The organism is Thermaerobacter litoralis (assembly GCF_054654595.1).
In genome coordinates, this window is the sequence record NZ_BAAIES010000008.1 from 402,606 (window position 1) to 459,678 (window position 57,073).

50 protein-coding genes and 2 riboswitches (2 of these 52 only partly in view) are annotated in these 57,073 nt (G+C 74.3%); of the genes, 18 read left to right on the plus strand and 32 right to left on the minus strand.

Annotated features, from left to right (window positions below; genetic code table 11):
• The 3 genes from menD to menA form a co-directional block, all read right to left on the minus strand.
• A protein-coding gene (menD, locus tag ACYQ02_RS06900; RefSeq protein WP_460039702.1) for a 2-succinyl-5-enolpyruvyl-6-hydroxy-3-cyclohexene-1-carboxylic-acid synthase crosses the window boundary here: on the minus strand, nt 1-120 show its 5' portion. Its footprint begins 3,441 nt before the window's first position; the window shows 120 of its 3,561 coding nt (coding positions 1-120); its start codon is at nt 118-120; its stop codon lies off the left edge, out of view.
• On the minus strand, nt 113-1,942 hold the full coding sequence (locus ACYQ02_RS06905; protein WP_460039703.1) for an isochorismate synthase: 1,830 nt from the start codon (nt 1,940-1,942) through the stop codon (nt 113-115). The genes menD and ACYQ02_RS06905 overlap by 8 nt, the downstream gene beginning before the upstream one ends.
• Nucleotides 1,943-2,240: 298 nt before the next feature.
• Entirely contained in the window at nt 2,241-3,287 is a 1,047-nt protein-coding gene (gene menA, locus ACYQ02_RS06910) for a 1,4-dihydroxy-2-naphthoate octaprenyltransferase (protein WP_460039704.1), read from the minus strand.
• Nucleotides 3,288-3,486: 199 nt separating this feature from the next.
• A riboswitch (SAM riboswitch) is annotated at nt 3,487-3,594 on the plus strand.
• Nucleotides 3,595-3,734: 140 nt separating this feature from the next.
• Here menA and ACYQ02_RS06915 point away from each other — a divergent pair.
• Entirely contained in the window at nt 3,735-6,032 is a 2,298-nt protein-coding gene (locus ACYQ02_RS06915) for a methylenetetrahydrofolate reductase (RefSeq protein WP_460039705.1), read from the plus strand.
• Nucleotides 6,022-7,275, plus strand: coding sequence for a trans-sulfuration enzyme family protein (locus tag ACYQ02_RS06920; protein WP_460039706.1), 1,254 nt, complete (start codon nt 6,022-6,024; stop codon nt 7,273-7,275). The genes ACYQ02_RS06915 and ACYQ02_RS06920 overlap by 11 nt, the downstream gene beginning before the upstream one ends.
• Here ACYQ02_RS06920 and ACYQ02_RS06925 read toward each other — a convergent pair.
• The 3 genes from ACYQ02_RS06925 to metE all read right to left on the minus strand — a co-directional run bounded on the left by ACYQ02_RS06925 (nt 7,272) and on the right by metE (nt 12,491).
• Complete coding sequence (locus tag ACYQ02_RS06925; protein ID WP_460039707.1) at nt 7,272-8,318, minus strand: class E sortase; 1,047 nt, start codon at nt 8,316-8,318, stop codon at nt 7,272-7,274. The genes ACYQ02_RS06920 and ACYQ02_RS06925 overlap by 4 nt on opposite strands.
• Nucleotides 8,319-8,360: 42 nt before the next feature.
• Nucleotides 8,361-9,827, minus strand: coding sequence for a carboxypeptidase-like regulatory domain-containing protein (locus tag ACYQ02_RS06930; RefSeq protein ID WP_460039708.1), 1,467 nt, complete (start codon nt 9,825-9,827; stop codon nt 8,361-8,363).
• A 330-nt stretch (nt 9,828-10,157) separates the two neighbouring features.
• Nucleotides 10,158-12,491: a 5-methyltetrahydropteroyltriglutamate--homocysteine S-methyltransferase gene (metE, locus tag ACYQ02_RS06935; protein ID WP_460039709.1), complete on the minus strand. Its 2,334-nt coding sequence runs from the start codon at nt 12,489-12,491 to the stop codon at nt 10,158-10,160.
• A gap of 96 nt (nt 12,492-12,587) precedes the next feature.
• Nucleotides 12,588-12,699: riboswitch (SAM riboswitch) on the minus strand.
• Between the two features lie 273 nt (nt 12,700-12,972).
• Between metE and cysG the strand changes: the two genes are divergently transcribed.
• From cysG to ACYQ02_RS06975, 8 genes are all read left to right on the plus strand, one after another.
• Nucleotides 12,973-14,568 (plus strand): siroheme synthase CysG, encoded by a 1,596-nt coding sequence (gene cysG, locus ACYQ02_RS06940; RefSeq protein ID WP_460039710.1) that lies wholly within the window; start codon nt 12,973-12,975, stop codon nt 14,566-14,568.
• Between the two features lie 5 nt (nt 14,569-14,573).
• On the plus strand, nt 14,574-16,355 hold the full coding sequence (locus ACYQ02_RS06945) for a nitrite/sulfite reductase (protein WP_460039711.1): 1,782 nt from the start codon (nt 14,574-14,576) through the stop codon (nt 16,353-16,355).
• Between the two features lie 201 nt (nt 16,356-16,556).
• On the plus strand, nt 16,557-17,399 hold the full coding sequence (locus ACYQ02_RS06950) for a phosphoadenylyl-sulfate reductase (RefSeq protein ID WP_460039712.1): 843 nt from the start codon (nt 16,557-16,559) through the stop codon (nt 17,397-17,399).
• Between the two features lie 62 nt (nt 17,400-17,461).
• The gene (locus ACYQ02_RS06955; RefSeq protein WP_460039713.1) at nt 17,462-17,920 is read left to right on the plus strand and encodes a hypothetical protein; all 459 of its coding nucleotides are present in this window, start codon (nt 17,462-17,464) and stop codon (nt 17,918-17,920) included.
• Nucleotides 17,921-17,957: 37 nt separating this feature from the next.
• Entirely contained in the window at nt 17,958-20,084 is a 2,127-nt protein-coding gene (gene cysC, locus ACYQ02_RS06960) for an adenylyl-sulfate kinase (RefSeq protein WP_460039714.1), read from the plus strand.
• 87 nt (nt 20,085-20,171) lie between these two features.
• Nucleotides 20,172-20,831: a bifunctional nicotinamidase/pyrazinamidase gene (pncA, locus tag ACYQ02_RS06965; RefSeq protein WP_460039715.1), complete on the plus strand. Its 660-nt coding sequence runs from the start codon at nt 20,172-20,174 to the stop codon at nt 20,829-20,831.
• Nucleotides 20,828-21,619 carry a response regulator transcription factor gene (locus tag ACYQ02_RS06970; RefSeq protein ID WP_460039716.1) on the plus strand — a complete coding sequence of 264 codons (792 nt, stop codon included), beginning with the start codon at nt 20,828-20,830 and terminating at the stop codon, nt 21,617-21,619. Before pncA ends, ACYQ02_RS06970 begins: the two co-directional genes overlap by 4 nt.
• Nucleotides 21,616-22,230 (plus strand): redoxin domain-containing protein, encoded by a 615-nt coding sequence (locus ACYQ02_RS06975; protein ID WP_460039717.1) that lies wholly within the window; start codon nt 21,616-21,618, stop codon nt 22,228-22,230. The genes ACYQ02_RS06970 and ACYQ02_RS06975 overlap by 4 nt, the downstream gene beginning before the upstream one ends.
• A 176-nt stretch (nt 22,231-22,406) precedes the next feature.
• On the opposite strand, the gene ACYQ02_RS06980 is transcribed toward ACYQ02_RS06975, so the two are convergent.
• The 14 genes from ACYQ02_RS06980 to ACYQ02_RS07045 form a co-directional block, all read right to left on the minus strand.
• Complete coding sequence (locus ACYQ02_RS06980; RefSeq protein WP_460039718.1) at nt 22,407-24,134, minus strand: glycerol-3-phosphate dehydrogenase/oxidase; 1,728 nt, start codon at nt 24,132-24,134, stop codon at nt 22,407-22,409.
• Between the two features lie 96 nt (nt 24,135-24,230).
• Nucleotides 24,231-25,730, minus strand: a complete 1,500-nt coding sequence (gene glpK, locus ACYQ02_RS06985; protein WP_460039719.1) for a glycerol kinase GlpK — start codon at nt 25,728-25,730, stop codon at nt 24,231-24,233.
• Nucleotides 25,731-25,954: 224 nt separating this feature from the next.
• Entirely contained in the window at nt 25,955-26,437 is a 483-nt protein-coding gene (gene dhaM, locus ACYQ02_RS06990) for a dihydroxyacetone kinase phosphoryl donor subunit DhaM (protein WP_460039720.1), read from the minus strand.
• Entirely contained in the window at nt 26,434-27,165 is a 732-nt protein-coding gene (dhaL, locus tag ACYQ02_RS06995; RefSeq protein ID WP_460039775.1) for a dihydroxyacetone kinase subunit DhaL, read from the minus strand. The genes dhaM and dhaL overlap by 4 nt, the downstream gene beginning before the upstream one ends.
• A 10-nt stretch (nt 27,166-27,175) precedes the next feature.
• On the minus strand, nt 27,176-28,177 hold the full coding sequence (gene dhaK / locus ACYQ02_RS07000) for a dihydroxyacetone kinase subunit DhaK (protein WP_460039721.1): 1,002 nt from the start codon (nt 28,175-28,177) through the stop codon (nt 27,176-27,178).
• A 225-nt stretch (nt 28,178-28,402) separates the two neighbouring features.
• Nucleotides 28,403-29,116 carry an MIP/aquaporin family protein gene (locus ACYQ02_RS07005; RefSeq protein WP_460039722.1) on the minus strand — a complete coding sequence of 238 codons (714 nt, stop codon included), beginning with the start codon at nt 29,114-29,116 and terminating at the stop codon, nt 28,403-28,405.
• A 628-nt stretch (nt 29,117-29,744) separates the two neighbouring features.
• The gene (locus ACYQ02_RS07010) at nt 29,745-30,347 is read right to left on the minus strand and encodes a glycerol-3-phosphate responsive antiterminator (RefSeq protein WP_460039723.1); all 603 of its coding nucleotides are present in this window, start codon (nt 30,345-30,347) and stop codon (nt 29,745-29,747) included.
• Between the two features lie 32 nt (nt 30,348-30,379).
• Nucleotides 30,380-30,853: an arsenate reductase ArsC gene (locus ACYQ02_RS07015; protein ID WP_460039724.1), complete on the minus strand. Its 474-nt coding sequence runs from the start codon at nt 30,851-30,853 to the stop codon at nt 30,380-30,382.
• Between the two features lie 88 nt (nt 30,854-30,941).
• On the minus strand, nt 30,942-31,598 hold the full coding sequence (phoU, locus tag ACYQ02_RS07020; protein WP_460039725.1) for a phosphate signaling complex protein PhoU: 657 nt from the start codon (nt 31,596-31,598) through the stop codon (nt 30,942-30,944).
• 124 nt (nt 31,599-31,722) lie between these two features.
• Nucleotides 31,723-32,466: a phosphate ABC transporter ATP-binding protein PstB gene (gene pstB / locus ACYQ02_RS07025; RefSeq protein WP_460039776.1), complete on the minus strand. Its 744-nt coding sequence runs from the start codon at nt 32,464-32,466 to the stop codon at nt 31,723-31,725.
• Nucleotides 32,467-33,000: 534 nt separating this feature from the next.
• A complete protein-coding gene (gene pstA / locus ACYQ02_RS07030; protein ID WP_460039726.1) occupies nt 33,001-33,906 on the minus strand; it encodes a phosphate ABC transporter permease PstA in 906 nt (301 codons plus the stop codon).
• Entirely contained in the window at nt 33,906-34,832 is a 927-nt protein-coding gene (pstC, locus tag ACYQ02_RS07035) for a phosphate ABC transporter permease subunit PstC (RefSeq protein WP_460039727.1), read from the minus strand. Before pstC ends, pstA begins: the two co-directional genes overlap by 1 nt.
• 83 nt (nt 34,833-34,915) lie before the next feature.
• Complete coding sequence (locus ACYQ02_RS07040) at nt 34,916-35,968, minus strand: PstS family phosphate ABC transporter substrate-binding protein (protein ID WP_460039728.1); 1,053 nt, start codon at nt 35,966-35,968, stop codon at nt 34,916-34,918.
• A gap of 139 nt (nt 35,969-36,107) precedes the next feature.
• Nucleotides 36,108-37,937, minus strand: coding sequence for an ATP-binding protein (locus ACYQ02_RS07045; RefSeq protein WP_460039729.1), 1,830 nt, complete (start codon nt 37,935-37,937; stop codon nt 36,108-36,110).
• A 539-nt stretch (nt 37,938-38,476) separates the two neighbouring features.
• Between ACYQ02_RS07045 and ACYQ02_RS07050 the strand changes: the two genes are divergently transcribed.
• On the plus strand, nt 38,477-38,815 hold the full coding sequence (locus tag ACYQ02_RS07050; protein ID WP_460039730.1) for a cupredoxin domain-containing protein: 339 nt from the start codon (nt 38,477-38,479) through the stop codon (nt 38,813-38,815).
• A gap of 131 nt (nt 38,816-38,946) precedes the next feature.
• Here the strand turns inward: ACYQ02_RS07050 and ACYQ02_RS07055 are convergent, their stop codons facing one another.
• Together ACYQ02_RS07055 and crcB are read right to left on the minus strand one after the other, a co-directional pair.
• On the minus strand, nt 38,947-39,288 hold the full coding sequence (locus tag ACYQ02_RS07055; RefSeq protein WP_460039731.1) for a DUF190 domain-containing protein: 342 nt from the start codon (nt 39,286-39,288) through the stop codon (nt 38,947-38,949).
• Between the two features lie 68 nt (nt 39,289-39,356).
• Nucleotides 39,357-39,737, minus strand: a complete 381-nt coding sequence (gene crcB / locus ACYQ02_RS07060) for a fluoride efflux transporter CrcB (RefSeq protein ID WP_460039732.1) — start codon at nt 39,735-39,737, stop codon at nt 39,357-39,359.
• A 441-nt stretch (nt 39,738-40,178) separates the two neighbouring features.
• Between crcB and ACYQ02_RS07065 the strand changes: the two genes are divergently transcribed.
• Entirely contained in the window at nt 40,179-41,150 is a 972-nt protein-coding gene (locus ACYQ02_RS07065; protein WP_460039777.1) for a TerC family protein, read from the plus strand.
• A gap of 187 nt (nt 41,151-41,337) precedes the next feature.
• Entirely contained in the window at nt 41,338-42,741 is a 1,404-nt protein-coding gene (locus ACYQ02_RS07070) for a class II fumarate hydratase (RefSeq protein WP_460039733.1), read from the plus strand.
• A 221-nt stretch (nt 42,742-42,962) separates the two neighbouring features.
• On the opposite strand, the gene ACYQ02_RS07075 is transcribed toward ACYQ02_RS07070, so the two are convergent.
• The 3 genes from ACYQ02_RS07075 to ACYQ02_RS07085 form a co-directional block, all read right to left on the minus strand.
• Nucleotides 42,963-43,901 (minus strand): serine hydrolase, encoded by a 939-nt coding sequence (locus ACYQ02_RS07075; RefSeq protein ID WP_460039734.1) that lies wholly within the window; start codon nt 43,899-43,901, stop codon nt 42,963-42,965.
• Nucleotides 43,902-44,426: 525 nt separating this feature from the next.
• On the minus strand, nt 44,427-44,792 hold the full coding sequence (locus ACYQ02_RS07080) for a DUF4363 family protein (RefSeq protein ID WP_460039735.1): 366 nt from the start codon (nt 44,790-44,792) through the stop codon (nt 44,427-44,429).
• 8 nt (nt 44,793-44,800) lie between these two features.
• Complete coding sequence (locus ACYQ02_RS07085) at nt 44,801-45,202, minus strand: translation initiation factor IF-2 (RefSeq protein ID WP_460039736.1); 402 nt, start codon at nt 45,200-45,202, stop codon at nt 44,801-44,803.
• Nucleotides 45,203-45,379: 177 nt separating this feature from the next.
• On the opposite strand from ACYQ02_RS07085, the gene ACYQ02_RS07090 reads away from it, so the two are divergent.
• Nucleotides 45,380-46,240 (plus strand): DUF421 domain-containing protein, encoded by an 861-nt coding sequence (locus ACYQ02_RS07090; protein ID WP_460039737.1) that lies wholly within the window; start codon nt 45,380-45,382, stop codon nt 46,238-46,240.
• Between the two features lie 316 nt (nt 46,241-46,556).
• On the opposite strand, the gene ACYQ02_RS07095 is transcribed toward ACYQ02_RS07090, so the two are convergent.
• Nucleotides 46,557-46,970, minus strand: coding sequence for a deoxycytidylate deaminase (locus ACYQ02_RS07095; protein WP_460039738.1), 414 nt, complete (start codon nt 46,968-46,970; stop codon nt 46,557-46,559).
• Between the two features lie 277 nt (nt 46,971-47,247).
• On the opposite strand from ACYQ02_RS07095, the gene ACYQ02_RS07100 reads away from it, so the two are divergent.
• Nucleotides 47,248-47,859 carry a DUF2203 domain-containing protein gene (locus ACYQ02_RS07100; RefSeq protein ID WP_460039739.1) on the plus strand — a complete coding sequence of 204 codons (612 nt, stop codon included), beginning with the start codon at nt 47,248-47,250 and terminating at the stop codon, nt 47,857-47,859.
• Nucleotides 47,860-48,216: 357 nt separating this feature from the next.
• Here ACYQ02_RS07100 and ACYQ02_RS07105 read toward each other — a convergent pair whose 3' ends face one another.
• Together ACYQ02_RS07105 and ACYQ02_RS07110 are read right to left on the minus strand one after the other, a co-directional pair.
• On the minus strand, nt 48,217-49,101 hold the full coding sequence (locus ACYQ02_RS07105) for a manganese catalase family protein (RefSeq protein ID WP_460039740.1): 885 nt from the start codon (nt 49,099-49,101) through the stop codon (nt 48,217-48,219).
• Between the two features lie 661 nt (nt 49,102-49,762).
• The gene (locus ACYQ02_RS07110; protein ID WP_460039741.1) at nt 49,763-49,975 is read right to left on the minus strand and encodes a hypothetical protein; all 213 of its coding nucleotides are present in this window, start codon (nt 49,973-49,975) and stop codon (nt 49,763-49,765) included.
• Between the two features lie 235 nt (nt 49,976-50,210).
• On the opposite strand from ACYQ02_RS07110, the gene ACYQ02_RS07115 reads away from it, so the two are divergent.
• From ACYQ02_RS07115 to ACYQ02_RS07125, 3 genes are all read left to right on the plus strand, one after another.
• Complete coding sequence (locus tag ACYQ02_RS07115) at nt 50,211-51,620, plus strand: helix-turn-helix domain-containing protein (protein ID WP_460039742.1); 1,410 nt, start codon at nt 50,211-50,213, stop codon at nt 51,618-51,620.
• A gap of 796 nt (nt 51,621-52,416) precedes the next feature.
• On the plus strand, nt 52,417-53,031 hold the full coding sequence (locus tag ACYQ02_RS07120) for an ArsR/SmtB family transcription factor (protein ID WP_460039743.1): 615 nt from the start codon (nt 52,417-52,419) through the stop codon (nt 53,029-53,031).
• A gap of 28 nt (nt 53,032-53,059) precedes the next feature.
• Complete coding sequence (locus ACYQ02_RS07125; RefSeq protein WP_460039744.1) at nt 53,060-54,304, plus strand: M28 family peptidase; 1,245 nt, start codon at nt 53,060-53,062, stop codon at nt 54,302-54,304.
• A gap of 418 nt (nt 54,305-54,722) precedes the next feature.
• Here the strand turns inward: ACYQ02_RS07125 and ACYQ02_RS07130 are convergent, their stop codons facing one another.
• The 4 genes from ACYQ02_RS07130 to lipA all read right to left on the minus strand — a co-directional run.
• A complete protein-coding gene (locus tag ACYQ02_RS07130; RefSeq protein WP_460039778.1) occupies nt 54,723-54,977 on the minus strand; it encodes an excisionase family DNA-binding protein in 255 nt (84 codons plus the stop codon).
• 12 nt (nt 54,978-54,989) lie between these two features.
• The gene (locus tag ACYQ02_RS07135; protein WP_460039779.1) at nt 54,990-55,646 is read right to left on the minus strand and encodes an MBL fold metallo-hydrolase; all 657 of its coding nucleotides are present in this window, start codon (nt 55,644-55,646) and stop codon (nt 54,990-54,992) included.
• Entirely contained in the window at nt 55,646-56,557 is a 912-nt protein-coding gene (lipB, locus tag ACYQ02_RS07140) for a lipoyl(octanoyl) transferase LipB (protein ID WP_460039745.1), read from the minus strand. Before lipB ends, ACYQ02_RS07135 begins: the two co-directional genes overlap by 1 nt.
• Before the next feature lie 83 nt (nt 56,558-56,640).
• Nucleotides 56,641-57,073 carry the 3' portion of a lipoyl synthase gene (gene lipA / locus ACYQ02_RS07145; protein WP_460039746.1) on the minus strand. The gene runs 581 nt beyond the window's last position, so the window shows 433 of its 1,014 coding nt (coding positions 582-1,014); the start codon falls outside the window, past its right edge; its stop codon occupies nt 56,641-56,643.

Here is a 57,073-nt window from a genome sequence, read left to right on the forward strand (position 1 = left end):
CCCGGAACGGCCCGTGGCCGTCGCCGCCGGCCCTGGGCCTTCCGGGGCGCGCGCCTGAGGAGCAGGGCCGGATGCGCCCCCTGCACCGGCCGCGACCGTTCCCGCCCAAGGCTCAGTCACCCCGCTCCACCTCCCCGGCGCCGGCTTCCACCCCCAGGGCCGCCGCCAGCGGCTGGAGCTTCAGGCGCGTCTCCTGCCACTCCCGCTCGGGATCGGATCCCGCCACCACGCCGCAGCCGGCGAACAGCCAGGCCTCCGTCCCTCGCACCAGCCCGGAGCGGATGGCGACGGCCATCTCCCCCTCGCCCCGGTGGTCGAACCAGCCCAGCGGCCCGGCGTACCAGCCCCGGCTGCCGCCCTCCCACCGGCGGATGAACGCCAGGGCCACCTCCCGCGGCCAGCCGCCCAGGGCCGGCGTCGGATGGAGCCGGCCCACCAGTTGGGGGATCGTGACGCCATCCACCTGGCCGGCGATGGGCGTGTAAAGGTGCTGGACGTTGGCCAGGGTGAGCACCCGGGGCTCGTCCGGCACCTCCAGCCGCCGGCACACCGGCGCCAGGGTCTCCCGCAGCATGCGGACGACCAGGGCGTGTTCTTCCCGTTCCTTGGGGCTCTCCAGCAGGGCCCGGGCCAGGGCCCGGTCGGCTTGGGGTGTATCGCCCCGCCCGGTGGAACCGGCCACCGCCGCCGTCTCCAGCCGGCCGCCCCGCAGCCGGACCAGCCGTTCCGGCGTGGCGCCCAGGAACACGGCCCGGTCCCGCGCCACGGCAAAGACGAAGCACTCCGGATAGCGGGCCTTCAGCCGGCGCAGGGCCGTGCCCGGGTCGAAGGCCGCGCCGGCCACCAGGTGCAGCCGCCGGGCCAGGACGACCTTCTCCAGCTCGCCAGCGGCGATGGCCTCCAGGGCCGCCCGGACCATGGCCTCCCAGGCCTCCCGCCCGGGCGTGGCCTCGGCCCGCACCGGCCCTGGGGCCTGCCGCCCCGCCGTTCCCGGCGGCAGGCTCCCCTGCGGGGCGGCCGCGCCCGCGCCCGGGGAATCGCCGGACGCCGCCGGCCCCAGCGGTGACGGGCCGGGGCCGGCCGGCGTCCACCCCCCTTGCCGGCGCCCCACCGCGGCGGCCACGGCCAGCAAGGAGAGCCAGCGCCGGCCCCGCTCCCCGGCGGCCGTGGTGGCCGCGGGCGGCACCGTGAGCCGGATGCCGCCGGGGAAGGCCCAGGCCGGGCCCCCCTCTCCCGCCGCCTGGGGGCCCGCGCCGTCGGGCACCACCACCCGGTTGAAGGTCAGCCAGGTGGCGCCGCCGATCCGGGTCACCAGCAATTCCGGCAAGACGAAGCGGGCGGCAGGGAAGCCGGTCCAGAGGGGATCGACCGGGGCGCCGGGGTCGAAGCGGAACCCGCCGACCAGCACCGGTCCCGTGCCCCAAACGCCGTGGGGGGCGTCCACCAGGGCCCCCTCGCAGAGGGCCTGCCAGGCTTCGGCCAGCCCGGCGGCCGCAGCGCGCAGGACAGCGCCGGCGACGGGGGCGAACCCGGCCACCGGGTCGCGGCCGGCGGAGGGACCGGCACCCGGGCCGCCGGGCGGGTCCCCGTCCGGGCCCCGGCCGTGGCCCCCCGCGGGCCCATGGCTTCCCGCGGCTGCAGCAGCGAGGCCGGCTCCACCCCCGGGCGCTCCGGTCTCCAGGATGCCGGCGGCCCCCAGGGCCACCAGGTCCATCGCCTCCCCCGGCGCCGACCACAGGGCCCTTTCCCGGGTGAGGACGGCCGCCCCTTCAAAGAGGGCGACGGGATCCAGGTCCTCGGCGGCGACCGTGAAGCTGACCACCGACGGGCGGCGCCCGCGCCGGGCGTGGTCCCGGGCGCGGGCATGCAACCGGTCAAGATCGCGGCTGACGGGTCCCGCAAGGGACGCCAGCTGGGGTGCTTCCCTGGCCAATGGTGTCATCCCTCTGATCGTTCGGATCCGAGCCGAATCCAAGGCTGAAAGGCAAAGGGTGGCGCCGCCGGCGAACTCTGGGTGAACGTTCATTCACCGGCGACCCCAACCACGTTGGTTCGTGACGCGGGGGGAAATCCCTGCCGGAACCCTTGCCCATCGAGCGACCCTTTCCGGGGCCGGTTTCCCGGCCGCCTTCCCGGCCGGGAACGGGCCCCGCAGCGCGGCGCGGGACGCCGCCTGGCGGCGTCAACGAAAAGCCCCTCCGCCATCGGCCCCACCGCGACCGGCTGGGAATCCGCCCGCCTCAGAAGCCGGTGGCCGCCCGCACCCACCACCAGGCATAGCCGGCCACCAGGGAGGCCCCGGCCGCCTTGTACAGCCCCAGGGCGAGCCGGCCCAGCCGGTACAGGTCCTGGTGCCGGTACGGCCGGGCGAGGAAGGCGGGCGCCTGGCGCAGGCACCGGGCGGCGGGGATCAAGGTGATGAGCACCAGGGCGGGGAGCCGGCCGGCCGCCACACCCACCACGATCAGCACCACGGTGGCGGCCACCCAGCCGAAGTAGAGGCGCAGGGCCCGGGTCTCCCCCAGGCGCGCGGCCACCGTCATCTTGCCGGTGGCCCGGTCCTCCTCGATGTCGTGGATCGACTCGGCGTAGAGGATCAGCGCCACCAGGGAGACCAGGGGCAGGGAGGCGATGAGGGCCTCCACCGAGAGGCCGCGGGCCTGGACGTAGTAGGACCCCAGCACCAGCACGGCCCCCATGTTCAGGCCGACCATGAGCTCGCCCAGGCCGCGGTACCCGTAGCGGATGGGCGGCGCCGTGTAGAAGAGGCCGCTGGCGATGCCCAGGAGGCCGAAGGCCAGGGCCGGCCAGCCCGTGCGGGCGGCCAGGTACCCGCCCACCAGGGCGCCGAAGCCGAAGGTGGTCCAGGCGCCGCGGCGCAGGCTGTCGGGGCTGAGCCACCCCGCCTGGATCACGCCGCTGCCGCCGGTGAAGGGCGCGTCGCCCTCGTACATGATGTAGTCGAAGTAGTCGTTGGCCATGTCGGTGCCGGCGTGGATCGCCAGGCTGCCCAGCAGGGTCAGCAGGGCCAGCCAGGGGTCGAAGTGGCCCTCCCCGCCCGCCACCAGGATGCCCACCAGGACCGGAATGATGGTGACGGGCTTGAGGTGCGGGCGGCTGGCCTGGTACCAGGCCTTCAAGAGAAGGCGCCAGGAGCGGGACCGCTCTCCCGGCACCGGCATCCCCTGGGGCGCCGGCCCCGCGGCCGGGGCCGGGCTCGTCCCGGCCGGGCTCGCAGCCTCCCCCGCAGGCGCCTGGGCCGGGCTGCGTTCGTCCGTAGGATGCACCCGTCCATTCCCCCGTCTCGGCGCGGGCCTTGGCGCGGGGCTGTGATCCCCACCGCCGGCCCTCGTTCCAAACCACGACCACGCCCTCTATTGTAACGAAGGAAATCGCATCTGACCTGTTGCCCCCTTGGCGGAACCCGGCTATACTGTGCGTAATCTCCATTGACAACGCACCCGGCCGGCCTGCCGGCCAACCCCTCTCTTATCCAGAGCGGTCGAGGGACGGGCCCGATGACGCCGCGGCAACCGGCGACTCCGTCGTGCGGTGCCAACTCCCGCGGCTCCGAGAGGAGCCGAGAGATGAGAGAAGGGGGAACGGGGAACCCAGTCGACGACCAAGCCCCTTCCTCCTTCGGAAGGGGCTTTTCCTTTGCCGCTCGGGGACCTCGCGCGACCGCGGTGGACCCGGTCCCGCGAGGGACCTGGCCACGGGAGGTGAGGATCGGGGTGACGGAACCCATGCCACGGCACGCCGGAACGGCCGCCGGCCTGCCCGCGACGGACGAACCGGCTCCCCTGGCGGCGGTCGCCTTCCGCCCGCTGGGGGCCTTCCTGCCCTGCGCCGCCCTGGCCGACGGCGACCCCGGCTGGACGCTGGCTCTCGAGGCCGGCCTCCTCGGCCCCGCCCGGCCAGGCGGGGCGAGCGGGTCCGCCGGGCGAGCAGCCCCGGACGAACCGGCCGCCCTGGAGGCCGCGGCGGCGGAGCAGCTGGCCCCCTGGCCCCTCACCGCGCCGGGGCGGGTGGAGGCCGTCCACCTGGCCGCCCTCCGGGCCGGCGCCCGCCTGATCCGGACCCACACCCGCTGGGCCAGCCCGGCCTGGCTTCCCCGGACGCCGGCGGCCCGGATCGAAGCGATCAACCTGCAGGCGGCCAAGCTGGCCCGCTCGGCCCGGGAACTGGCCGGCCAGCCGTGCCTGGTGGCGGGGTTCCTCGGCCCCGGGCCCACCCGGCGCTCCCCGGCGGCGGGCGGAGAGGCGGCCGAGCCGGGCGCGCTGCAGGAAGCGTACCGGTGCCAGGTGGCCGGCCTGCTGGCGGGGGGCGTCGACCTGTTCTGGATCGAGGCCGCCGATCCCCGGGAGGCGGTGGCGGCCCTGGTCGCCGTCCGGGAGGCGTCCCGGCTGCCGGCCGGGGTCCTCTGGCACGCGGACGGCGCCGGGCCGGAGGCGGCCCCCGACCGGGTGCGGGAGGGGCTCCGGATCCTGGCCGCCGCGGGCTGGCCCGACGCCCTGGGGGTGGTGGCGCCCGCCGGGCCGGAGACGGCCGTGCCCTGGCTGGCAGCCCTGCGCCGGGCCGGGTGGAGCGGTCCCCTGTGGGTCGCCCTGGGGACGGCCGGCGGTCCCATCGGGCCCGCCGCGCCGGGCGATCCGGGGGCCCCAGGCCACCTGCATCCTGTTGATGGCCCAGGGGATGGTGCGGAGGGCGCCCTTCATGGCGCCGCCGGTGGGTGGGACGGCCTGTTCCTCCTGGGCGTCGGCTGGGTGGGCGGCGCGGGCGCCTTCACGGGGGACGAACTGGCCCATCTAGGGGCCCGCCTGGGAGCTCGCCTGGGGGCCGGCCTGGGAACCCGCCTGGAAGCCCGCGGCGGGGCCCCCCAGGGGATCGGCCCGGATGGGCGGCCCTGGCCCGGCGCGGAGCCCGCCGGATCCTCCCCCACGGCCGAAGCCCTTCCAGGGGCGGTGCGGCTCGAGGTCCGCGGCGGCCTTGGGCCGCAAGGCAACGGCACCGTCGCCGGCCCCGCCCGGCCCGAACCGCCGGCCGCCTCCCCCGGCGGCAGCCCGGCCCCCTTGCGGGAGAAGCTGGGCCGCCGGTTCGTCATCAGCGTCGAGCTGGACCCGCCCCGCGGGCCGGTGGCCACCAAGTTCCTGGCCGACGCCCGGACGGTGGCCGCCGCCGGGGCCGACGCCGTCAACGTGGGGGACAGCCCCATGGCCCGGCCGCGCATGGCGGCCCTGGCCGGCGCCCTCCTGGTCCGCAGCGCCGGCGTCGACGCCATCATGCACTGCACCACCCGGGACCGGAACCTCATGGCCCTGCAGGCGGACCTGCTGGCCGCCCACGCCCTGGGCGTGCGCAACGTGCTGGCCCTGACGGGCGACCACCCGCGCCTGGGGACCAGCCGGGCCTCGGCGGTGTACGACGTCGACTCCATCGGCCTTTTGGAGATCCTGGCCGCCCTGCGCCGGGGCGAAGACCCCCAGGGCAACGCCCTGGGGGCGCCGGCCGAGTTCACCGTCGCCTGCGCCCTGAGCCCCTGTGCCGAGGACCTGGACCGGGAGCTGGACCGCTTTCGCCGCAAGCTGGCGGTGGGCGTGGTCGACTTCGTCATGACCCAGCCCCTCTACGAGGTGGAGCCCCTGGAGCGGGTCCTCGACCGGCTGGGCGGTTGCCCGGTCCCCCTGGTGATGGGCGTCATGCCCCTGCACAGCGGCCGCCACGCCCACTACCTGCACCACCAGGTGCCGGGGATCACCATCCCCGCCCCCATCCGCGAGGCCCTCGACCGGGCCGGGGACCGGGGTCTGGAGGTCGGCCTGGAGCTGGCCGAGGCGGTGGTGGAGGCGGCCCGGCCCTACATCGCCGGGATCTATGTGGTCGTCTCCTATGGGAAAACGGAACCGGTGGCCGAGTTCGTCCGCCGCTTGCGGGCCCGGTTCGACCCGGTCTCGCCGGCGTCCCCGCCGCAACCGGCGGGCCCCTCGGCGGCGACCGCCCCCAGGGAGGAGGTGCGTCCCCATGCCGGTTGAACCCGGCCCCGCGGGGCCCCTGCACCCGGCCACCCAGGTGGTCCACGCCGGCGTGCGCCGCGACCCCCGCACCGGATCCGTCGCCGTCCCCATCTACCAGACCGCCACCTACGAGCACCCCGGGCCCGGCCAGACCACCGGCTGGGATTACAGCCGGCTCCACAACCCCACCCGGGAGGCGCTGGAGGCGGCGCTGGCCTCTTTGGAGGACGGCTTCGCCGCCCTGGCCTTCGCCTCGGGCATGGCCGCCCTGACGGCGGTCCTCCACCTGTTCCGGCCCGGCGACCACCTGGTCGTCACGGAAGACCTGTACGGCCACACCTGGCGGGTCCTGGAGGAGCTGTTCCGCCACCTGGGCATCGCCTACACCCTGGCGGACACCACCGACGCGGCCGCCGTGACAGCGGCGGTGACGCCGGCGACCCGGGCCGTCCTGGTGGAAAGCCCGACCAACCCCCTGATGCGGGTGGCCGACCTGGACGGGCTGGCCGCCCTCTGCCGGGCGCGCCGCCTTTGGCTCGTGGTCGACTCCACCCTGTTCACGCCCCTGTTCCAGCGGCCCCTGGCCCGGGGCGCCGATGTGGTGGTCCACAGCGCCAGCAAGTACCTGGCGGGGCACAACGACCTGGTGGCCGGGATCGCGGTGGCGGCCAGCCCGGCCCTGGCGGACGAACTGGCCTCCATCCGCACGGTGACCGGCGGCGTCCTCGGGCCCCACGACGCCTGGCTGGCCTTGCGGGGGCTCAAGACCCTGGCCCTGCGCATGGCCCGGGCCCAGGCCAACGCCCTGACCCTGGCCCACTGGCTGGCGGCCCATCCCGCCGTGGCGGCCGTGTACTACCCGGGGCTGCCCTCCAGCCCCTTCTTCGACCGCTGCCGCCGGCAGGCGGGCGGCTTCGGGGCCATGCTGAGCTTCCGCCTGCGGGATCCCGGGCAGGTGGACCGGGTGCTGGAGCGGCTGGGGCTCGTGCTCTTCGCCGAGAGCTTCGGCGGGGTGGAGAGCCTGATCACCCACCCGGCCAGCACGACCCACAAGGAGATGCCGCCGGCCCTGCGGGAACGGCTGGGCATCGACGCCGGGCTCCTGCGGCTGTCGGTGGGGATCGAGGCGGTGGAGGACCTGGCGGCCGACCTGGAGCAGGCCCTGGAGGGGCCCTCGGACCTGCCCCTGGCCGAGGCCCGGCAGCGGGCCGCGGCGACCTTGGCGGAACTGGGCGCCCTGGACGCCGTGGGGCGTCCCTAGCCGCCGGCCGGGATGGCGTACACCACCAGCCGCTGGCGGGACGAGCCGGGCGGGTGGCAGGTGGTCAGGATGAGCCCGGGCCGCGGCCCGTTCAGGACGGCGGGCCAGTCGTCCCGGCGGGTGGCGAAGAGGCGGTCGACCCGGTAGCGGTACCAGCGCCCGCCGTACCAGAGGGCGATGGCGTCCCCGGGGCGCAGCCGGTCCAGGTGGCGGAACCAGGCGCCGTAGGTGGTCCGGTGGGCGGCGATGGCGACCCGGGCACCGGGACCGGGCAGGTCGCCCTCGGGGTAGAGGCCCGGGCCCCGGGCCAGCACGGGCCGGCTCGTCCCGTAGAGGACGACGGCGTCGACCCCCGCCCGGGGGATGACGAGCCGGGCCACGGCCTGCCCCGGCGCAACCCCGCCGGCCTCTGGGCCGGCGCCGCCGGCACCGCCCACCCCGCCCCCACCCGCCCGGGCGGCGTCCGCCCCAGCACCGGCCCCCGGGCCGCCGGGACCGGCCACGGCGGGGTCGTCCCACCACCAGGCGAGCCATCCCTCGGGCACCCCCAGCCGGACCAGCAGCCGGAGCAACGCGGACAGCACCCGCTCCAGGGCCGCGATCCAGCGGCCCAAAAGCTCCAGGAGGGTCACCACGGCCGGGGACCCCCAGAGCCGGTCCGCCCACCGGATCCCGACCCCCGGGGCCGGGCTTGCCGCCGTGCCGCGGGCCCCTTCCTCCCCGGCCGTCCGGGGCGCAACCCCGCCGCCGCCGGCCGGGCCTTCACCGCTGCCCCCCGGCCCGCCCGGTAGTGCCTCCGGCCGGCCCGCGCTCCCGGCGCCCCCCGGCTCGCCAGGCCCCGCGGCCGGCCCCGGCCAGGGACCGGCCGGCGGCGCCAGGCCGCCCCCGCCCCGTTCCACCGCCAGCTGCGCCCGCAGGTGGGCCTGCCAGCCGGCCCCGTAGGCCCCCTGCAGGGCAGGCGCCGTGGCCAGGGCCGCGCCCGCCCCGATGAGGACCCAGCCCAGAAGGGCTGCCCACCCGCGGCGTCGAGACCCCCTTGCCACGGCGCCTCCGCCTCCCAACCGAACGGAATCTGTACGGACCTGTCAGGGAACGGGTCGGCCCCCAACCGGCGGTTCAAGGGCCGGGGCCTTGCCGTCGGCCGCCGCGTCCAGCTGCGGGCCGGCCGCCCGGGCCATCGCCCCGGTGCGGATCGCCCAGCGGCGGAGGGCCAGGCCGGCCCCGGCCGCCAGGGTACCCGCCAGCAGGAAGGCCAGCCCGTTTCCACCGGTGAAGGGCAGGTCTCCCCAGCCGCCCCCGCCGGAACCGCCGGCGCCGCCGCCCGGGCCGCCGCCGGAGCCGCCCGAGCCACCAGATCCGCCCGAGCCCGGTCCCGGCCCAGGTCCCGGGTTGCCGCCGGCCGGCGGGGTGGGACCGCCGTCCTCCCCGTCCCCGGGGTTGTCGCCCGGCGGGTTCTCCGGCCCCGTGCTGGCCCGCTGCAGGCACACCTTGACCGTGGCGGTGCCGTCGGGACCCAGGCTGATGGGGCCCGCCGTGGCCACGGTGTAGCCACCGGCGCTGGCCGTGATGGTCAGCCGGCCGCCCTCGCTCCGGCCGATGTCCAGGCTGAAGCGACCGCCCAGGTCGGTCTTGGCCACGCCCAGGTCGACGCCCCGGTCCTCCTCCACCGACACGGTGGCGCCGGGGATGGGCAGCCCGCTCAAGGCGTCGCAGATAAGGCCGGTGATGGCCCCCGTCGGCAGATCGACCCGCCCCGGCTCCCCGTCCCCCTCACCGGACGAACCGGCTCCGCCGCCGCTGCCGGGGCCGCTCTCCTGCTCCCCGCCGCCCGAAAGGAGCCCGCCGGTGGGATCGGGGCGGATGTGCAGCCCGCCGTCCAGGCTGACCTCCACGTTCTCGTCCCCGATCTGCAGGTTGAGGGACGGTCCGCCGTCCTGGTCGCCACCCTCTTCCCCGCCGCTGCCGGAGGACGGCAGGAGGGTCTGGGCGGTCCCCGTCAAGGTGTTCACCGCCGTACCGGCCGCACCGGCGGCGGTCTCCGCCACGCCCTGGACCAGGGATCCGGCCTCCTCCCCGGCCAGGGTCCCGGCCGCCTCACCGGCGGCCTGCCCGACCTGGGTCAGCGTCCCCGCGACCGCGTCGCCGGCCGAGCCGCCGGTCAGGGCGCTGCCCAGCTGCTCCGCCGTCTCGCCGGCCTGGTCCGCCCCCTGCGCCGCCTGGTCCAGGACCGGACCGGCCGTCGCCGTCACCGCACCGGCCGCGCCACTCACCGTCCCGGTCACGGTCTCCGCCGCCCCGGACAGGGTCCCGGCCGCTGCGGTCACCGTCGCCGTGGCCTCGCCCGCGGCATCCCGGGCGGTGTTACCGCCGGTGGCCAGAAGCCCCTGGGTCGTCTCCAGGACCTTGTCCGACCCGGGCAGGCGCGGACCGGCCGCCAGCGCCGTCGATCGCCACCCCTCCAGCCCGACGCCCGCGACCGCCACCACCAGGGCCACGCCGGCCACCCAGGCCACCGGCCGTCGCCAGCGGCGGGCCTGTGCCTTGCGCTGCATGCTCCCCCTCCCCCAGACCGACTGAATGGACGTTTAGTAATTAGGGAATTCGTTGGGCTTGACCTTTTTATGGTATGGGCACGGACAAAAAAGAATGGTCACGAACGAGCCCGCCGTGAAACTGTAACCCATCTAAATCACCTGAAATCATTCGACAGGGTTCACCCATTTGGCCAGCGCCTGTTGACTCCATTGCACAAAAAGGCCTTCCCCCACCGGGAAGGCCTTGCCGTTGGACCGCTAACGTCGCCGGCCCGTTGTCGATCGTTGTCAAGCCAGGACGCCGGACGAACCCGACCGGGACAGCCCGGCCCGCTCAAGGGGCCGCCGTCACCGGCTGCCGGCCGCCGCGGCCGCCAGCCCCTCCTCCCGCAGCTCCCGGGCCGCCTGGACCATGTGCCGCAGGGCCGGTTCCACCTCCTGATAGCGGCGGGTCTTGAGGCCGCAGTCGGGGTTCACCCACAGCTGGCCGGGATCCAGGACCGCCGCCGCCTTGCGCAGCAGAACCTTGATCTCCTCCACCGGCGGCACCCGGGGCGAGTGGATGTCGTACACGCCGGGGCCGATGTCGCTGGGGTAGCGGTGCTCCACGAAGGCGTCCAGCAGCTCCATCCCCGACCGGGAGGCCTCGATCAGGATCACGTCGGCGTCCAGGGCGGCGATGGCGTCCAGGATGTCGTTGAACTCCGCGTAGCACATGTGGGTCTGGATCTGGGTCTCGTCCCCCACGCCGCCGGTGGCCAGGCGGAAGCACTCGGTGGCCCAGGCCAGGTAGGCCGGCTGATCCGCCCGGCGCAGGGGCATGGCCTCGCGGAAGGCCGGTTCGTCGATCTGGATGACCCGGATCCCCGCCGCCTCCAGGTCCTGGACCTCGTCGCGGATGGCCAGGGCGATCTGGCGGCAGGTCACCTCCCGCGGCTGGTCGTCGCGGACGAAGGACCACTGCAGGATGGTGACGGGCCCCGTCAACATGCCCTTGACCGGCCGGTCCGTCAGGGACTGGGCGTAGGTGATCCACTTCACCGTCATGGGGCCGGGCCGGGCCACGTCGCCGTAGAGGATGGGCGGCTTGACGCAGCGGCTGCCGTAGCTCTGGACCCAGCCGTGGCGGGTGAAGGCGAAGCCCTCCAGCTGCTCGGCGAAGTACTCCACCATGTCGTTGCGCTCGGGCTCGCCGTGGACCAGCACGTCTAGCCCCAGCTCCTCCTGCAGCCGGATCACCCGCCGGATCTCGTCCCGCAGGCCCGCCTCGTAGGTGGCGTCGTCGATCTCGCCCCGGCGCCAGCGGGCCCGCAGCCGCCGCAGCTCCGGCGTCTGGGGGAACGACCCGATGGTGGTGGTGGGAAGAACCGGCAACCCGAGGCGCTGCCGCTGGCGCTGGCGCCGCTCGGGGGCCGGCGACCGCCGGCGGGCATCGCCGGGACCGAGCCGGGCCAGCCGCGCCTGCACCTCGGGCCGGGTCCGCCGCGGCGAGCCAAGGCGGGCCGCCACCGCCGCCCGGCTGGCGGCCAGGGCGCCGGCAACCGCCGCCCGGCCTTCGTTCAGGGCGCGGGTGAGGACGGCCACCTCTTCCAGCTTCTGCTTCGCGAAGGCCAGCCAGCCCTTGATCTCCGGGTCGAACGCCGTCTCCAGCTCCAGGTCGATGGGCACGTGCAGCAGGGAGCAGGAGGGGGCGACGAAGATCCGCTCGGGCCCCAGCGCCTGCCGGGCCCGCTCCAAGACCTCCAGGGCCGCCTCCAGGTCGGCCCGCCAGACGTTGCGGCCGTCGACCACTCCCAGGGAGAGGTGCAGGGTCGGCGGCACGCCGGCCGCGAGCACCTGCTCCAGCTGGCCGGGATCCCGCACCAGGTCCAGGTGCAGGGCCTGCACGGGCAGGCTCAGGGCCAGCTCCAGGTTGTCCCGCAGCCCCTCGAAGTAGGTGGCCAGGAACAGCTTCAGGCCGGGGGCCGCCTGGGCCAGCGCGGCGTAGGCCCGCCGGAAGGCGGCCCGGGCCGGTTCGTCCAGGTCGAGGGCCAGGAAGGGCTCATCCAGCTGGACCCAGGTGGCCCCGGCGGCCTGGAGCTCCCGCAGCACCTGCCCGTAAACGGGCAGGAGGCCGTCCAGCAGGGCAAGCCGGGCGCCGGAGGGGACGCCCGCCGCCTCCCGCACCTTGGCCAGCAGCAGGAAGCTCACCGGCCCCAGAAGCACCGGGCGGGCCGCCAAGCCCAGGGCCCGGGCCTCGCGGAACTCCTCCACCACCTTGCGGGAGGCCAGGCGGAAGGTCTGGTCCGGCGCCAGCTCCGGCACGATGTAGTGGTAGTTGGTGTCGAACCACTTGGTCATCTCCAGAGCCGGTACGCCCTGGCCGGGCGTCCCCCGGGCCATGGCGAAGTAGACGTCCAGCGGGACCTCGCCGCCGCCCGCCGGATCCCACCCGTAACGGGCGGGGACGGCGCCCACCATGCAGGCGGTATCCAGCACGTGGTCGTAGAGGGAGAAGTCCCCGGCCGGCACCACGTCGATCCCCGCCTGCCGCTGCAGCTCCCAGTGGCGGCGGCGCAGGGCGGCCGCCGTGCGGAGCAGCTCGCCGGCCGGGATCTGGCCGTCCCAGTAGGCCTCCAGGGCCTGCTTCAGCTCCCGCCCCGCGCCGATGCGGGGAAAGCCCAGGTTCGTCGCCAGCGCCATCCATCCTCGCCTCCTCTGCCGGCGTCCACGGTGGGTCCAAGGGGCCGGCACGAAATGAAAAACCCCCTCCGGGAGGGGGAGAGGGTGGCTCGCCTTTCCCTATCTCCCGGGAGCCGCCTCCCGCGGGAATTGGCACCGTGCCGCTGCCGTCCGGCGGCCGGTTGCCGTGGCGTCATCGGGCCCGTCCCTCGGCCACTCTCGATAGGGTGCTGCTGTCGGGCTGTATGGCGCCCGGGCGCCGGGTTGTGGGAGCCCCCACGGGATCCGGCCCGGGCGTTGGGAACTGCTATTCGGGACCCGGACGGGAACTCCTGCCGGGCCATGGCCGAATTTGCAGGACCTTGACACGAGCCGCCCGGCGCCCTTCAATGGAGACTAAGTTAATTAACTCACTCGTATTTTTAAGGAATAGAGCGCACCGGTCGCAGCCCATGGCCCCCCGGGATCGGGATGGAGAGCGACGCGGGCGGGAGGAACACCGATGCATACCGATGCGCTGGCTCCGGAACGGGATGGCATCACGCCCGGTTCCATTCCCTACTACCCCGTCATGCTCGACCTGCGGGACCGGCCGTGCGTCGTGCTGGGCGGAGGCGGCGAAGCGGAGGCCAAGGTGCGGGGGCTGCTGGCCGCCGGGGCTCGGGTGACGCTGATCGCCGCAGACGGCACCGAGGCCCTGGCCCGCTGGGCGGCCGAGGGCCGGATCCGCTGGATTCGGCGGGACTACCGGCCCGGCGACCTGGACGGCTTCATGCTGGTGATCGCGGCCACCGAGGATCCCAGCCTCAACCGGCAGATCCGCGACGAAGCCGACCGCCGTCACCTGTGGCTCAACGCCGTCGACGACCCGCCCCACTGCAGCTTCATCCTGCCCGCCGTCCACCGCCAGGGGGACCTGGTGGTGGCCATCGGCACGGGCGGCAAGAGCCCGGCGCTGGCCGCCCGGCTGCGGGACCGGCTGGCCCGGGAGCTGGGGCCCGAGTACGCCGCCTGGGTCGCCCTGCTGGGCTCGATGCGCCCGGCGGTGACCGCCCGCATCCCCGATCCAGAGCAGCGCCGGGCCCTCTGGTACCGCATGGTGGACTCTGAGGGGCTCGAGCGGATCCGCCACGGCGACGAGCCGGGGGCCCGGCGGCTCCTGGAAGACCTGCTGGACGCGGCGGCGGCGAACCACATCCAACCCGCCCCGCCGGCCGCGGCCCCGCCTGCGGCCCCGGCTGATCCGCCGCAGGCGCCGGCGAGCGGCCGGCCGCACCGGGACGGCCCCGGCACCGTCTACCTGGTGGGCGCCGGCCCCGGTGACCCCGAGCTCCTCACCCTGCGGGCCGCCCGGCTGCTGGCCGAGGCCGACTGCGTCCTCTACGACCGGCTGGTGTCGCCGGCCATCCTGGCCCGGGTGAGGCCCGGCGCCGAGCGCATCCCCGTCGGCAAGGCGCCCCGGCACGCGGGGTCGGGCGAGGCGGCGCCGCCCTGCAGCCAGGACGCCATCATCGAGCTGCTGGCCGACCGGGCCCGGCGCCACCGGGTGGTGGTGCGGCTCAAGGGCGGCGATCCCATGGTCTTTGGCCGGGGTGGGGAGGAACTGGCCGCCCTCCGCCGCCGCGGCATCCCCGTCCAGGTGGTGCCCGGCGTGACCTCGGCGGTGGCCGCCCCGGCCCTGGCGGGGATCCCCCTGACCCTGCGCGGGGTGGCGTCGTCCTTCACCGTGGCCAGCGGCCACTGCCAGGCCGGTTCGTCCCAGGATTGGGCGCGGCTCGCGGCGGCCGACACCCTGGTGGTGTTGATGGGCGTGGCGAACCGCCAGGCGACCGCCCAGGCCCTGATCGAGGCCGGGCGGCCGCCCGGCGAGCCCTGCGCCTTCGTGGAGTGGGCCGGCTGGCCCCAGCAGCGGGTGGTCCGGGCGACCCTGGGCGCCGTGGCCGCCGGCCAGGTCGCCGTGGAGGCGCCGGCGGTGTGGGTGATCGGTCCGGTGGCCGCCTGGGCGGACGAACCGGCACCGCCCGAGGACCCGCCCTGGGCCCCGCGGGACCAGCAACCGGCACCGCTGGGCTCCCCGGCCGAGATCGCCAGGAGGTGACCGCCATGAACGGTTCCAACCGGCCGTCCGACCCGACCCGTCCCGGTCATCCCGCCGGCCCCGTCCCGCCCGGCGGCCCGGCCCGTACCGAGCCCTCGCCGGACCCGGCATCGCCGGCGGCCGCCGCGGGCCACCGGCCGGGCAGGGCGCGGCGGGAGCGGCGGCCCCTGACCTGGGAGGAGGTCCGCCGGCGCAACTACGTCGAGCGGGTCAAGCACGAGAAGCTGCCCTTCGACCTGCTGGACGAGCTGCCGCGGCTCGCGGCCACCCACTACGAGGACGTGCCGGAGGACGACATCCTCCGCCTGCAGTGGTGGGGGCTCTACCACGACAAGCCCAAGGTCGGCACCTTCATGATGCGGGTCAAGATCCCGGGGGGCATCGTCACCCCGCAGCAGCTAAGGGTGATCGGCCAGATCTCCCAGCGCTTCGGCCGCAACAGCGGTGAGATCTCGACCCGCCAGAACATCCAGATCCACTGGATCGAGCTCAAGGACGTACCGGCCATCTTCGACCTCCTGCGGCAGCACGGGCTGACCACCGCGGGGGCGTGCGGCGACATCCTGCGTAACATCACCGGCTGCCCGGTGGCGGGGATCGACGCCGGCGAGCTCTTCGACACCCGGCCCTACGTGCGGGCGCTGGCGGACTTCTTCTACCACAACCGCGAGTACAGCGACCTGCCGCGCAAGCACAAGTGGACCCTGTCGGCCTGCCCCCACCAGTGCAACGCGCCGGAGATCCACGACGTGGGCCTGGTGGGCACCGTGGTCGACGGCCGGCCGGGCTTCGCCGTGCTGGTGGGGGGCGGCCTGTCCACCTACCCGCGGCTGGCCGACCCCCTGGGCGTGTTCGTCCCGGCCGAGGACCTGACCGCCTTCCTCCAGGCGCTGCTGGACGTATGGCGCTTCGACCTGACCTACCGGGCCAACCGGGCCAAGGCCCGCTTCAAGTTCATGGTGGAGGACCACGGCCCCGAGGCCATCCGCCGCCGCATCGAGGAGCGGCTGGGCCGCCCGCTGCCGTCGCTGGCCGAGGTACCCCGGCCCGCCGGTCGCACGGGACACCTGGGGATCCATCCCCAGAAGCAGGAGGGGCGGTACTACATCGGCTTCCCCGTCTTCCCGGGGCTCATCAGCGGTGAGCAGATGGTCGCCGTCGCCGACCTGGTCGAAGCCCACGGTGAAGACGTGCGGTTTACCCGGGAGCAGAACCTGATCATCACCGGGGTGGCGGCCGCCGACGTGGACCGGGTGGTGGCGGCCATGGCCGATCTGGGCTTTGCCCTGGACGTCAACCCGGTCCGGGGCCACAGCATCGCCTGCACCGGCAACCCCCACTGCAACTACGCCGTGGGTGACACCAAGCCCCAGCTGGTGCGGCTGGTGGAGCGGCTGGAAGCCCGCTTCGGCCGGGCGGTCGAGGACCTGCACATCCACCTGGACGGTTGCCCCCACGCCTGCGGCCAGCACTGGGTGGGCGACATCGGCATCCAGGGGACCACGGCCCGGGACGAACGGGGCGAGAAGATCCCGGCCTACGACATCCTGCTGCGGGGCGGGCTCGGCCCGGAGGCGGCCATCGGCCGGCCGGTGGCCCGCCGGGTGCCGGCCGGCGAGCTGGCCGGCTACGTGGAGCGGCTGGTCGGGTTCTACCTGACCCGGCGCCGCCCGGGCGAGTCGCCCCAGGCCTTCTTCCACCGCCATGGCGACGACGAGCTGCTGGCCGTGATGGAGGGGCGGCCGGGGGGAACCCCGCCCCAGGCCGCCGCCGGGGCCGGCGACTGAAGCGCTCTGCTGACGGAGGAGAGCCCTCGGCAAGGACGGGGGAAGCGCCCTTGCAAGGACGGGGGAAGCGCGCCGCAAGGACGGGGCAAGCGCGCTTGCAAGAACACGGGAAGCACGCCGCAAGGACGGGGGAAGCGCCCTCGCCCTGCAAGGACACGGGGGCGCTTGCACAGGGGCGCTTGACAAGAGGAGGTGGCCTGGTTGCAACCCGCAGGCATCACCCCGCCGACCCGCCGGGACGTGATGGACGACTACGAGGCCGGCCAGTGGGCCGTCCACTTCGAGGACAAGGAGCCGGAGGACCTCTTGGAGTGGGCCTTCGAGCGCTTCGGCAACCGGCGCCTGGCCCTGATCTCCAGCTTTCAGGCTGAGGCCAGCGTGCTGATCGACATGGCGTGGCGAATCGACCCCCAGGTCCGGGTCGTCACCGTGGACACCGGCCGGCTGCCCCAGGAGACCTACGAGCTGATCGACCGGGTGCGGGAGCACTACGGCATCGCCGTGGAGGTGGTGATGCCGGATCCCGTGCTGATCGGCCGGATGGTCCGCCGCCACGGGATCAACCTGTTCTACCGCGACGTGAACCTGCGCCTGCTCTGTTGCCACCTGCGCAAGGTGCTGCCCCTGCAGGGGGTGTTGGACGGGCTCGACGCCTGGGTGACGGGCCTGCGCCGCGCCCAGTGGGCGACCCGGGCCAACATCCGCAAGGTGGAGATCGACCACGATCACGGCGGCCTGGTCAAGCTGAACCCCCTGGCCGACTGGAGCGACGAGGACGTGTGGGATTACATCCGCCAGAACGACGTCCCCTACCACGCCCTCTACGACCGGGGCTACACCAGCATCGGCTGCGCCCCCTGCACCCGGCCGGTGGAACCGGGCGCCGACCCCCGCAGCGGCCGCTGGTGGTGGGAGAAGGACGCCCCCAAGGAGTGCGGCATGCACTGCCCCATCGAGACGGGCGGGTTCGAGCACGAGGTGGAGGCGATCCTGGGCCACGACCTGGACGGCCACCTGGAGGGCGAAGGGCCGGAGGGCTCCTGACCCGCCGGCCCCAAGGCCCCACCCCCGCCCCATCCCCGCCCAACGCCCAAGGAGGGATTCCCGTGCCGGTGCGCCTGCAGCCCGAGACCGCCGCCATCATCCAGGAGGAAGCGTCCGCCGTCGCCGCCCAGGCCCAAAGGGAGCCCGTTCGCCAGCACTACGGCCGCCTGGCGGAGGCGGCGGCGGAGGGGACCGTCCCCGACGACCTCTTGCCCGCCCTGGGCGAGCTTCTGCACCTGGTGCTGGCCAGCGGCCGCATCGCCGCCCGCTATGGCCCTCGGGAGGAACAGGCCCTGGGGGAGGTCTACCGGCGCACCCCGCCGGGCCGCCGGCTGGAAGAACAGCTGGCCCAGGTCAACGGGGCCTGCCAGGGCCTGGAGGGCCTGCCCCTGGAGGCCCTGCGGCTGACGGCGGCCGGCCCCGGCCGCTACCGCCTGGCCATCGAGGCCGGCGGCCGGCGGCTGGTCCTCGATCTGGGGCCCGGCGGGGCCGCCGTCCGCAGCCTGGAACTGGCCCTCTGAGGAACCGGCATCGATCGCCGAAAGGTGGTGTCCGACCTTGCCCCACCGCGGGGTCACCGTATGGTTTACCGGCCTTCCAGGGGCCGGAAAGTCGACGCTGGCCCGGGAGGTGGCGGCCCGCCTGCGGGCCCGGGGCCTCCCGGTGGAGGTGCTGGACGGCGACGTCCTGCGCCAGACCCTCTGCCGTGACCTGGGCTTCACCCCCGCCGACCGGGAACGTCAGGTGGAGCGGGCCGCCTGGGTGGCGGCCACCCTGACCCGCCACGGCGTGATCGTCCTGGTGGCCGTCATCGCCCCCTATCGCCACAGCCGCGAACAGGCTCGCCGCACCATCGGCGACTACCTGGAGGTGTTCCTGCAGGCGCCGCTGGAGGTCCTGGTGGAGCGGGACCCCAAGGGCCTCTACCGCAAGGCCCTGGCCGGTGAAATCCGCGATTTCACCGGGATCGACGCCCCCTACGAGGAGCCCGCGGCCCCCGACCTGACCTGCGACACCGCCCGGGAGACCGTGGCCGAGAGCGCCCGCCGGGTCCTCGCCCTGCTGGAAGAACGCGGCTACATCCCGGCGGCCGGGGCGGCCGGGTCCGCGTTCGCCGGCGGGGCCGCCGCCCATGGCGCGGGGGCCGCCGGCGCGAAGGCCGCCGTCGCCGGCGCGGGCGAGCCCGGCCGGCCCGCCCGGGAGGGTGCCGGTTCGTCCGGGAACGGCCGCCCCCTGGGGGTTGCCCTGCGGTCCCGAGCGGCGGCCGGAGCCGCCGCTCCCGCCGTCCCTGCCGGGGCGCCCTCCGTCCCTGCCGGGGCTTCCACCGTCCCTGCCGGGGCTTCCGCCGCCCGGGCCGCTGCGCCGCCCGGGGCGCCCGCCGTCCCGGGGCCCGTTCCACCCCACGGCGGCACCCTGGTCTGGCGCGTCTTAGAGGGCGCCGCCCGGCAAGAGGCACAGGCCCGCGCCGCCAGCCTGCGCCAGCTGCCCCTGGACGAGCTGGCGGCGGCCGACCTGGAGCTCCTGGCCACCGGCGCCTTCAGCCCCCTGACGGGCTTCATGGATCGCCGGGACTACGAGGCCGTCGTCGAGGGCATGCGGCTGGCCAGCGGGGTGGTCTGGCCCCTGCCCGTCACCCTGGCGCTGCGCCGGGAGGAGGCCGCCGGCCTGCGGGACGGGGAGGAGGTCGCCCTGGTGGACGCCGGGGGCCGGCCCGTCGCCCTGCTGGAGGTGCGGGACGTCTTCCCCTACGACAAGGAGCGGGAGGCCCGGGCGGTGTTTGGCACCACGGAAGAGGCCCACCCGGGGGTGGCCCGGCTGTACCGCCGGGGTGAGGTGCTGGTGGGCGGTCCCGTCTGGTTCATCGGCCGGCCGGACCGCCCGCTGCCCCAGGGCCCCGGTGCGGGCGAGCTGCCGCTCCCGCTCCTGGGGGCGGAGGAACCGGCCCGCGGCGACGGGACGGCCACCGGCGGGGGCCGGGCGGGAACCGGCGCCGGCCCTAGGGAGGCCGGTGGGCAGGGCGACGTCTTCGCCCCCTATCGCCTGACCCCCTGGCAGACCCGGCGGGAGATCGACCGCCGCGGCTGGCGGACGGTGGTGGGATTCCAGACCCGGAACCCCGTCCACCGCGCCCACGAGTACCTGCAGAAGGTGGCCATGGAGATCGTCGACGGGCTGCTGCTCCACCCCCTGGTCGGGCCGACCAAGCGGGACGACGTGCCGGCCCCGGTGCGGCTGCGCTGCTACCTGGAGCTGCTGCGCCACTACTACCCGCTGGAGCGGGTCCTCTTCGCCGTCTTCCCGGCGGCCATGCGCTACGCGGGGCCCCGGGAGGCGCTCTTCCACGCCCTCTGCCGCAAGAACTACGGCTGCACCCACTTCATCGTGGGCCGGGATCACGCCGGCGTGGGCAACTACTACGGCACCTACGACGCCCAGCGGCTGTTCGACCGCTTCGCGCCGGAAGAACTGGGCATCACGCCGCTGAAGTTCGAGCACGCCTTCTACTGCCGGCGGTGCGGCGGCATGGCCACCACCCGGACCTGCCCCCACGGGGACGCCGAGCGGGTGATCCTCAGCGGCACCCGGGTGCGGGCCATGCTGGCGGCCGGGGAGCTGCCGCCCCCCGAGTACTCGCGGCCGGAGGTGGCCCGGATCCTGGCCGGGATGGAGCCGATATATAATTGAAGCGAATGGTGCCGCTGAGGCGAAGGGCGCCGCGTCCCGCGCCGCGACGGCGCCGGACGGCAGCCGGGCACGAGGGGGGCAGGCCGCATGGAGCGCCAGGACCACCAGGACGTCCACCCGTCCCACCCGCCGGACCCTGCCGCGGCGGCGGCCGATCCCACGGCCGCCCTGGTGGTGGTCGACGTCCAGAACGACTTCTGCCCGGGCGGGGCCCTGGCGGTGCCCGCGGGGGACCAGGTGGTGGCGCCGCTGAACCGGTGGATCGCCGCCTTCCGCGCCGCCGGCCGGACCGTGGTCTACACCCAGGACTGGCACCCCCAGGACCACGTCAGCTTCCGGGCCCGGGGTGGCCCGTGGCCGGTCCACTGCGTCCAGGGCACCCCCGGCGCCGCCTTCCACCCCGCCCTGCGGGTCGAGGGCACCGTCTTCCGCAAGGGCTTCGACCCCGACCGGGAGGCCTATAGCGGCTTCGACGGCGCCCTGGCCGAAGGGGAGCGGGACGTGCGCCCGGAGGTGACCCTGGCCGATTGGCTGCGGGAGCGGGGCGTCCGGCACCTCTACGTGGGAGGGCTGGCCACCGACTACTGCGTCCGCGCCACCGTCCTGGACGGCCTGCGGGAGGGCTTTCAGGTCACCGTGCTGGTGCCCGCGGTGCGGGCGGTGGACGTCACCCCGGGCGACGGGCAGCGGGCCCTGGCGGAGATGGAGGCCCGGGGCGCGGTGCTGGCGGGCGGGGAGGCCCCATGAGCCGGTTCGTCCGGGATGAACCGGCCACCTCCAGGACCCCACCGGGCCGGGACGCCGGCCCGGTCCCGGCCGCCGCGGAGCCCCGGGGCGACAGCCCGCCTCCCCAGGGGCCGGTGGTGCTGGTGGTCGACGACGAGGAGTCCCTGCTGGAGCTGGTGGCCTACAACCTGCGGCGCAACGGCCTGGAGCCCGTCCTGGCCCGGGACGGGACCGAAGCCTTGCGCCGCCTGGAGGAGCGGCGCCCCCAGGCGATCATCCTGGACGTGATGCTGCCCGACACCGACGGCTTCACCCTGTGCCGCCACCTGCGGGAGCGGGGCGTCCAGACGCCCATCCTCATGCTGACGGCCAGAGACAGCGAGATCGACAAGGTGCTGGGGCTCGAGCTGGGGGCCGACGACTACGTCACCAAGCCCTTCAGCCCCCGGGAGCTGGTGGCCCGCATCAAGGCGCTGCTCCGCCGCACCGAGGGCCGGCGCCAGCAGGTGGGGCCCTTCCTGATCGACTTTGCCGGCCATGAGGTGTACCGGGACGGCCGGCGGGTCCAGCTGACGCCGACGGAGTTCAAGCTCCTGGCCACCCTGGCCGCCGAGCCGGGCCGGGCCTTCTCCCGGCAGGAGCTCCTCGACCGGGTCTGGGGCGAGGAGTCCTTCGGCGACCCGCGCACCGTCGACGTCCACGTGCGCCACCTGCGGGAGAAGCTGGAGCGGAACCCCAGCCAGCCGGAGTGGATCCTGACCGTGCGGGGCCACGGCTACAAGCTGAACGCCCCGGGGGTGGGCCTGTGACGGCGCCCGGCGCCGGCCGTTCGCCGGCGGGTGGAACCCGCCCCGAGGTCCCGGCGGGTGGAGCCCACCCCGAGGTCCCGGCGGAACCCGGCCTCTGGCAGCGCGGCCGCGAGGCCTGGCTGCGGTTCCGCATGCCCCGGCCGGGCCAGCCGGCGCCCGACTTCGCGCTGCCGCTGGCCGGCACCGGCGACCGGCGGCTGCGCCTGGCCGACCTGCGGGGACGGCCCGCGGTCTTGCTCTTCTTCCCCTTCGCCTTCAGCCCGGGGTGCTGCAACGAGATCGAGGCGTTCACCGCCCGGTATGCCGACTTCGCCCGGCGCGGGGCCGAGGTGGTGGGCATCAGCACCGACAGCCCCTTCACCCTCGAGGCCTGGGGCGAGCGGTACCAGGTCCCCTTCCCCCTCGCCAGCGATTACAACCGGCGGGTGATCCGGCGTTACGGCGTCGCCATCGCCCGCTGGGGCCTGGGCGAGTTCGCCGACCGGGTCGTGTTCGTCCTGGACCCCGGCGGCATCGTGCGCTGGACCTGGCGGGCACCCGATCTGGGCTACCTGCCCGATCCCGCCGAGGTCCTGGCCCACCTGCCCGACCCGGCCAAGGCCGCCCTCTGAAGACAGGCGGACCGCGTCCTCGCTCCCGGAAGGGCTCCCGGAAGGACGATGGCGCGGTCCGCGCTCCCTGACTCAAGATGGCGAGGGGTTCCCGGCGACCGTTCCCCGATCGCGCCGCGCCGGCCCGCCGCCCGGCGCCCGATACTCGCCTGACGGACCCAGTGGATGGGCCCGGGTCAAAAGCCCTGGCGCCAGGCGTGCATGGCCTCCACCTGGGCGAGGTACGCGGCCACCTCCGCGTCCCGGCGGGCGTCGTCCCAGCCCAGGATCTCCCCCATGGCCGCCGCGGCGTCGGCGGCCACGCCCCGCCCGTTGTCGGTGCTCCACAGGGCCTCCGGCACCCGGCGCCAGAGGGCGTCGGCCAGGGTCTGGGCCATCTCCTCCGCGGCGGCATAGCGGGCGGCCGCCCGCACCCGGGCCGCCCGGGGGCCGGCCTGCAGGTCCTCCGGCCGCAGGTAGCCCAGCACCCGGTCCAGCTCGTCGCCGAAGTGCCGGGCAAGCCACTGCAGCTCCTCTACGGGCAGCCCGGTCCGGCCGGCCTTCTCCCGCAGCTCGCCCTCCGTGGGCACCCGCGCCCCGCCGGGCAAGGGCTCTTCGTCCACCGGCGCCCCCCGGGTCTCCGGGAAGACCTTGTCGACGATGTTCCGCGCCATGGCCTTGTAGGCGGTGAGCTTGCCGCCGGCCACCGTGACCAGGCCCGACGGGCTGGTGTAGAGCTGGTAATCGCGGGAGATGGCGCTGGGATCCCGGGCGTCGCCCGGGTCGATCAGCGGCCGCAGGCCCGCCCAGGCGCTGATCACATCGTCGGGGCCGAGGCCGGTGCCGGGGAAGTTGCGCCCCAGGGCGTCCAGCACGTACCGCACATCGTCGGCTTCGGGGCGCGGCCGGGCCGGGTCGTCCCGGTAGACCGTGTCGGTGGTGCCGGCGTAGGCGAAGGCGCCCCGCGGCACGGCGAACATGATCCGCCCATCGGGCCCGCGCATGGTCACCGCGTGGCGGATCGGCAGCCGCTCACGGGTGAAGGCGATGTGGATCCCCTTGGTCAACCGCAGCAGGCGCGGCGAGGCCGGGTCGTCCAGCTGGCGGACCCGGTCGGCCCAGGGGCCCGTGGCGTTCAGGATCTTCCGGGCCCGGACGACGAACTCGTCGCCGCCCGCCAGGGCCTGCCCGGCTGCCCCGCCCGCCGCGGCGGTGCCGGGCGCTGCCGGGTTCGTCCCCTCGTCGGCCGCCCCGGGGGCCGCGCTGGCTGCCGGAGGCGCACCGCCCGCCAGCCGGTCCCGCACCCGCACGCCCACCACCCGGCCTTGGCCGTCCTTGATGAAGCCGGTGACCTCGGCGTAGTTGGCCACCACCGCCCCGGCCGCCACCGCCTGCCGGGCCACCGTCGCCGTCAGCCGGGCGTCGTCGGTGACGGCGTCCACGTACATGCCCGCGCCGACCAGGCCCTCCTGGCGCAGCAGGGGTTCCTCCTCCCGGACCCGCTGGGGGCTCAGGATCCGGTGGCGCAGGGTGCCCAGGCTGCGCCCGGCGTAGCGGTCGTAGAGCCAGAGGCCGATGCGCAGCTGCCACAGGGGGTCGGGATCCCCCCGGTAGACGGGGAAGACGAACCACTCGGCCCGCACCAGGTGGGGTGCCAGGCGCAAGAGGCGCATGCGCTCCACCACGGCCTCGTGGACCAGGCGGAAGTCCCGCTCCTTCAGGTACCGGAGACCGCCATGGATCAGCTTGGTCGAGCGGCTGCTGGTGCCGGCGGCGAAGTCCCGGGCCTCCACCACCGCCACCCGCAGCCCCCGGTGGGCCGCCTCCCGCGCCACCCCGCTGCCCGTGATGCCGCCCCCGATGATCAGCAGGTCGAAGGTCTCCTGTTGCAGTCGCGCCAGGGCCTGCTGGCGATCCACTGCCACCGCCTCCCCACCCTTGGGGTCACCGCCGGCGAGCCGGCGTAGGGTTCCGGGGGCCGGCGGGGCGGCCCCCACGGGACCGCCCCGCCTCCGCCCTGCTCACTGGGCCGGTTCTTCCCAGCCCCGGGCCCGCTCCACAGCCCGCTTCCAACCGGCGTAGAGCCGCTCCCGCTCGTCCTCGGGCATGGCGGGCTCGAAGCGCCGGTCCCGCTGCCAGAACTGCTCGATCTCCTCCCGGTTCCGCCAGAAGCCCACGGCCAGGCCGGCCAGGTAGGCGGCGCCCAGGGCCGTGGTCTCGTTGACCACCGGCCGGTCCACCGGCACCCCCAGCAGGTCGGCCTGGAACTGCATGAGGAAGTTGTTGACCACGGCGCCGCCGTCGACCCGCAGGGCGCTCAACGTCAGGCCCGAGTCGGCCTCCATGGCGCCCAGCACGTCGCGGGTCTGGTAGGCGATGGCCTCCAGGGCCGCCCGGGCCAGGTGGGCCCGGCTGGTGCCGCGGGTGATGCCGACGATGGTGCCGCGGGCGTAGGGGTCCCAGTAGGGCGCCCCCAGGCCGGCGAAGGCGGGCACCAGGTAGACGCCGCCGGTGTCGTCCACCGACCGCGCCAGGGGCTCGGTGTCGGCGGCCTTCTCGATGATCTTCAGCTCGTCCCGCAGCCACTGGACCACGGCGCCGGCGATGAAGATGGAGCCCTCCAGGGCGTACTCCACCTTGCCGTCCACGCCCCAGGCCACGGTGGTGATGAGCCCGTGCTCCGAGCGGGCGGGCTTCTCGCCCGTGTTCATCAGGACGAAGGCGCCGGTGCCGTAGGTGTTCTTCGCCATGCCGGGACGGAAGCAGGCCTGGCCGAAGAGGGCCGCCTGCTGGTCGCCGGCGATGCCGGCGATGGGGATTGCGCCGCCCAGTACCGCCGGGTCCGTCTCGCCGTAGACCTGGCTGGACGGCCGCGCCGCCGGCAGCATGGCCCGGGGGATGTTGAGCTCCTGCAGCAACTCGTCATCCCAGTCCAGGGCGTGGATGTTGAAGATCAGGGTGCGGGAGGCGTTGGAGTAGTCGGTGACGTGGACCCGGCCGCCCGTCAGCTTCCAGACCAGCCAGGTGTCCACGGTGCCGAACAGCACCTCGCCCCGCTCGGCCCGCTGGCGCACCCCCGGCACGTTGTCCAGGATCCAGGCGATCTTCGTGCCGGAGAAGTAGGGGTCCAGCACCAGGCCGGTCTTCTCCCGGAACAGCGCCTCCCGGCCGCGCCGCTTGAGGTCGGTGCACAGGTCGGCGGTGCGCCGGTCCTGCCAGACGATGGCGTTGTGCACCGGCTGGCCGGTCGCCTTGTCCCAGACCACCGTGGTCTCCCGCTGGTTCGTCACGCCGATGGCGGCCACGTCGTCCGGCGAGGCGCCGGCCTCCTTGAGCACCGCCTTGGCCACGGCGATCTGCGAGTCCCAGATGTCCAGAGGGTCGTGCTCGACCCAACCCGGCCGGGGGTAGATCTGCCGGAACTCCTGCTGCTTGACCGCCACCACGCTGCCCTGGCGGTCGAACAGGATGGCCCGCGAGCTGGTCGTGCCCTGGTCCAGGGCCAACACGTACCGCGCCATGCCTTGATCCCTCCTCGGGCTTCTCCGCCCCGTCGGGGTCGTGCCCCCTTCGATCGCGCCCCGGTTGAGCAAACCGGGCTGCCGGCCGGGCTTGCCGGTCGCCGTTGCCGGTCGCGTTGCCGCTTCCGCGTGCCGCTCGCGCCCGAGAGCCGCAGCGGCTGCGGCCGGCCGTTCCGTGGCCGGGGCCGCGGCCCGGCCGGCCCTTTCCTGGTCGCGCCGCCCCCTCAGCGGGCGCCCGGGTCACCGCCGGGCGCCGGCGCCGGTTCGTCCGGTGGATCCGGCACCTTCCGCATGCCCCGGGCCTCTTCCGCTCGCTCCCGGACTTCCTCCGCCCCCACGCCGACGGAGGCCGCCACGGCGGCGATCACCGCGCCCTCCGCCAGGGGGGCGTCGGCCAGGACGACCCGCCGGCGCCGGTCCTCGGGCAGCAGGTCCAGGGCCGTGGCGGTGTTGAGATAGGCGCTTCCCAGGTCGAACAGGACCACCGCCTCCCGGGCCCGCTCCAGGGCCTCCTCCAGGGCCGCCAGGATGGCCGTGGCGTCGGTCCCCAGGCTTCCGTCCTCCAGCCCGGCGGCGGTGAGGATCGGCACCCCGGGGCCCGCCATCTGGGCCGCCAGCTCCCGCACGCCCTCCGCCAGGGTCCGGCTGTGGGAGACCAGGACCAGGGCGGTGGCGGCCGGGGACGGGGCCGGGCCGGGCCCCGTCATCGGGCCGGGCCTCCCAGGGTCTCGGCAGCCGCTTCCATCATCAGGGTGGCGCTGAGGGAGCCGGGGTCCCGGTGCCCCTTGGAGCGCTCCCCCAGGTAACTGGCCCGGCCCTTGGTGGCCATCAGGGGGATGGTGGCGTCGGAACCCGCCCGGGCGGCCCGGGCCGCTTCGGCCAGGGCTTCGCGCAGGGCGGCTCCCCGGCCCAGGGCCGCCTCCAGGGTTTCCACCGCCGGGGCCAGGGCGTCCACCATCGTCTTCTCCCCCCGGGCCGCCTTGCCCCGTTCCTGGATGCCGGCCAGGGCGGCCTGGAAGAGGGCCAGCACGTCGCCGGGTGCCAGCGCCGCCTTGCCCGCCACGGCGCCCGCCGCCCGCAGGAAGGCCGTGCCGTAAAGGGGCCCCGAGGCGCCGCCCACCTTGGAGATCAGGGCCATGGCGGCGGCCTTGAGCAGGTCCGCCGGCACGGCGCCCTCGCCGGGCAGCCGCTCCAGGGCGGCCTGCAGGCCCCGGTCCATGTTGGTGCCGTGGTCAGCGTCGCCGATGGCCGCATCCAGGGCCGTCAGCTCGTCCTTGTGGGCGGCCACCTTTTCGGCAAACCGCTGGATGAAGGCCCGGATCGCCTCACCGTCCACCGGCGTCCCGGCCCCGTCACCCCCGGGACCGGGGCCGGCGGCGGCGCCGCCCGGGGCGGGGGTCCCGCCCGCCGGCGCCGCCGGTTCGTCCCCCATCATCGCCGTCACCTCACACGCCCCACCGCAGGGCCGGCGTGTGGACGGGTGCATCCCAGAGGCGCAACAGCTCGTCGTCGGCCCGCAGCAGGGTGATGGAGCAGCCCTGCATCTCCAGGCTGGTGATGTAGTTGCCGACCAGGTTGCGGGCGATGGCGACGCCCCGCTCCTGAAGGATCTGGGCCAGGCGGCGGTAGACGATGTACAGCTCCATCAGGGGCGTCCCGCCCATGCCGTTGACCATGGCGATGACCTGCTCGCCCTGGCGCAAGCCCAGGTCCTCGATGACGGGACCGGCCAGCATGGCCGTGATCTCGTCGGCGGGGCGCAGCTTCATCCGCTCCCGGCCGGGCTCGCCGTGGATGCCGATGCCGATCTCCATCTCGTCCTCGCCCAGCTCGAAGGTGGGCGAGCCCTTGGCCGGTACCGTGCAGGAGGTCAGGGCCATGCCCATGGAGCGCACGTTGTCGCTGACCTTGCGAGCGATGCGCTCCACCTCGTCCAGGGAGGCGCCCGCCTCCGCCGCGGCGCCCGCGATCTTCTCGACGAACACGGTCCCGCCCACGCCGCGCCGGCCCGCGGTGTAGAGGGAGTTCTCCACCGCCACGTCGTCAGCCACCAGGACCGAGCGCACGGCGATGCCCTCGGCCTGGAGGAGCTCGGCCGCCAGCTCGAAGTTCATCACGTCGCCGGTGTAGTTCTTGACGATGAACAGCACGCCGGCCCCGCCGTGGACGGCCTTGGCCGCCTCGACCATCTGGTCGGGCACGGGGCTGGTGAACACCTCGCCGGGGCAGGCGGCGTCCAGCATGCCGCGGCCCACGTACCCGCCGTGCAGGGGCTCGTGGCCGGAGCCGCCGCCGGAGATCAGGGCCACCTTGCCCTGGACCGGCGCATCGGCCCGGGCGACGAACCGCGGCTCGGCGTGGACCCGCACCAGGTCCGGATGGGCCAGGCCCAGGCCCTCCGTCGCCTCGTCGACCACGGCCTCCACCCGGTTGATCAGCTTCTTCACGGGGCGTCCTCCTTCCCGGGGCGCTGCGCGCGCCCCCTCACCGGGCAACCGCCGGCGCGGCCGCCCGACTCCACGAGCCGCCCGGCCCTCCCCGAAGCCGGACCCAGCCTGGGCGATCCCGCCCGGCCTGGGCGGTCCCATCGGTCCCATTCCGCGGGCCGGCCCCGGGCCGGCCGCCGGCCCCAGGGGTGCCAGGGGCCGGCGGCCCGATCCCAACCCCCGGGATCAGCCGAACAGGCCCTTGAACAACAAGGCGCCCAGGATGCCGCCGATCACGGGCCCGACCACCGGGATCCAGGCGTAGCCCCAGTCGGAGCTGCCCTTCCCCGGGATGGGCAGGACGGCATGGGCGATGCGCGGCCCCAGGTCGCGGGCCGGGTTGATGGCGTACCCCGTGGGTCCACCCAGCGACAGGCCGATGGCCCAGACCAGGAAGCCGACCAGAAGCGGGTTCAGGCCGCCCGCCAGGTTGTTGGCCGGATGGCCGATGCCCAGGATGCCCAGCACCAGCGCCGCCGTGCCGATGATCTCCGTCACCAGGTTGGCGCCGGGGCTGCGCACCGCCGGTCCCGTGGAGAAGACGGCCAGCTTCAGCTCCGGGTCGTCGGTGATGCCCCAGTGGGGCAGGTAGGTCAGGTAGACCAGCACGGCTCCCAGGAAGGCGCCGATCATCTGGGCGATGATGTAGGACGGCACCTGGGCCCAGTCGAACTGGCCGATGGCCGCCAGGCCGATGGTCACCGCCGGGTTGATGTGGGCGCCGCTGACATGGCCCACCACGTAGACCGCCACGGTCACCGCCAGGGCCCAGCCGGTGGTGATCACGATCCAGCCGGAGTTCTGGCCCTTGGAGCGGTTGAGCAGCACGTTGGCCACGACACCGTCGCCCAGGAGGATCAGGATCGCGGTGCCGAGGACTTCACCGAGAAAGGGACTCACGGATCAACCCCCCTGAATGTTGTGGGCGGTCGCTCCCCGTCTTATCCCTGCTCCCGGCCGGACGAACCGGCCCGGCGGCGGGCGGCACCCCCGATCCCGGGCGCGGGGCGGTCCCGGCGAAGACGCCCGCCGTCCCGCCCTCCCGCCGTCCCGCCCTCCGGGTGCGGCCGCTTGGCAAAGGTCCGGAAGGACCCCTGGCCGCCACCCCGGCTGGCGGTCCTTGCCCGCCGGCCCTGGCCGCCGGACGTCTCCGGCCGGGCGGCGCGCCCCGCCGCCTGGTGCGGGGCTGCGCCCTCCCCCTCCCCCCTTTCCCGCCGGCGCGGCGGCCCGAGGTCGCCGGGGGACCCGGGCCACCGCCCCGGCCCGAGGCCACCCCGTCCCCCTCACCTCGCCCCGCCCGCAGGCGGCTTGAGCCCGGGAGCCTGCGTCGCCAAAACAGGAAAGCCCTGCGCGAAGCGTGGTGCGCCTCGCGCAGGGCCTTTCTCCCGATCTCCGGCCCGTGCTTGCGGGTGCCGCGCCTTGTGGCAGCGGATTTTGCACGATGAATCCGGTGCTGCAAGAAGGGTTTCGCGATGGAGGGCCCGTCTCCTGCAGGCGACGGCGAAAGGTCACCGCCCGGCCCGGCCCCTCACCGGGCGGCCGGACCGCCGGCTTCCGCGCCCCAGAGGGCGGGATTGCTGGTCGAGACGGCGGTGGCGCCGGCGGCCAGGACCCGCTTCACGTCGGGCCGGGTGCGGACCAGGCCTCCGGCCACCAGCGGGCCGCCGTGGACCGTGCGGATCTCGGCGAAGACCCAGGCGGGCAGCGAGGCCGGCAGCACCTCCACGGCCCCGGGCTGGGTCCTCCGGATCACCTGGACCGCCGTGGCCACGGCGGCGCTGTCCAGGGCGAAGATGCGCAGGATGGTCTCCAGCCCGGCCTCCAGGCTGTAGCGGGCCACGGTGCTGCGGGTGGTGATGATGCCGTCGGGCCGGGCGTAGCGGGCCAGGAACTCCACCCCGCTGCGATCGCCGGCCAGCCCCTCCACCAGGTCGTAGTGGACGAACACGGCCTTGCCGGCCCGGCGGCACCGCTCCAGCACGGCCGGGAGTCCGAGCAGGGTGGCGTGCAGGAGGAACACGGCCCCCGCCGGGCTGGCCAGGGCGGCCTCCAGGTCGTCCTCCCGGCGCACGGCGGGCAACACAGGGTAGCGATTCAGGGCCTGGCGAGGCCCCGGGCGCATACCGGCCATGGCGACCTCCCCTTCCGGGGAAGGGTTCGCCCTCAGCCTTCCCGGACCTGCTCGGCCCATTGCTCAAGGCGCCGGGCCAGTTCGTCCCGCACCTGGCGGAAGGCGGCCAGGCGGGTGGCCTCATCGCCCTCCACCCGGGCCGGGTCGGGGAGGTCCCAGTGCAGGTGGAGGGTCCCGGGAGGCGGCACCGGGCAACGCTCCCGGGCATCGCCGCAGAGGGTGATCACCCAGCGGGCGCGCCCCAGCACCTCGGGGTCGATGGTTTTGGAGCGCTGGCTGCGAAGGTCGATGCCGAGCTCGTCCATGACGCGGACGGCCAGGGGGTGGACGCCCTTCGGCTCGAGCCCGGCGCTGTGCACCTCCCAGCCCGGCCCGAGGATCCGGCGCGCCAGCCCCTCCGCCATCTGGCTGCGGACCGAGTTGCCCGTGCAGAGGAAGAGGACGACCCGGCCCGCGGGGGTCGGGGGCGGCGAGCTCACCGCCCGTGGTTCCACCGACGACGACATGGGACTCCACCACCCCTCCGTCGCAGCCTGGCACCGCCGCATGCGGACGAGACGGAACCGCACCGGCCCGGCGACCCATGGGGCGCGCTCAGTCGTTCAGCTCCTGGCGGACGCCCGTCACCAGGTAGATCACCCACTCCGCCAGGTTGGTGGCGTGGTCGCCGATGCGCTCCAGGGCGGAGGCGACCATCAGCAGCTGGGTGGCCTGGTCCACCGTCCCCGGCTTCTCCCGCATGATCATGAGGAGCTCGCGGAAGATCTGGTTGAACAGGTGGTCCAGGTCGTCGTCCCGGGCGACCATGGCCCGGGCCAGCTCCACGTCGCCCTCGACGAAGGCCTTCAGGCCGTCCCGCACCATCTTCTCGGCGATCTCGGCCATGCGCGGGATGTCGACCAGGGGCTTGATCAGGGGCGCCCCGCCCAGGCGCAGGGTGACCTTGGCGATGTCGTGGGCGTGGTCGGCCATGCGCTCCAGGTCGGTGATCACCTTCAGGGTCATGCCGATCTGGCGCAGGTCGCCGGCCATGGGCTGCTGGAGGGCGATCAGGTTGAGGCACCGCCGCTCGATGTCCAGCTCCATGCGGTCGGCCTCGTCCTCCAGCTCCAGGACCCGGCGGGCCTTGGCCTCATCCCGTTCCTTGAGGGAGTCGACCGCCAGGCGGATGGCCTCCTCCACCTGGGTGCCCATGCGCAGCAGGTCCTGGCGCAGGGCGTCCAGCTCCGCGTGATACGAGATCCTTGCCATCCTTCGCTCCTCCTCTCGGGTGGCGCGGCCGGTTCAACCCGCACCGCCCGCCTCCCGCGGCCGCCCGCCGGCCGGCTCCTCCGTCCCGGGGGCCGCTCCGCCGCTCCCCAGCCCCGGCGGCCACTTAGCCGAAGCGGCCCGTGATGTAGTCCTCGGTGCGCCGGTCCCGCGGCCGGGTGAACAGCTCGGAGGTGGGACCGTACTCGATCAGCTCGCCGCTCAGGAAGAAGGCGGTCCGATCGGCGACCCGCGCCGCCTGCTGCATGTTGTGCGTGACGATCACGATGGTGTACTGCTTCTTCAATTCCGTCACCAGGTCCTCGATGCGGGCCGTGGCGGCCGGGTCCAGGGCCGAGGTGGGCTCGTCCATGAGGAGCACCTCGGGCTGCACGGCCAGGGCCCGGGCGATGCACAGGCGCTGCTGCTGGCCGCCGGAGAGGCTATAGGCCGAGCGGCGCAGGTCGTCCTTCACCTCGTCCCACAGGGCCGCCTGGCGCAGGCTGTTCTCGACGATCTCGTCCAGCCGCCGCCGGTCCCGGATGCCGTGGATCCGGGGCCCATAGGCCACGTTGTCGTAGATGCTCTTGGGGAACGGGTTGGGCTGCTGGAAAACCATGCCCACCCGGGCCCGCAGCTCCTCGACCTCCAGGACCCCGCTGTAGATGTCCACGTCCCGCAGCCAGACCTTGCCCTCGATCCGGACGCCCTGGATCATGTCGTTCATCCGGTTCAGGGTGCGCAGGAAGGTGGACTTGCCGCACCCCGACGGGCCGATCAAGGCGGTGATCGACCGGGCGGGGATGGCCAGGGTGATGTCCTTGAGGGCGTGGAAACCGCCGTAGTAGAGGTTGAGGTGTTCCACCCGCATGGCCGCCTCGGGCTCGCCGCCCGGCCCGGCGCCCTCGCCGGCCGCCTGCCGCCCCGGTCCCCCGGTCGCCCCCTCCCGCTCCCGCACGGCCACCGCCACCCGGCCCGCGCCGCGCCGCATCCCATCACCCTCCCGGTCCGCCCTGGCCGCCGCCCGGCGCCCGTCCGCCTGGGCCGTCGCCGCCCGCTCCTGCCCCGGCGTCCCGCCCGGCCCCGCTGGGTTCGTCCCGTTGGCACCGGCCGGGGTCCCGGCAGCCCCAGGCCCGCCCGGCGCCCCGGCCGGCATCACGCCGGGGGTGATCAGGGTCGCCCCGGCCGTCGCCTGGCGCCCTTGTTCATCCCGGATCTCGTCCCGGATTTGATCCATCGTCCCCAAGCCTCCCTCGGCACCCCGGACCGCCACGTCGCCGGCGGCCGCGGGGCCGTTCCGCCTCGTCCAGGCCTGCATCCCGGCCTGCGTCGCGTCAGGGGATCCCGCCTTCCCCGGAGTCCGTCCATCCCCGGCGGTCCTGCCCCGGCGCCGGGGCCGGGCCCGTCACCACCGCTGCTGGTAGCGGTTGCGCAGGTAGATCGCCAGCCCGTTCATCACCAGCAGCACGGCCAGCAGGACGATGATCCCCGCCGCCGCCAGCTCCTTGAAGGCGTCCTGGGGCAGCATGATCCAGCTGTAGATCTGGATCGGGAGCACCGTGTAGGGATCCAGCAGCCCCGCCGGCACGAAGCGGACGAAAGTGACGGCCCCCACCACGATCAGCGGCGCCGTCTCGCCGATGGCCCGCGAGAGGGCGAGGATCGTGCCCGTCAGGATCCCCGGCAGTGCCGCCGGCAGCACCACGCGCCAGGTGGTCTGCCAGCGGGTCGCCCCCAGGGCGTAGGAGGCATGGCGCAGCGACGGCGGCACCGCCCGCAGCGCCTCCTGGGTGGCCACGATGACCACCGGCAGCACCAGCAGGGCCATCGTCAGCGCGCCGGCCAGGACCACCGTCCCCAGCCCCAGCCCGCGGACGAACAGGGCCAGCCCCAGGATGCCGTAGATGATGGAGGGCACGCCGGCCAGGTTGTCGATGTTGATCTTGATCAGCCGCGCCCAGACGCTGTTGCCGCCGTACTCCTCCAGGTAGACGGCCGTGCCCACGCCCAGGACCAGCAGCACCGGCGCGGCCACCCCCACCACCCACAGGCTGCCGACCAGGGCCGGGAAGATGCCCGCCCGCTCGGGCAGCCGCGAGTTGAAGCGGGTCAGGAACTGCCCGTCTAGGTGGCGCCAGCCGTCGGCCACCACGTCCGCCAGCAAGACCACCAGCACCGCCAGGCCCGTCAGGGTCGCCAAAAGGCACAGGCTCCGGAAGAACCGGTCGACCCGGCGGCGCCGGCGCAGGTGGGCCGCCGCCGGCACGCCCACGGCCCGGGCGGCCGCCCCGGCCTCCAACACCCGCGCCATCACTGGTACGCCTCCCGAAACCGGCCCCGGATGTACAGGGCCAGCAGGTTCATCCCCAGGGTGAAGAGGAACAGGGTCATGCCGACGGCGAAGAGGCTGGTGTACTCCAGGCCGCCGTGGCCCACGTCGCCCAGGGCCGCCTGGACGATGTAGCCGGTCATGGTCTGCACGCTCTCCAAGGGGTTCCACGTCAGCCGCGGCGTCGAGCCCGCCGCCACGGCGACGATCATCGTCTCGCCGATGGCCCGGGAGAAGGCCAGGACCACCGAGGAGATCACGCCCGACAGGGCCGCCGGCAGGACCACCTGGGAGGCCACCTCCCACCGGGTCGCCCCTAGGGCGTAGGCGCCGTCCCGCAGGCGGCGCGGCACGGCGGCCATGGCGTCCTCGCTCAGGGACGAGATCAGCGGCGTGACCATGATGCCCACGGCGATCCCGGCGCTCAGGGCGTTGAAGACGCTGATGTCCGGGAACAGCCGCTTGAGCACCACCTGGGTGATGAAGGTCAGGGCGAAGTAGCCGTAGACGATGGTCGGGATCCCCGCCAGCAGCTCCAGCACCGGCTTGAGGATCCGCCGGGCCCGGTCGCTGGCGTACTCCGAGAGGTAGATCGCGCTGCCCAGCCCCAGCGGGATGGCGATCAGCAGGGCGATGGCGGTGATCATCATCGTCCCCGCCAGCAGGGGCAGGATGCCGAAGTGCTTGTCGGCAAAGAGGGGCGTCCACTGGCGCCCGGTCAAGAACTCCACCGGGCTCACCGCGCGGAAGAACACGGCCGTCTCGCCCGCCAGGGTGAGCACGATGCCCACGGTGGTGACCACCGACACCAGGCTGAGCAGCAGCAGCACCCGGGGCATCCAGCGGTCCAGGGTGCGGCCCGCGGCGCCACCCGCCCAGCGTTCCCGTCCCGGTGCAGGACCTGCCATCCCCTTCCCTCCTCCAGGGCCGCGAACCTCCGGCGCGGCGGCTTCATGCGCCGCCGTCGCGCCGGGGCCGTCCATCGGGGCCGTCAATCCAGGGCGGCCAGCTTGTCCCGCTGCTGCTGCAGGCGCTCCTCCGGCAGCGGGATGTAGCCCACGGCCGGCGCCATCTCCCCGGCGATCTCCATGTAGAAGTCGACGAAGGCCTTGACCTCCGGCCGGGTCCGGTACGCCTCGTTGTTGACGTAGATGAAGATCGGCCGGGAGAGGGGCGCGTAGCTGCCGTCGGCGATGGTCTTCTCGCTGGGCAGGACCGGGCCGTGGCCGCCGTCGATGGGCACGGCCTTGAGCTGGTCGCGGTTCTCGGCGTAGTAGGCGAAGCCGAAATATCCCAGGGCGTACTTGTCGTTGGCCACGCCCGTCACCAGCTGGTTGTCGTCCTCGCTGGCGGTGTAGTCGGTGCGGCTGGCCCCCTCCTCACCCACGATGGCGCCGGTGAAGTAGTCGAAGGTCCCCGAGTCGGGGCCCGGCCCGTAGAGCCGGATGGGCTCGTCCGGCCAGGAGGGCCGCACGTCCTTCCAGGTCTTCACCCGGCTGCCGGGCTCCCAGATCTTCTTGAGCTCTTCCACCGTCAGGTGGTCGACCCAATCGTTCCGGGGATGGACGACCACGGCGATGCCGTCCAGGGCCACCTGCAGCTCGGTGTACTCGATGCCGTTCTCGGCCGCCTGGGCCTGTTCGTCCGGCTCGATGGGGCGGGAGGCGTTGCTGATGTCGGTCTCGCCCCGGGTGAACTTCTGGAAGCCGCCGCCGGTGCCCGAGACCCCCACGGTGATGTTGACGCCCGGATGCTCGATCATGAACTCCTCGGCCACGGCCTGGGTGATGGGGTAGACGGTGCTCGACCCGTCGATGCGGATGGTGCCGCTCAGGCCCGTGGGATCCTGGGCGCCGCGGCCGCAGCCGGCCAGCAGCAGCACCGCGCCCGCCGCCAGGGCGACGAACCCCGTCCGGGCGGCGCGCACCATCCCGGTCCGCCGGCCCCGGCGGGCCCCTGCGTCCCCCTGGCCTGCGCGGACGGAGCCCGCCGCAGCACGGCCTTCTGCCGGTTGCATCCCCTGCACCTGCCGGTCCCGTTGCAAGGGCGACCCTCCCGTGGTTGCGAGTTCCCGGGCGGGGATCCGGTACGTTCCCGCCGGGTTCACGTATAGGGTAGTCCACGGGGCGGGCCGGGCGGGTTATGGTCCGGTGGGACTTCCGCAAAGATTCTGTGAAGGTGTCTTAATCTGTCGAAGGGGCGCCCGTGGCCGGGGCGGCCGGCGACGCCCCGCGGGGGTCCAGGGGAAGCCGGAAGCGGACGGTGGTGCCCCGGCCCACCGCGCTCTCCGCCTCCACCGTACCCCCGTGGGCCTCCACCACGTGCTTGACGATGGCCAGGCCGAGTCCCGTCCCGCCGGCCGACCGGCTGCGGCCCCGGTCGACGCGGTAGAAGCGCTCGAAGATCCGCGGCAGCGCCTCCGGCGGGATGCCGTGGCCGGTATCCCGCACCTCCCCGACAGCCCAGCCGCCAGTCCCGGAGGAACCCGCCTGGCGGTCGACCGCCACCGTCACGGTGCCGCCCTCGGGCGTGTGCTGGCGCGCGTTCTCCAGCAGGTTCGTCCAGACCTGTTCCAGGCGCTGGGCGTCGGCCCACACCGGCACCGGTTCGGGAGGCAGCTCCAGGACCAGGTCCAGGCCGGCCGCCTGCAGCCGGGGCCGCCACCGCTGGGCGACGGAGCGGGCGCTCTCCCGCAGGTCCAGGGACTCGCAGCGCAGGCCCGGTTCAGCCGACTCCAGCCGAGCCAGATCGAGCAGGTCCTGGACGAGCCGGCCCATCCGCTCGGCCTCCCGGTGGATCACCCGGGCGAAGTGCTCGGCGGCCGCCGGGTCGTCCTGAAGGGCCCCGCCCAGCAGCGTCTCGGCGAAGCCCTGGATCGCCGCCACGGGTGTGCGCAGCTCGTGGGAGACGTTGGCGACGAAGTCCCGCCGCACCTGTTCGAGCCGCCGGATGTCGGTGACGTCGTGGAGCACCACGACGACGCCCTGGTGTTCCGCCCGGGGCCGGCTGGTGGCCGCCCCGGCGACCGGTGAGGGCCCTCCCGCCGGAGCCGTCCCCCTGGCCCCCGGCATCCCTCCGGCAGGGGGTTTGTCGCCGGCCGGCGGCGGGTCGCCGGTCAGCGGCCTTGCGGTGGGTCCGCCGGCGGCCGGGGCATGGCCGCCGCGGGCCTCCCGCCCGGTTCCGCCGCCGGGAATCGGCCCGCCGCCGGGACCCGGCCCACCGGCGCCCCACGCCCCGGTGGTGGCGGGCGACGCCGCTCCGGCCGCCGCCCCCGCGCCAGGCGCTCCCCCTGCGGGGCCCGCCCCGGTCGCCGGCCGCCCCGCGCCGGCAGCCGGCTGCCCCGCACCCGCAGCTGCCGCGGGCACGGGAACCACGGTCACCCGCAGATGGCGGGGCGAGGCGCCGGGATCCGCCGGCAGGACGACCTCATCCTCCACCGTCTCGCCCGTGCGCAGGCCGGCTTCGATGGCCTGCACCAGGGGGTAGAAGCGGGTGACGCTGACGTAGTCCCGTCCCTCGGCCCGGGGCGGCAGGTCCAGCATGCGCCGGGCCGCGGGATTGGCCAGCCGCACCCGCCCGTCCCGGCCGACGAAGAGCACGCCGCTGGTCATGGCGGCCAGGACCGTGGCCAGGCGCTCCCGCTCGGCTTCCAGCTCCTCCACGCTGGTCCTGAGCCGCGCGGCCATCTCGTTGAAAGCGCGGGCCAGGGTCACCAGCTCGTCGGGCCCGTCCACCTGCACCCGGCGCCGGAAGTCGCCCGCCGCCAGCTGGCGCGCTCCGGCCACCAGCTCCCGCACCGGGCGGGTCACCCGCTCGGCCGTGGCCCAGCCGAGCCCGGCGCCGATGAGGGCCGCCACCAGCAACCCCAGCACCAGCGTCGGCACGAAGGCGCGGGAGAAGAGCTGGGGCAGCTCCCCCAGCAGCAGGGCCGTGACGGTCCCCACCACCGCGACCCCCACGGGGAACAACACCGCCAGACGCCAGGCCAGAAACCGCCGCAAGCCGCCTGCCATGCTGCCGCCTCCTCGCCGCCCCACCGGCGCCGGCCCGCCCCACGGAACCGGCGCCGCCGGCCTGACCCGGTCTGCCGCCGCGGCCGCCCGCGTAGACCTGGGATGAACCGTAGACCTGGGATGAACCGGTCGTCGCCGCCCCGGCCCCGCAGCCGCGGGCGGCGGGGCCGGAGGTGCCGGGAGGGAGCGCCGTGCCGCCCGCCGTCGCCGTGCCCAAGCCGGGTCCTTGCCGCCGGCCCGCCGGCCGGCAGCCGCGTCGGAACGCCGCGCCGCGGGGCGCCCGTCCTCACCCCATCGCCCCCGGGCCGTCCGAGGCTACCTGCCGGGGGGTTCGACCCGCCCGGCCCGGCCTCCTGGGCCGGCGCCCGGATCAGGGGGCCCATCCCGCCAATCCGTCACGGCCCCCCGGTGCCGGGGCGTCGAATCCGAGGCACCCGAGGGCCCTGGCCCCGGCGACCCGGACCCCCGCGGGTGCCGGCCGGTCGCCGGGCCGCCGGCCGGGTTCCTCCCGCCGCCCCGTCCTGGTCGTCGCCGGCCTCGTGCTGGCCCTGCTGCTGAGCGGTTGCGGCGCCCGGCCCTGGGGACCCCGGACCCTCACCCTGACCCTGACCCCCGACTTCACCATCGAGCCCCGGGAGGTGGTGGTGCGCCCCGGGGAGACGGTGCGGCTGGTAGTGGTCAACACCGACCCCCGCCTGCCCCATCAGGTGCGCTCCGCCGGCAAGCTGGGCCCGGACCTGGAGGTCCCGCCGGGCCAGCGCCAGGTGGTGGAGTGGACCGCACCGGCCGAGCCCGGCGCCTTCCCCATCTGGTGCGGGATGCCGGGCCACCGCAAGAACGGGATGGTGGCGCGGGTGGTGATCCGACCCGGCCGCTAGGGCCAACCCGGAGCGGGGTGCGCCGGGGCAGCCGCGCCCGGGGCCCGCACTCGTGCCGCCGGGTTCCCACGGGCCGTCCCGCCGGCGCAGGGTCCGCCGCCCGGCGGCCGGGGTTGCCGCCCGGGTCCCGCTCACCGGTGCCGGTTCTTCCGGTAGGCGACGATCTCCACGTCCTCCAGGACCACCAGTCCCTCCTGCACCGCCTCGTCGAGAAAGGCGAGGAGGGGCTGAAGCCGGTCCACGTGGTCGATGACCTCCACGATCACCGGCAGGTCGGCGGAAAGCTCCAGGATCCGGGCCGCGTGGACGCGGCTGTTGGCGCCGAAGCCCTCGATGCCGCGGTACACGGTGGCCCCGGCCAGCCCCAGCTCCCGCGCCTTGAGGACGATGGCGTGGTAGAGGGGCTGTCCCTGCCACCGGTCCGTCTCGCCGATGTAGACCGTCAGGCGCCGGGCCGGCGCTTCGATGCGCATCGCCGGTTCCCCCCTCCCGGGGGCCGCGCCGGGGTTTCCCCCGCCGGGGGAACGGCGGTCTTGCCCCGTCACGGCCGCATCCCCAATCCCTGGCCGGTGCCCCAGCCCAGCCAGGCGGCCCCCATGCCCAGGACCAGGCTGGCCCCCAGGTAGGCGGCCGCGGCCCCGGGCCGGCCCTCCTGGAGCAAGGTGAGCGCCTCCCACGTCATCGTCGAGAAGGTGGTGTACGCGCCGACGAAACCGCTGGTCAGGGCGAGGCGCAGGGCGGGCGATGTCACGGTATTCAGCAGCAGCGGGTGGAGGAACGCCAGCAGGAAGGCTCCCGTCAGGTTGATGGCCAGCGTCCCCCAGGGAAACCCACCGGGCGCCCGGGCCGCCACCCACTGGCTGAGACCGTAGCGCGCCACGGCGCCGGCCGCTCCCCCCACGGCCACCCCGATCCAGACCAAAACCCATCCCTCCGTTCCCAACGGCCGTCCCCACCCAGTATAATTGAGCGGAACGCCGGGCCGGGCGCGCCCCGGTCTTCTTCCCGGCCGCGAGGCCGCCGCGCCGCCAGGCCGCCGGGTCGCCGGGTCCCGCCATCGGGCCCGGTGGGCACCTCGGTGGGCGCCTCGGCGGGCCCATCGCCAGCGGCGGCCATCGGCCACACCGGCAAGCGTCAACGAACCCAGCGCGATCCCTGAAGGGGAGTAGCCGCCGCGGGAGGAACCGGCCGGACGCCCCGCTTCGCGGGCCGTCCCGGCCGGAGGTCCCGCGGTCCCGCGGGCCGTCAATACGGGGCGACCGTTGCGCCGCCCGGCCCGCGGCGCGCGACGGAAGCGGGCAAGACCTTCGGGCGCCAGCGACCCTCGATCGCTGCGACCCGGAGGTCTTTTTCGTTGGCCGGGGTGTCGCACATCCTGCTCACCAAGGAGGGACCGCCTTTGACCTTCCTCTTGTTCAACCTGCTGGTGGTGGCGCTGATCCTGTTCGACCTGGGGCTGGGCCGCCGGCAGGACCACCCCACCGCCCGCCAGGCGGTGCTGCGCACCCTGTTCTACGTGGCCGTGGCCGTCGGCTTCGGCATCTGGCTCGGCCAGGCCCGGGGCGGCACCGCCATGGCCGAGTACTTCGCCGGTTACCTGGTGGAGTACGCCCTGAGCATGGACAACATCTTCGTCTTCATCGCCGTCTTCTCGTTCTTCGCCGTGCCCGAGGCGCTGCGGCCGCGGGTCTTGCTCTGGGGCGTGCTGGGCGCCCTGATCATGCGCGGCCTAATGATCTGGGGCGGCGCAGCGCTGCTGGAGCGCTTCGACTGGTTGCTCTACGTCTTCGGCGTCATCCTGATCTTCACCGGCCTGAAGTTCCTGCGCCACAAGGAGGACGAAGGCGGGTCCGTGGCCCGCAACCCCGTGCTGCGGCTGGTCCGCCGCCTGCTGCCGGTGACCGAGGAGTACCACGGCGGCCGCTTCTTCATCCGGCGAGACGGCCGGCTCTGGGCGACGCCCCTCTTCGTCGTGCTGGTCCTGGTGGAGACGACGGACCTGATGTTCGCCCTGGACTCCATCCCGGCGATCTTCGGCATCACCCGGGATCCCTTCATCGTCTACACCGCCAACGTCTTCGCCATCATCGGCCTGCGCTCGCTGTTCTTCGTCTTCAGCGCGATCCTGCCGCTGATCCGCTACCTCAAGTACGGGCTGGCCGTCACGCTGGTCTTCATCGGCACCAAGATGCTCCTGATCGACGTCGTTCACCTGGCGCCCGCCACCTCCCTGGGCATCCTGGCCGTCATCCTGGGCGCGTCGGTCCTGGCCTCGGTCCTCTTCCCGCCCCGGGAGCCCGCCGAGGCGGCGGGCAAGCCCAGGGACGGCGCCTGAGCCGCCGGGACGAACCGGCCAGGGCAGTGCCCGGGCTTGGGCTTGGGCCTCCGCCTCGTCCCGTTCGCGCCGGCCGCGGCGCCGGCCCCTGGGAGGTGCGAGACCGGCCCCCCGGGCCTCCGCCCAGTCCCTGGCGCCAGTGGTATGATCGGGTTGGCACAAGCCATCCTGGTGGAGGTGGCTCCCCGTGGCAGAACAAGCCTACCGCATCGAGCGGGACTCCATGGGCGAGATGCGGGTTCCCGCCGATGCCCTCTACGGCGCCCAGACCCAGCGGGCCGTAGAGAACTTCCCCATCAGCGGCATCCGCTTCCCGCGCCCGTTCATCCGCGCCCTGGGGCTGATCAAGCGGGCCGCCGCCCAGACCAACGCCGAGCTGGGACTTCTGGACGCCCGGCTGGCGGAGGCCATCGTCCAGGCGGCCGATGAGGTCATCGAGGGCAAGCTGGACGACCACTTCGTCCTGGACATCTTCCAGACCGGCTCCGGCACCTCAACCAACATGAACGCCAACGAGGTCATCGCCAACCGGGCCATCCAGATCCTGGGCGGCCAGCTGGGCACCCGCAGCGTCCACCCCAACGACCACGTCAACATGGGCCAGTCCAGCAACGACGTGATCCCCACGGCGATCCACATCGCCGCCCTGGAGCAGATCGAGCGCAAGCTGATCCCGGCCCTGGAGGCCCTGCGGGACGCCCTGGCGGAGAAGGCCCGCGCCTTCGATGACGTGATCAAGATCGGCCGCACCCACCTGCAGGACGCCACGCCGATCCGCCTGGGCCAGGAGTTCTCCGGCTACGCCAGCATGGTCGACCACGGCATCCGCCGGCTGCGCTCGGTACGGGAACACCTGGCGGAGCTGGCCCTGGGCGGCACGGCGGTGGGGACGGGCATCAACACCCACCCCGAGTTCCCGCGCCGCACCATCGCCCGGATCGCCGAGGCGACGGGCCTGCCCTTCCGGGAGGCGGAAAACCACTTCGAGGCCCAGGGCTCCCGCGATGCGGTGGTCGAAGCCAGCGGCCAGCTGCGGGCGGTGGCGACGAGCCTGATGAAGATCGCCAACGACATCCGCTGGCTGGGCTCCGGCCCCCGCTGCGGCATCGGCGAGATCCTGATCCCGCCGACCCAGCCGGGTTCGTCCATCATGCCGGGCAAGGTCAACCCGGTGATGTCGGAGATGCTGATGATGGTCTGCGCCCAGGTGATCGGCAACGACGTGGCCATCGCCGTCAGCAACACCCACGGCAACTTCGAGCTCAACGTGATGATGCCGGTGATGGCCCACAACCTGCTGCAGTCCATCGAGCTTCTGGCCAACGGGGCGGCCACCTTCACCGCCCGCTGCGTGCGCGGCATCGAGGCGAACCGCGAGCGGTGCGAGGCGCTGATCGAGGGCTCCCTGGCCATGGTCACCTCCCTGGTGCCGCGCCTGGGCTACGACACCTCGGCGGAGATCGCCAAGGAGGCTTACGCCACGGGGCGGACGGTGCGCCAGCTGATCCTGGAGAAGGGGCTCTTGTCGGAAGAGGAGACGAACCGCCTGCTCGACCCGCGCCGCATGACCGAACCCGGGCGGGCCGAGTGAGTCGATCTCCCGGCGCCGTGGCGGGGCGCGGGCGGGGTCGCGGTGGGGGCCGGGACCCCGGGGAGAACCGGCGTGCGGCCGGCGCCCAGCGGGTGGGCGCCGGCCCGCGGCCCCCTCAATCCCGGCCGCGCACTCGCCATTCCAGCTGCACGGGGATGCCAGCGCGACGGAAGAGGTTGTGCGCGGGGCAGCGACGAGGCACCGGCACCTTCCGATGGGACTCAGCGGGCAGGCCCGAGCCTCTGCTGGTAGTCGTACACGATCTTGCTGATCCGGGCGATGTCCTCGAAGCCCTGGTCGATGTTGTCCACGCCCTTGGACAGGATGGCGAGCACGTAAGGCCGTTCGGAGAAGACGATCCCCACGTCGTCGGCGACCCCTTCGATGTCCCCCTCCTTGTGGGCGACGAACACGTCCGGGGGCAACTGGCCGGGCAGGCCCACGTGAAAGATGGCGTGACCCATGTCGTCCAGCATCCGGCCGCCCAGCAGCGGGTGTTGCCGGGCGAAGTCCAGCACCGCCTCCACGTACAGGCCCATGTCCCGGGCGGTGCTGATCCGGCGCCCCTCGGGGAAGATCACCTCGCCGCCCAGGCTGCGCATGAACTCGCCCACCTTGTCCTTGCCGAAGTGCCGGAAGAGCATGTTGGTCGTCACGTTGTCGCTGATGGTGATGGAGAGGTTGGTCAGCACGCGCAGGGAGTAGCTCTTGCCGGGGAACCCGTCCCGCTGGAGGATGCCGGCGCCGCCGGTCAGGTCGCGGTCGGGCTCGTAGACGATGCGGTCGTCCATGCGGGCCCGCCCCGCCGCCACCTGGTGGTTGACGTAGAGGACCAGCGGCACCTTGATGGTGCTGGCGGCGTGAATGGGCTCCCGCTCGTTGATGCCCCAGGTGGCCCCCGTCTGCAGGTCCTTGAAGTAGATGCCGAAGGTCTGGGGGCGGGTCTCGATGAAGGCGCGCACCCTGGCCACCAGGGGATCGTAGTCCGGCTGGCGCGCTCCCGGTCGCAGGTCGGCCCGATCCAGCAGCTCGTCCAGCCGGGCCAGGGTGTCGCCGGAGTCGGGGTCGACCACGGGGATGCTGGTGGCGCTGAGCCCGGGCGCCCGGTCCGGCTTGGCCGCCTTGCCAGGCCCGCCAGGGGCGCCGGCCCCCAGGTTCATCCGGCAGCCGGCCAAAATCAGCGCCGCGATCAGGATGCCGGCCGAGGCGGCCGCCGCGGCAGAGCGCCGGGACCGGGCCGCGGGCCGGTGCAGGAACGGGGTCGCAACGGACCCTGGGCGCCGAAGGGCGGCGCCCCAGCCCCGCCGGCCTTGGCGGGACGCGTCGCCCCGGCTTCCCTGCGGCCGCCACAGAGGCCGGCCGTGAGGCCGCCCGCCCCACGGGTCACCGGTGGCCCCTTCGCCGTACCCGCCATGGATCTTCATCCCATGGATCTTCATCGCAACGGCACCGCCGACGGGACCCCTCGCCCCGCCCTGGCGGGGTCCCCCCGCTTCCCCGTACACCCGTGCCCGCCTCCCTTCCGAAGCCGGACCGCTCTCCGACCGCCATCCGCACCGCTCTCCGACCGCCCGTTGCCGACGCCCGCGGCCCGTCACGCGCCCCTTCCGGTACTCTCGGCCGCGTCCTGCGCCCCCTTGCAGGCCCGAGCACGTCCCGGCGTTTCAGTAGGCTGATCAGGCCGATCAGTACGTCCCGATGTCCTCGATCAGCGTGATCATCAGCGCCAGGGCCGTGACGGCCTCCTTCTTGTCCCGCAGCTGGATGGCGGCCCGCAGGGTGGCCAGCTGGGCCTCGAACTCCCGGATCGCCGTGGCGTCGCTGTTGACCGCCACCGGCACCCGCACCCGTTTCCAATCGGACTCCAGGCGCGCCGCCAGGGCGCTGGCCCGCTCCCAGTCCTCCGCCCGTACGGCGGCCAGGGTGGCCTCGATGCCCCGGCCGATCACCCCGCTGGGGGTGAGGGGCTTGCGAAAGTACGAAGGGGCCACCCCCAGGGCGATCCCCATTGCCACCAGCAGGACGACGATCACATACCGCCGCGTCTTCATCGGCCGCGCTACTCCTTGCCGCCGCCGCTGGCGGCGCCCCGGCCCGCGGCCACCGGCTCGGCCCCGTCCCGGCGCCGGCGCTCGCGTTCAGGCTCCGCGGGCAGCGGCTTGCTCGGCGTCGCCTCGGCGGCCGGTTCGACCGGTTCGCGGGCGGGCGGCCGGTGGTCGTTGCGGCCGTCGGCGCCGAAGAGCTCGCCGCCCGGGGACTGGCGGGCGTATTCCGGTTCCTCCGCCGCCACCCGGCGGATCCGGCGTTCCAAACCTTGTTCCATCACCCGCGCCTGGGCCGCCGCCCGGCGCAGGCGCTCCCGTTCTTCTTCGGACTGGGCGCTGGCGGCCAGCGAGTCGAGCCCGGCGCGAACCCGCTTCAGCGTGGCCGCCGCCCGCAGCAACTTGGCGTAGGTCGTCATCGCAAAGGCCCCCCTTGTCCAGTAGGCCCCACGGCGATCCCAGCGGGGAGGTGAAAAGGCTCCCGCGGTTGCGAGTATCCCCCGGGCCCCGGGTGCGTATTTCGCGCCGGGGCCGCAGACAATGGGAGCGGAAGCGGGCGAAGACCCACTTATACGGAGGCTTGGGGGGACGACGGGGTGCCTGAGACGCTACTGGTCTTGATCCGGTCCGTCATCGCCTTCATCTGGCTCTTCTTCCTGACCCGGTTCGTGGGGCGCAAGCAGGTGTCCCAGCTGACCTTCACCGAGTACGTGGTGGGCATCACCATCGGCTCCATCGCCGCCCAGGCCTCGACGGACCCCCAGAACCGGTTCCTGGACGGCATCGTCGGGGTGGCGGTGTGGGCCGTCGCCGCCCTGGTCCTCACCTACCTGCAGCAGAACAGCAACCTGGCCCGCAAGTTCATCGAGGGCGAGCCGGTGGTCGTGGTGGCCCGCGGCCAGGTGCAAGAGAAGGGCCTGCAGATGGCCCGGCTGTCGGTCGCCGAGCTGATGGAGCTGCTGCGGCAGAAGAACGTCTTCGACCTGCGCCAGGTGGACTGGGCGCTGATGGAGACCGACGGCCAGCTGACCGTGCTGAAAAAGCCTGAATACGAGCCCCTGACGGCCAAGACGGCCGGCGTCCTCACCCCGTCGCGGCCGGAGTTCCCCTACGTGGTCATCGCCAACGGGCAGGTTCTTCCCAATTCGTTGCGGGCGGCGGGCAAGGACGAGGCCTGGTTGCAGCAGGAGCTCCTGCGCCACGGCGTCGACGACCCCAGCCAGGTCATGGTCGGCCAGGTGGTCGGCAACCAGCTCTACGTCGACCTCAAGCAGGACACCCAAACCATCACCCAGCCGCCGACCCGGGTCATGCTGGGCAACGACCTCCAATCCCTCCACGCGGACTTCAGCTCCTGGGCCCTGGAGACCGACGATCCCGAGGCGCGGCAAATGTACGAGGAGTACGCCCGCAAGACCAAGGAGATCCTGAAGGAATTGGAGGCCCTGGTGCGCTGATCCAGCGGTTTGGCGTTCGATCCAATCAATTCGGTCCCCGAAAGAAGCAGGGATGCCGTACGGGATGTCGAAAAGCTTGCTTGCGCGGGGGACGCATCCCATGCCCCTTACCCCCGCGAGCCCGGCCAGGTTCCCTGGTGGAACCGGCAAACGAGCTTCCGGTCCGATCGGGCGGTTGCAGGCCCCGCCCGCCTGGTTTGCGGCCGGAGGGTACCCATGCCCCCAGCAGAGGCGGTGCGCGCCCCGCGCAGCGCCTCTGCCTTTTTCCGGCGGCCCTCGCCGGGGCCGCCCCGACCGGCCGGCCTGCCGGGCCGATCTACCGGGCCGGCGCCTGTCCCGCCGGCCCGACGGCCTCCAGAGGGATCCCGGCCAGCTCGAGGAACTCCACGGCCCGCGGGTCGGGATACCAGTCCCGGTACACCACCCGCACCACCCCGGCGCCGATCAAGAGCTTGGCGCAGTGCAGGCACGGCGTGGCGGTGGTGTAGAGGGTGCTGCCGCGCACCGTCACCCCGTGCAGGGCCGCCTGGAGGATGGCGTTGGCCTCGGCGTGGATGGTGCGGACACAGTGGCCGTCCTGCATCAGGCACCCCGCCTCGGTGCAGTGGGGGAAGCCTGGCGGGGCGCCGTTGTAGCCCGTGGCCAGGATGCGCCGGTCCCGCACCAGCACCGCCCCCACGTGGCGGCGCGGACAGGTGGAACGCCGGGCCACGACGGCCGCCAGCTCCATGAAATAGGCATCCCAGGAGGGGCGCTCGCCGGCAGGGTGCCCGTCGGCAGGGCGGCCGTCCCCCGGTTTCCCGCGCGGGTCTGCCTCCGCCACGTCATCCTCACCCCCGCTGAAGCCCGATTCGGCCGGGCGGCGCAGCCTGCTGCGGTTTGCAGCCTGCTGCGGTTTGCAGCCAGCTGCGATTTGCAGCCTGCTGCGGGTTCCGCTGGTTGAACCAGCCGTTGCCGCGCCCGGCGACGATGCTACAATAACACCAGTTTGAGTCGAGGTGACCCCCATGCCCGGCGGAGGCCGCAAGTTCTTCACACCCGAGGAAGCCACCGCCCTGCTGCCCGCCATCCGGCAGCGGCTCCTGCGGCTGCGCCGGCTCTACCAGAAGGCGCGCCAGTCCTACCGGGAGATGGAGCAGATCAAGGCCGTCGGCTACAAGCCCGACGGCACCCTGATCATGGCCTACGACTACAAGCTGGCCCGCCAGGCCCTGCGCGCCGCCGTCGAAGAGGCGAACCGGTTGCTGGCCGAGATCCACGGCTTCGGGTGCCTGGTCAAGGACGTCGACCTGGGCCTGGTCGACTTCCCTGCCTGGATCAACGGCGAGCCGGTGCTGCTGTGCTGGCGGCTGGGCGAGCCCCGGGTCGCCTACTACCACGGCGAGCACGAGGGCTTTCGCGGCCGCAAGCCGATCCCCCCGGCGGCAGGCGCCGCCCCCGGCGACGGGGAGGGGACGGCGGGCTGCGAGGCGCCCCAGGCCCGCCGCCGCCCCGATGACCGCTTCTGGGGATGGGGCCGCGCCGCCGGCGACCGGGACGAACCCGGCCCCTCCGGCTCCTCCGACCGGCCCGACGGCTTCCCCTGGCCCGATGGGGAGGACGGCTCCGCCGCCCGCTGAGCACCGGCGGGCGGAGCGCCGGGCCGGCACCGTGCGGTCTCCCCGCTGGCAACAGCGGATTTGACTGCCGCGCCGCCGCCGGCCGTAGGCCTCAGTGGGGACTGCGCCCGGGCCGGGACGCCCTTCTGCCGCCGGGACGCCCCCCTGCCGAAGGAATGCGACGGCCCGGCAGCGGTTCCGCGGAACCACCGCCGGGCCGCGGGCTTGGGGCCCATCGACACCCGCCGCGTCGCTCGCCCCCAGACACCAACGGACTGATCGATCCAGGCGTCCTCCTCGCCAACGCCCTCCGTCCGCCAGAGCCCCGGCGGGAGCGCTTCCCCGCGGGGGTGCCGTCCCCCGCAGGCGCCGCACGCCTCAGGCGCTGGCCAGTTTCCGCGCCAGCTCCTGCAGCTCCCCGGCGTCGATGCCCGGCACGAAGCTCTCCGGCACCTCCGCCAGCTCGGGCACAGGCCCGCCCTCCGGCGCGCCGTCCACCACCTCCAGCTGCCCGCCGTCCGGCGCCGTCCCCTTCCAGATCCGCGCCACCTCCCGGAAGTCTGCCGGGCTGAGGCGGTACAGCTTGCGGTGGATCCCCATCGCCTCGAACTTGCGCGCCTCGGGGAACTTGCTGTTGTCGATGTCCGGGATCGGCAGCATCCGCGCCACCTCGACCCCCGTCAGCGTCTCGAGCGCCCGCGCGTACGCCAGCGCGTGCACCCCGCCCCGCACCAGCAGATAGCCGATCATCTCCCGCGCCACGGGGTTCGTCGTTATCTCGTAAACCCGGATCTTCTGCAGCCGCGCCCCGCACTCCAAGAAGAAGTTGTGCAAGAGGTCTAGCACCAGGTTGCCGCTCGAGAACACGTAGTCGCCGCTCCAGGGCGCACCCATGGAGTTGCCCACCAGCGCCGTCTGGCCCGTGGCGATGAAGTGGTGGGTGTTGCGCACGTCCTTCGCCCCCGCCAGCGGCGCCGTCTCCGGGGCGCCCGGCCGCGTGCTCCCCTCAAGCAGCAGGTTGATCGTCGCCGCCACCAGCTCGATGTGCCCCAGCTCTTCCGTTGCGATGTTGACCAGCAGGTCGTAGTAGGGCCGCAGCTTCTCCCGGCCGCGGAAGTTGAAGGACTGGTAGGTGTAGTTCATCAGCGTCGACATCTCGCCGAAGCGCCCGCCCAGCAGCTCTTGGACCGCCGCGGCGGCGTTCGGATCCGCCTCCTTCGGTCGCGGCAACTCCACGGCCAAGCGGTCGATGCGCAGGAACACGCTCTCTCCCTCCTACCGCCAAGCTGCGGGCGGCGGTCCCGCAGCTCAGGCCGTCATCCGTCGGTGCCGGACGGCGGCGCGATGCCGCACGCGGCGGTCGCGACGGCCGCCGGGCAGCCCCCACCGCCGCGGCCTCGCCCTGGTCGACCGCCACGGGAGCCGCCGTGCGGGCCAGCCGACCCGGACACCAAGCCACAGGGCCTGGGTCAACAACACCTCCAGGACCGTGGACGCGATCCTGCACCAGCAGTCGCTGCCGGTCCCGGTCTCCCCCTGCACCACCGGCCCACCTCCTCTACCGCCTGGACGGGACCGCCGCCCAAACGTGGCCCGTCGGGCCCGGTGGGACCGCAGGGTCCCAGGCCTCCCCCCCAGGGCTGCTTCCGGCACCCGCCGCCCGCCGACAATGCCGGCGGGTCGGACGGCCGGGGTGGCCCACGCGCCGGGCGGTGGACGGGAGGATCGTCCGCCGCCCATGCATCCGCAGCGGATCCCGGCGGTCGCGGGAGGCCCGCGTTCACGGGTCAGGCCGTCTGGTGCTGGGGTTGGCGTGTGGCGCGAAACCCCCTCGTGGCACTCGACCCTGGGGAGTGCCACGAGCGGTCCGCCCCGGGTCGCGTCATTACGTCGAGCGTCAGCAACGGGAGGTGCCGCGGGGCCATCAAGGCGCCGGATGGCGCCACCAGCCGCGGTGGTCAACGGGGTCGGCTCGGGGCTCCACGTCGAGCTCCGGGACGCCGGGGCCCATCAGGTCCCCAAGCACCGACCGCTCGGGGACCTCTGGACCCATCCGGTCCGCCACCACCGTCAGCTCCGGGATCCCCGGGCCCATCCGGTCGGCGTGGATGCCGTCACCGGCGTCGGCTGCTGCCACCCCACCTCCACCCCCCACGAGGACCGCCCCCGTCAGCGCCACCAACAGGGTTGCGCCGGCTGTCCAACGAACCCTACAACACGTCCTCACCGCCCGCGGGCGATGGGCGTTAGCAAGTCCATCATGGACCCGGGCGGCAGGAACACGGCGTGCCGGTTGTGCACGCCGGTGAACCCGGAAGCCGCACACCAGCGCCCCGAGGGACCACCGCGCCGAGCGAAGGGAGGGCCGGCCCGTGATCGGCGACCGCATCCGGGCCCGGCGTCGGGAGCTGGGCCTGACCCAGGAGCAGCTGGCGGCCGGGCTCTTCGACCGCTCCTACATCAGCCGCATCGAGGCCAACGAGGTCGTCCCGCCCCTGGCGACGCTGCGCCTCCTGGCTGAGCGCCTCGGCAAACCCGTCGGCTTCTTCCTGGGCGAGCCGGACGCCTTCTCCCGCCGCCGCGTGATCCATGACTACGTCCAGCGGGGTCGCCGCTACACGCGGAAGCGGCGTTTCGGGGAGGCGGTACAGGCCTTCCGCATAGCCCTGGAACTGCTGGAACAGGACGAAGACTCGCCCCTCTTGCTCTCCGTCCAGGTCGATCTGGCCTATGCTCTGGCCTGTCTAAACGAGGCGGACGAGGCGGGCCGGTGCCTGTTCGCCGCCCTCAACCTGCTGGCCCGCGTCCCCCTGGATCGCTGCCCGCCGGGGACCACCTTTCGCCTCCATTACACCCGCGGCAAGCTGGCGTTCGAGCGGGACGAACTGGCCGTTGCGGCGGAGGCGTTCCGCCTTGCCGCGTCGGCCGCGACCCGCCCCGCCGACCGCATCCGGGCCCACGTGGCCCTGGCCAGCACCCTGTTCCGCCAGGGGCACTACCGCGAAGCTCTGGCGTACTACGCCACCGGGTTGCCGGACCGCGAGCGGCCGCCGCACGCAGCCCCGCCATCGGGTCGCGGGCGCGCCCAGGGTTCCCGCACGGAGGTGCTCGCGCCCGCAACGCCCGGAGACGCCCGGGGGGCCCTGGTGGAGCCCGCCGCATCCCCTCCGTCCCGGAACGCCGGTTCCCGCTCGGAGCCGGCCTCGGCCCCGGAGGGGATCCCGGCGCCCGGGCAGGCTGGCGCCGGCGGGGTGCCGCGGGCGAGGGCATCCGCCCCCGCGCCCGTTCCGGTGCCGGTCCGCCACGTACCCCGCACGCTGATCGCCACCTGCCACCATGGCGTAGGCGTCTGCTACTGCGCCCTCGACCAGCTGGACCTGGCCGCCTACCATCTCGAGCGGGCCATCCAGCTGTACCGGGGCCGGGACCCCACGCGCGTGCTCACGGCCACCCACGACCTCAGTGTCGTCCAGGCGCGCCAGGGGGCGTGGAGGTTGGGCCGGAAGCGCCTACGGCAGTGCCTGGCGGGGTATCGCCGCAGCGGCCACCTTGCCGGGGTGGCCAGCGTGTTGGTGGACCTGGCCAACCTTGAGCTGGCCGCGAAACGTCACCGCCGGGCCCTGGTGCTGGCGCGGATCGCCCGCTGCTGCGCCCGGCAAGCCCAGCGACCGCGCCTGTATCTCAGTGCCATGGCCGTCGAGGCCCGCGCCCTGGATGCCCTCGACCCCTCCGCCGCCCGAGCCCTGGACGGGGTCGTACGCGACCTGCGGGCCCTGGGGTGAGCAGCACGGCGACGCCCCGGGACGTCGGCCCGGCGCGAACGTCCACCCCTGCCCCGGTGTAGACTGGGACCGCGCCCGATGCCGGACCCAGGGAGGGACGGAGACCCCTTGCGTTCGCCGCGTTGCCGCCGCCGGAGCCGCGACCGCGCCGCGGTGTCGGCCGCCGGTGCCGTCCATGCTGCCCCGCGGCGGGACCGTCGGCGGGGGCCCACGCCCCGCCGCCCTGGGGCTGCTAGCCGTCGCGCTCTTCAGCCCCACCCGCCCCGCCACCCGGCTGGCCCTTGAGCACCTCCCCGGCGAGGTGCTGGGCCCTTGCCGGTTGGGGGGGCGCGGCCCTGGCCGCAGCCCTTGCGACCCTCACGGTCTACGGACGCACCGCCGCGCCCGGATCCCCCCGGGACGCCCCGCCCTCCCCCCACAGCCCGCTGGCTGGCTCCCCCGACCGCGTGGTCCTCGGTCCTCGTGATGGCCGCCGGCGCCACCGTCGCCTTCCCCTGGCTCTCGACGCTTGCGCCGCCCCAGCTCCCGGCAGCCCAAACGGGGTGAACGTGCCGGCTAAGGACCGGCAGCTGCACCAGAGCGCGCCGCTTGCCGGCCTCGCACGGTATTCCCCTCGCCCCCGCCGGCTCGATGCGGGGCGTGTCCGGCCTATGCAGCATCGCGGCTCCATCCCGCCCAGCACCTGTGCATCCTCCGTCCTTTCCCACCGACCGCAAAAGAGGCCCTTGACGTATCAATAATCGTTGATCTATACTGCTCCTGCATGCATCAATATCCTTTGATGGGAGGTGCGGCCATGGCCGGGGCGGCGCCCGCGAGCGCGACAGGCACGTCGGAACCGGAGGAGGCACTGGCCGCCCTCGGGCGGGCCCTATCCGACCCGGCCCGGGTGCGGATCCTGGCACTGCTGGCCGAGGGACGATCGTGCTGTGCGGGGATGGCCCGTGCGTCCGACGACGCCCCCGGCGCCGACGCTGTCTGCGTCTGCGAGCTGCAGGCGGTCCTGGGGATGCGCCAGTCCCTGGTCTCCTACCACCTGCGGCTGCTGCGCGAGGCCGGGCTGGTGCGCGAGGAGCGCCGTGGCCGCTGGTCGTTCTACCGCCTCGACCGCGCCGCCGTTGCCTCTCTGGCGGCGACGCTGGCAAAGCTGGCCGGAGGGGCTTCGGCTGAGGCGGTAAGATCCGCTCCGGCTAGATCGGCCCCGGCGGCTGAGAGAAGGGGGGTGGCGGAGATGGCCTGCGCGGACAAGGACCCGACACGGCGGCCGGAGGGCGGTTTCATGCAGCCGGCGGCCGACTCGGGTTGCTGTGGCGAGACGGGGTGCTGCGGCGACGTCGGCAGTGGCGACGAGGCGAGCACCTGCTGCGGCGGGCCGCCGGCGGAGCCGGCGTGCTGCGGCGGCTGCTGTTGAGCGCTGGCAGGAGGTAAGGGAGGCGGGGGTGATCGGCGTGCACAGCGGGCCGGTGGAGACGGAAGCGGGACGGGCCGTCGCCGGGGTGGCGGCTCGGGCCTTGCGGGCAGCGGTCGAGACCCTCTCCGGCCCGGCATTTGGCGGCCGTGCGGTGGGCTCGCCGGGACAGGAACGCGCCCGGCGCTGGCTGTCGGCGCGGCTGCGGGAGACGGGCCTACAGGTACACGAGGTGGCCTTTCCCCTCACGGTATGGAGGGCCGCCGCCCCGGCCGAGGCCCGCTGGCTGCCTCCCGGCGCCCCGCCCCAGCCCCTGCGCCGGTGGGGGGACTTCGCCGTGCACCCGCGCAGCGCCCCCGCCCCCACTCCCCTGCGGGGCCCGGTCGTGCCATGGGATGGCCGTGTGCCGGTCCGCGGCGCCTGGGTCCTGCTGGCGCGCGGCGGGCCGGCCCCGGCCGAGGTTCTGCCGAAGCTCCGGTCCGCTGCGGCTCTGGGCCTCCTTGTGCCCCAGGTGGCGGACGCCGGCGGCCTGGTCAAGGTACTCCCTTCCTCTGCCCCGTGGCCCCTGCCGGTGCTGCGGGTGCGGGCGGAGGTGGCGGAGCGGTTGCCGGGCAACGAACTGGAGGCGGTCATCCCGGAGGCCACCGCCGTCGAAGCCATCGGGGTCAATCTGCTGGCCGACCTGCCAGGCGGCGGCGGACATCGGATCCTGGTCGGAGCCCATTACGATGGGGTGGGCGACGACCCTGACGGCACCCGCTTTCCAGGCGCCGCCGACAACGCCTCGGGGGTGGCCGTGGTCCTGGAGGTCGCCCGCGTGCTAGCCCGGACGAGACCGCCGGGGGGACTGGACGTGACCTTTGCCCTTTTCGACGCGGAGGAGCTGGGCGCCCGGGGCAGCGCCCACCTAGCCCGGACACTGGCGGCAGGGTCGGCTGAGGCAGCGCAGCTCTCCGGGGTGATCGTCATAGACCATGTGGCGCGCTGGCGGGGCGCGGTGTGGGTGGAGATGGGCCCCGGGTCCGATGCCCTGCGTGCGGCCCTGGACCGGGCCGGGCGAAAGCTGGGCATCCCCCTGCGCGAGGGCCCCGTGGCCTCCGACAACAGGCCCCTCGCCGCGGCCGGCATCCCCGCCGCCGGCCTGGCGACGGGCGGCGAGCGGGCGCACCGGATGAACGACGTGCCTGACGCCGTGGACACCGGCCCCATGGTCCAGGTGGCCCGTCTCGTCCTGGGGGCGCTGTGGTACCTAGCCGCCGCATTGCAAGGGATGTGATTCGCATCTTCACCTGCCTAGCGTACGAGGGGCAGGCTGCTTCCTACCTCCGGGGTCCCCAACAATGCCGACGGCCTGCAGGACTTGCTCGCCGCGATCCGGCGTCGAGAACCGGACCCAGCACAGGTGCACGTGGCCATCGACGGCTCGGGGCAGGGGCCCTTCGGTACTTGATTCTAGAGGGCGTGTCATAACCGGAACCGAGCTATCCCCTACGCAGGTGCCCCCGCGCCATCGCGCAGAACCTCGGCACCATGCGCTCGATCACGCGCAGGATCCCCTCCGGCGTGTCCATGGGCGGCCTCCGCTCGGCGGCAAGCTCCGTCAGTACCTCGGCGATCCGCTCAGGCGCGCCGCCACCGCCGCCGCGAGCACGTGTCGGTCCGTCGGGTCGTTGGTCATGGCAGGGACGAGGCGATCATACGCCTTGCGCGGCACCCTCATCGTACAGCCCGAGCGCCTCCGAAGCGCGGCGCAGCTCCCTGAGCGTCTCCCTACGGCGACGGTCGCGCAGCTGCTTGTAGGCCAGCACGTCCCGCAGGTAGATGCGACGGTGCGTGCCCACCTTGTGGTAGGAGATCTTCCCTTCTTCCAGCAGGCGGACCAGGTACGGACGGGACACCTGGAGCAGGTCGGCGGCCTGCTGAGTGGCTATATAAACGTAACCCCCTATTGGCGTACCCGGCTACCCGAGGCCGCGGCCGGACAGCCGCAGGAAGGGGTTCGTCCTCCGCTCGGTGCCGATCCGCGTGGCCGGGCCGTGCCCCGGCAGGACCCGGGTCTCGTCGGGAAGAACCAGAAGCTCCCGCCGGATGCTGTCGAGCAGGGTCTCCATGTCCCCGCCCGGCAGGTCGGTCCGCCCGATCCCCCCGGCAAACAGGGTGTCGCCCGCCAGCACGAGCCCCTCTGCCCGGCCGCGGCCCACGTAGACCACGTGCCCCGGGCTGTGGCCGGGGGTGAACCGCACCTCCAGCTGGATGTCCCCGAACCGCAGGCGTTCGCCGCCTTCCAGCAGGTGATCGGCGGGCGGGGCCACCACGGGCTCGAGCCAGGCCGATAGGTTGAGCGCCGGGTCGCCGAGCCACGCCGCCTCGTTCCGGTGGATCCACACCGGCGCGCCGGTCGCCGCCTTCAGGGTCTCCAGCCCGCCGATGTGGTCGAAGTGGGCGTGGGTCAGCAGCACCGCCTCGACCCGGTACCCCTGGGCCGCGGCCAGCATGGGCTCGGGATCGTGGGGCGCATCGACCATCACGGCCACCCGGGCGGCCTCATCCAGCAACACGTAGCCGTTGGCCTGGACGGGCCCCAGGGGAAAGGTCAGGACCCGCAGGTTTCCTTCCATCACGCGGTCGCCTCCCTGCCGGGCGGCCCGCCGTCGCGGGAGCGGGGGCCGGCGGCGCTGCCCGCCGGGACGCCGGCCGGCCCCGGATGGGGCCCGCCGCCCCTGGCCGGATCCGCCGGGGGGACGGGCCGCGCGCCGTCGCCGGCCGGGTCCTCCTCCCCGCCGGCCCATGCCTCCAGCCAGCCCGCGCCGGGCGCCCACTCCAGGCGCCGGCCCAGGACCCGGGCCAGTTCCTCCGCGGCGACCCGAGCCACCTGGGCCAGATCCGGCGCCCGCCCCAGCAACCGGGCCATGGAGGTGACGCCCCGGTCGGTGATGCCGCAGGGGATGATCCCGCCAAAGTAGCTCAGGTCCGGGTCCACGTTGAGGGCAAAGCCGTGCCAGGTGATGCCGCGGCTCACCCGGATGCCGATGGCGGCGATCTTCTCCCGCCCCACCCATACGCCGACCAGGCCCTCTTCCCGGTGGGCGGCGATGCCGAAGCGGGCCAGGGTGGCCACCAGGGCGTCCTCCAGGCCGTGGACGTAGCGCTTGAGGCCGCCCGGCAGCCCCTTCAGGTCGACGATGCCGTAGCCCACCAGCTGCCCCGGCCCGTGATAGGTCACCTTGCCGCCCCGGTCGATGTGGAAGACCTCCACGCCCCGCTGGCGGCGCAGGGCGGGGCTGAGCAGGATCTCCTCGTCCCGGCCGCTGCGGCCCACCGTGTAGACCGGCGGGTGTTGCAACAGGAGGAACAGGTCGGGCAGCCGGCCCGCGCCCCGGGCCCGCGCCAGCCGCTCCTGGAGCCGCCAGGCGGGTTCGTAGGGCGTCAGCCCCGGCAGCCAGGTGACCCGCAGCGGGGGCGCGCCAGGATCGGCCGCAGCGGCGGCCGTCCCGGGATCCGGGCGGTCCGGCAAACCCGGGCGGGGCACGGATGCCGGCGGCGCCCCGGGTCCCGATGCCGAGGCCGCCCCCGCCGTCCCGGCAAATCCCGCCCTTCCGCCGTGCCCGCCGGTCATGGCCGGGGGGCACCTCCGGCCGCGGCCGGCGCCGGGGCGGTGGCGGTCGCCGCTGCGGCCGCCGGTTCGTCCGCGGTCCCGGTGCCCTCGCGCCGCCGGGCCCGATCCGCCTGCTCGTGGGCGTGGTAGGAACTGCGCACCAGCGGGCCCGACTCCACGTGGGAGAAGCCGAGCTCGAGCCCGATCCGCTTCAGCTCGGCGAACTCGTCGGGGTGGTAGTACTTCTCCACGGGCAGGTGGACGGGTTCCCGGGTCGGCCGCAGGTACTGGCCGATGGTAACGATGTCCACCTGATGGGCGCGCAGGTCGCGCAAGGTCTCCAGGATCTCGTCCCAGGTCTCCCCGAGCCCCAGCATCAACCCCGACTTGGTCTTGATGTGGGGGGCGCGGCGCTTCGATTCCGCCAGCAGCGCCAGGGACCGGTCGTAC

Bases quoted from the DNA above. Each gene is read 5' to 3' on its own strand.
- phoU (WP_460039725.1), bottom strand. From the start codon at position 31,598: ATGGCAAGGATCTCGTATCACGCGGAGCTGGACGCCCTGCGCCAGGAC.
- dhaM (WP_460039720.1), bottom strand. From the start codon at position 26,437: ATGACGGGGCCCGGCCCGGCCCCGTCCCCGGCCGCCACCGCCCTGGTC.
- ACYQ02_RS07095 (WP_460039738.1), bottom strand. From the start codon at position 46,970: ATGGAGCTGGCGGCCGTCGTGGCCCGGCGTTCCACCTGTCCGCGCCGC.
- dhaL (WP_460039775.1), bottom strand. From the start codon at position 27,165: ATGATGGGGGACGAACCGGCGGCGCCGGCGGGCGGGACCCCCGCCCCG.
- ACYQ02_RS07135 (WP_460039779.1), bottom strand. From the start codon at position 55,646: ATGGAAGGAAACCTGCGGGTCCTGACCTTTCCCCTGGGGCCCGTCCAG.
- ACYQ02_RS07015 (WP_460039724.1), bottom strand. From the start codon at position 30,853: ATGTCGTCGTCGGTGGAACCACGGGCGGTGAGCTCGCCGCCCCCGACC.
- pstA (WP_460039726.1), bottom strand. From the start codon at position 33,906: ATGGCGCGGGTGTTGGAGGCCGGGGCGGCCGCCCGGGCCGTGGGCGTG.
- ACYQ02_RS06970 (WP_460039716.1), top strand. From the start codon at position 20,828: ATGAGCCGGTTCGTCCGGGATGAACCGGCCACCTCCAGGACCCCACCG.
- ACYQ02_RS06945 (WP_460039711.1), top strand. From the start codon at position 14,574: ATGAACGGTTCCAACCGGCCGTCCGACCCGACCCGTCCCGGTCATCCC.
- ACYQ02_RS06905 (WP_460039703.1), bottom strand. From the start codon at position 1,942: ATGACACCATTGGCCAGGGAAGCACCCCAGCTGGCGTCCCTTGCGGGA.
- ACYQ02_RS07055 (WP_460039731.1), bottom strand. From the start codon at position 39,288: ATGCGCATCGAAGCGCCGGCCCGGCGCCTGACGGTCTACATCGGCGAG.
- pstC (WP_460039727.1), bottom strand. From the start codon at position 34,832: ATGGCAGGTCCTGCACCGGGACGGGAACGCTGGGCGGGTGGCGCCGCG.
- metE (WP_460039709.1), bottom strand. From the start codon at position 12,491: ATGGCGCTGGCGACGAACCTGGGCTTTCCCCGCATCGGCGCGGGGCGG.
- cysG (WP_460039710.1), top strand. From the start codon at position 12,973: ATGCATACCGATGCGCTGGCTCCGGAACGGGATGGCATCACGCCCGGT.
- pncA (WP_460039715.1), top strand. From the start codon at position 20,172: ATGGAGCGCCAGGACCACCAGGACGTCCACCCGTCCCACCCGCCGGAC.
- ACYQ02_RS07100 (WP_460039739.1), top strand. From the start codon at position 47,248: ATGCCCGGCGGAGGCCGCAAGTTCTTCACACCCGAGGAAGCCACCGCC.
- glpK (WP_460039719.1), bottom strand. From the start codon at position 25,730: ATGGCGCGGTACGTGTTGGCCCTGGACCAGGGCACGACCAGCTCGCGG.
- ACYQ02_RS07085 (WP_460039736.1), bottom strand. From the start codon at position 45,202: ATGACGACCTACGCCAAGTTGCTGCGGGCGGCGGCCACGCTGAAGCGG.
- ACYQ02_RS06920 (WP_460039706.1), top strand. From the start codon at position 6,022: ATGCCGGTTGAACCCGGCCCCGCGGGGCCCCTGCACCCGGCCACCCAG.
- ACYQ02_RS07010 (WP_460039723.1), bottom strand. From the start codon at position 30,347: ATGGCCGGTATGCGCCCGGGGCCTCGCCAGGCCCTGAATCGCTACCCT.
- ACYQ02_RS07045 (WP_460039729.1), bottom strand. From the start codon at position 37,937: ATGGCAGGCGGCTTGCGGCGGTTTCTGGCCTGGCGTCTGGCGGTGTTG.
- ACYQ02_RS07080 (WP_460039735.1), bottom strand. From the start codon at position 44,792: ATGAAGACGCGGCGGTATGTGATCGTCGTCCTGCTGGTGGCAATGGGG.
- ACYQ02_RS07075 (WP_460039734.1), bottom strand. From the start codon at position 43,901: ATGAACCTGGGGGCCGGCGCCCCTGGCGGGCCTGGCAAGGCGGCCAAG.
- pstB (WP_460039776.1), bottom strand. From the start codon at position 32,466: ATGCGGGTGGAACACCTCAACCTCTACTACGGCGGTTTCCACGCCCTC.
- ACYQ02_RS07120 (WP_460039743.1), top strand. From the start codon at position 52,417: ATGGCCGGGGCGGCGCCCGCGAGCGCGACAGGCACGTCGGAACCGGAG.
- ACYQ02_RS06930 (WP_460039708.1), bottom strand. From the start codon at position 9,827: ATGCAGCGCAAGGCACAGGCCCGCCGCTGGCGACGGCCGGTGGCCTGG.